Genomic DNA, 50,499 nt, shown 5'->3' with positions numbered 1-50,499 from the left:
ACTTCCACAAGGAAGCTCCTTATTTTAATGAGGAGAGGATGTCATGCGGCACTTAATGAGATAAGTTCATTAATACGTATTATATATGTTTTCACATTCTTTCGCCGTTGGTTCATAAAAACAGTGCTTCTTCCATCGTCCTGCGAGCGGCTGATCATACCAGGTTGGCGGACATGGTCCGGGATTGTCGAACGAACCTGGACGGAAATACCATAGGGAGAATTTGGCTGGCCAATTTCGCTCCCCGTTCACAGACCGTTGCGCCAGACGGCGCTCCCTCTCTCTTGCACTTTGATAGTACAAACTATGTTGCAACGCTTCGAACGCATGCGGTTGGTTGATCATTTGAGGAATTGTCCGGATATCTTTGAAATCTGAGCAATTCCCTCTTATTCGGTTAATGCCAACATTGCCAACAAGGAGCATGCCCATTTCGCCTTCTGTCTCAGCTTCAGCCCGGAGCAACCTTGCCAACATATCAATATCCTGTTTCCTGGCTTTCACGACTGCCATTGGCTCACCTCTTTAGATTTCTAGACTTATCATATTGCAGGTGAAGCGAATGTGTTACTCTGGCAAAAGAGAGAGGTGATGAAATCGCCGTTCCACCACACTTTTCTGTCAATTAGCTTCAAGCATAAAAAAGGGGGCTTCCAGTTAAGGCAGCAAAGGGGATAGTTCAATATCCATTTTATCAGCGATAAGAGTATAAAACTCTGGAAACCGCGGATCTGTGGAGCATGGTATTTCTTCGAATGTTCGTATAAATAACCCTGCTGTCCCAATGGCAGTTACAATGTCACCGACTGTCCAACTTCGTACTAGCACTTTCCCCAATTCAGAGCGTTCTTCTTCGGGAAGCAATTTAGCAAAAGCCACTTCTCCTTTCCTAACATTACCATCAAAGTAATTCCCAGTTGGTTGTTTTAAGTTATTTGTGTTCATCCATGACCGTGCGAAAGGATGAAAGTCAGTCAAGATAAGCCGGCCATTTTTCTCTAATCTGCGACGAACTAAAGAAAAAATAGAGTTAAGATCTGTAAAATAATGTAAAATACCAAATTCCATCAATACGATGTCATATTCGCCTAATGTCTCTTCGTTCGGGATATTCAAGACGTCAGAGCAGATATAGTTGAGTTCAACACCAACGGCAGCGGCAGTTTGAATTGCGTACATCCGATTCTCTTCAGATATGTCCACTACGGTAACATCAGCTCCAAGCAATGCTAAGGAAATTGCCTTTCGACCGTGCGAGCCAAGGAGGTTAATAACTCTCTTGCCTGTCGGATCACCAATATACTTTAACCAATACCGAAGATGATGCTTGTGTTCCAGCCTCAGCTTGCTCGCAAGTTCATCAGGTGTTCCATACGTTTGAACCCAAGCCTGATACGCTTTCGTTTCCCACGCGACCTTGTTCGCAATTGCCAGTTTTTCTTGCATCCACATACCTCCCGGATTATTTTTGTCGTACGTAGAAGGTATATATTACTATTTCTGATTGAATTGTCAACTTCTTTCTGACTCTATTTTCCCCTCAACAAAAAAAGAACGCTCCCATGTCTGTATGCTATCGCTCATTATGCTCACATAGGCACCGGATTGAGCTTGAAAAGTCTCGCTATCGCTCAAAATAGTCACATAGCCCCGCCAAGCGTGCCTCGTCCGTCTGTAAGTCGCTTTCTATCGCTCATTATGCTCACATAGCTATCTCATTGAGCTTGAAAAGTACATGTTATCGCTCAAAATGATCACATAGCACCACCGAGCGTAGCCCACCCACGCCCCAAGTAGCCTCTTATCTCTCAAAAATAATCATATAGCCGCCGAACGGTTCTGATGGGATACGCATTCTCTATTCCTTCAGCCTCTCTCCTGATGAGACGAAGCTGTTGCTCATGAAATTCGGGGAGGAAGAAGAAGGCGACACGGTGCTGCTTACCCTACTGGCTGGTGACAGCCTGGAAAATAGCCATACGCTGCTGCGCAATGCATCGCTTTATGCCATCATCCTGCTGTTGCCCCACTGGAATGGCGACTCCCGCTCGCTTTACTTGAAGCTGCCCCCAGGGGAGGGGGACGGAGAATTAGATCGCATCGTGAAGTACGAATAGGTGAGTGCGGTCGGCAGCCGGCAGTCGGGATCAGAAATGGTAGCGGATAAAATGTGTTGACACAAAAGTAGTTAGGTGCCATACTATGTATATGACAAACGATAAAAACGTAATGACGGATAGTCATAGTCTTGCTGTCCCGTCACTTGTCCAAACGAAGCGCCAGATTGAACGCTACGGCCTGGACGTCGATGCGCAAGCCGTACTCGTCGCATCGAGGCTGATGGCGGCTGGAGCCAAGCTTGAACATGCCGCGGAGGTTCACTTCTCCAGATTCGGTTTGTCGACGGGCCGGTATCGCTTATTGGCGGATCTTGAAGATCATCAAGGCGAATTGTTGCCTTCGCAATTGGCGGAGCATCTCGGCGTAACGCGTGCTACCGTAACGGGGCTTATCGACAATCTCGAGAGGGGCGGATTCGTATCGCGCCGAACCAGTTCGAAGGACGGCCGCCAGAGATCGGTCATCTTGACAGAGCTGGGAGCGAATAAGCTTCGCGACATGGCATCGGAGCACTTCGATAGACTGGAAGCGATGGTGGGCTTGCTTACGGTCGAGGAGCGCAGCGTGTTTCTCGATCTGTTAGGCCGGGTGACGCAAGGCATGTCGGCATTGACCGAAGAACCGGGCGCATCTAAGAGAAAGGGAAGCATACAGAAAGGGTGAAATGGGCTAGTTATGCTAGCCCTCATTTACCGCCATATAGTTAGTCACCTAATTATATGGCGATATAAACAGTTGCAGCACATTATTGAAGAAAGGGGTGACAATATGAGCAATGTGGAGCATTCACACAAATCGGATACTGCTTATACTCTTGTATCGACTGGCTCCAAAGAGAAAGGTTTTGTACTTTGGCGCGAAGTGCTGATGGCCTATGTCTCGCCCGCTGTCATGGCAGGCATCGGGGGATTGATCACGGGCGATAGGAGCCTTCAGTTCGCGGCATTGACCACAATCGGAGGAACGTCCGCACTTATCGCATGGTTGTTGGGACTTTGGCTGCGCAAGCGTGGCAGGAGCAAACGATGGGTTGTCAGGCCGCCTCGTTTGTTGGTCGTTGTTATGTTCGTGATCATTTGCGCTTCGCTAGGCTTTTATGCCGCATGGGTGACGAACAATGTGCTGGATATGATTGGTTTTAGCGACTATTCGCTATGGTTCGATCGCGTCTGGATCGAATTTCCGTTATCCGCCACGATTGCAAGCATGAGCACCACATGGCGTTGGCGCAAGGCGTTCGAGAAAAACAACAAATTAATCGGAGGAGATAGATGATGATAGCAATTATTGGAGCAACAGGTACGATAGGGAGCGAACTATTAAAACGATTGAGCGATCTTAGGGTACCCGCTCTAGCGTTAAGCAGGGAACCGGAGAAGCTGCGCGCCCAACTTGGAGGTGCAGGCAAGCCCACGATCGAGGTCAAAGCGGCCGATGCCAGCGATCCCGAATCGCTGCGCCGTGCGTTCGTCGGTGCGAAGCAACTCTTTCTGGCCATGTCCAACAGCCCGAGACAGATCGAATACGAAGTGTCGATCATTCGCCTCGCAGCCGAAGCCGGCATCGAGCATATCGTCAAAATATCCAGTCCCGCCTACGAGGAACGTTCACCCGTGGCAGTCGCCGGCTGGCATCGCGATATCGAATCGGTCTTGAACGAGTCCGGTGTGACTCGCACCGTATTGCGTCCTTATGCGTTCATGCAAAACTTGCTGCGTCATGTATCGACGATTAAGGCTCAAGATGCTTTCTTCGGCGTCATGGGTGATGCGCTTTGCAACTTCATCGATTGTCGGGATATCGCGGACGTTGCTGCAGAGGTTCTGACCAACCGGGAGGCGGCGGGACGTATTTATACACTTACAGGAACGGAGATCTATAGCTATCCGCAGATCGCGGATAAGCTATCCGATTTGCTAGGCAAGACGATTCGCTATATAAACATGGAGCCTCGAACGATGCTTCGTAATCTGATCGAGCAAGTGAAAATGCCCCCGTGGCTCGCAAACCACGTTGTGGAAATTCAGACGATGTCTACGCTGGTGCCGGAAAGGCCGACGGACGACGTCAAGCGTTTGCTCGGCAGAGAGCCGCGAACGCTTGACGGATTTCTGCAAGAGAATGCGGAAATATTTCGGTAGGCATCTATAAAAAGCTCGTTAATCGGATCGTGAAGTATAAGTAGAGACATGACGATAAAAACAGCCCGTTCCGCGGAGTTGCGGAACGGGCTGTTCATAATGTTCGCCGATCGTCAGCCTGCGAGCTGAACACGGTAAAGGGGGCGGAGCGGTTCTGCTCCAGGTCCCGCTTCGGCAATGCTCCAGCCGACAGAGAGCACCTCGGCCAGCCGGGTATACTCTTCGGCAGTCAGGGCGGCGGTGACGGACTCCTTGCCGGGGTCCAACGTCAGCTCGGCCTCTTGCTTCAACGCAACCTCGATCCAGCTGGAAATACCGCGGATCGTGTTGTACTTGATCCGGTAGCCGTCCAGTGCAGCGGCGAGGAACAGCTCAGGCTGTTCCTTCGCCAGCTCCGTCAAGCTGCTGTAATCGAACTTGAACTTGGAATCGTCTGCAGGAAGGTCGCCCTCCTGCACGCGCCGGATCAGCTCGTCGCCGCTCCAGCCGTGCGCCTTCAGCGATTCCAGCATTAAGGCCTCCCATTGGGACAGCTTGGTCAATGCAACGTTATGATCGGTCATAGGGCTATCCCTCCAGCTCGGTTATTATTTGCTTGCTTTGTAGGCGTTCAGATGCTCTTTCGCCTTGGCGGCGTCTGCCTTCACTTCCAGCCCTGTGTCGACAAGCGGGCTGACCGTGGATACGGCTTTCAGCTTATTGTTGTTGTAGAAGGCCAGGAACTCGTCCTGATTGATGGAGTACAGCACCGCTTTCCTCAGATCTACGCTTTCCGCGACATCGCGGCCCTTCGTATTGAAGATCAGGTACCATACGGCATTGTATGGCTCTGATTGCAGCTCCAGCTTGCTGTCGCTCTTCACGATGTCCAACTTGTTCTCCGGCACGCCATAGAACACATGGATTTCTCCGCTGCGGAGTGCGGACAGCGTACTGTCATAATCCTTGATGAAGCGCACTTTCACGTTTTTGATATGACCGGCGTCCTCTGTGCCCGGAGCGAAGCCAGGATTGCGGTAGAAGATCGCTTCATAGTCGTTTTTGTACGACAGGATGTACGGGCCGCTGGCATACAGCTGGTTATTGTAGCTGTTGCCTTCCGTTACCGTATTCTGGTCGCCGTAAGGAATGTCCTTATTCACGTCGAACTTGTCCACTTCGTACGTATTGATGCTCTCCACTTGCTTCTTGGACACGATGCCTGCAGATTGGTGAGCCAGATAGTTCAGCACTTGCGGGAACGGCTTTGTTGTCGTTACTTTCACGACCTGGTATTTGCCTGCTGCGTTATCGACAGCCGTCTTGTCCGCGACCAGCTCGGAGATGCCGGACTTCAATCCTTTCTCCAGCACCGTCTTGACGTTCTCGCTTGAGCCGGATACGTTCAGTCCTTCCAGAGCGGCGATATCCGTTACGATCTCTGCATTCGCGATATGCTCGTGCAGCGTGTATGTGCGGTGATCCGGTACAGAGTTCTTATCCTTCGCACGGTTCAGGGAGAAGACGACGTCCTCGGCGCCTACACGCTCGCCAGTGTCCACCGCGCCCTTGTCCTTAATAGCAGCGAAGTTAATATCATCGCGCAGAATAAAGTAATACTCGGAATTGCCTTCGGCAATGGCGTAGTTACGGGACAGGGACGCATCCGTTGTCAGCTTGTCGTCGTCCGTCAGATTGAGCAGACGAACATACATGTTCGTATTAATCATGTTGATGGAGCCGTCGTTGCCCTTGATCGGGTCCAGCGATGTCAGCGTGGACGCAGTCTGTTGAAGGATGAGAGTCTCAGTGTCACGCTTCGATTCGTCCTGGAAATCCATGTCGTCCCAAGCCATGGAGCGGGATTTCGACAGGCGGACGGATTCCGGCTTCATGACTTCCTTGTTCAAGCCTTGCGACTTGAAGGAGATGAACAATGGCGCAATGTAAGCTTTGTCCAGCACGAGCTTCTGCTCGAATTCTCTGTACGTATCGACATATTTGTCAGGTGTCTCGGTGGATGCCTTGTTGACCAGCTCGTCGATCTCGGGATCGGACATGATGCTGTAGTCGCCGCCTGTTGTGAACAGGGAGCGTACCGCATAGTCCGGGTTGCCCGTTACCGTCGTCCAGCCGGTAAGCGCGATATCATAGTTGCCCGCATCCTGCTGGGCTTTGAATGTACCGTAGTCCGGCTGCAGATTCAGCTTCACGTTGAAGCCGTTCTTGGACAGTTGGTCGCGCACGATATTGATGTCCGCTTCGTTGCTCTGCATGCCAAGCAGCTCAATATCTACCTTGCTGTTGTCGGTTACTTCTTCTTTCTTGTCTCCGTCGGTATTGTCCGATACGTCTTTCTTCGTTGTCACTTCGCAAGCGCTGAGCATCAGCGCCAGGATAAGCAGCAATGGGATGAGCAGCTTTCTTGTTGTCATGTTGACCCCTCCTAAATGTAATCATGCATTATATCTATGAACAACATGCGCATCGTTCCGGTACTATAGCAGCGGAGCGAATCGCATGCGGTTGCCAAAGGTGGCGGTTGCCCTCTCGTTAGTCCAGCTTCGGATCAAGCGCGTCCCGCAAGCCGTCGCCCAGGAAGTTGAAGGACAATACGAGCGCGATGATGGCGAGGCCGGGATAGATGGCCGTATAGGAATGCGTCTCCAAATACGCGCTTCCCAGCTTCAGAATATTGCCCCATTCCGGAATATGCGGCTCTACGCCAAGACCCAGGTAGCTCAAGCTGCTGGTCGCGATGACGGCTCCGCCGATTGTAAGCGTCGACTTGACGATCATTGGCGCGATGGAGTTCGGCACGATATGCTTGAACAGAATGGTGAAGTCGCTGGAGCCGAACGCTCTGGCCGCCTGCACATATTCCAGCGTGGTTACAAGCATGACGTTCGCTCTCATCGTACGGGCGTAGGTCGGTATAGCGGCTACGCTGAGGGCAAGAATGAGATTGACCGTGCTTGCGCCGAAGGCGGCAATGATGGCGATCGCAAGCAGCATGGCCGGAATGGCGTAAAGAATATCCAGCGCCCGCATAATCAGGTTGTCCGTTCTTCTTCCGTAATAACCGGAGATCGCGCCAAGCGTTCCGCCGACGATAACAGGCAGCAAGGTGGACAGGAAGCCGACCACGAGCGAGATTCGCGCCCCGAATACGATGCGGGAGAACAGGCATCTGCCGTAGTTGTCCGTGCCAAGCGGATAGGTCAGGCTGGGCGGCTGCAGAATCGCGCTGTAATTGTTGTCGATCGCCAGACTGTAATCGAACGTCATATAGCTGTTGACGGAGATCGAGAACAGGAAAACGATAAAGAACAGTCCCAGCATGGATGTGGAGCTTCTGGACAGCCGGTCAATGACATCATTCATCTTGGAGCCGGAAGTGTGTCCCTTGTCGCGCAGCTTCGCCAGAAGAAGAGCGCCCAGGAACAGCGCGAACAGATTGCCCAGCAGCGCGGTTGCGATAAGGGCGACCGCTACGATCGCCATCCAGCCCGGAAGCTGGTCCCTGTCGCCGTACCTCGCGATAAGCAGCAGCGAGATCAGCTGAATGCCCGCCGCGACGAGCAGCAGCAGCATACCCAGCAGGAAGTTGTCAGCTACGTACGGCTTGAATAGGTTAAGCGCGGACAAGCCGAATACCAGCAATGTTGTAATAACGGTATAACCGGCCAGGACATAAAGGGCATTAGGCCTGCGCTTGATGAGCTGGAAGGCCGCCATCCCTGCGAACAGGTTGACGGTCAGCAGACTGGGCAATAACACATAGCCCAACCCTCTGGTCGACTTGCGTATTTCACCGTAATGGAGAAGATCCCTTCGGATAAGCAGGAAGGCGATGCCCTGCAGCAATGTGAAGAACAAGTAGGCGGCTGCCACTGTAAGCATAACAGGCTTGACGCTGCCGTCCTCCCAGCGGAAGCTGTTAATTAGCAGCACAAGCGTCAACGCGAGCGAGAGGACGCCGGCGAATCCGGCCTGCCCATACTCCTGGCTCGATTTCAGGCGGAAGCTTGCCTCCTGCTTGGATCGTGTGAATGTCGTTGTCGTCACGGGCATGCACCCCCTTTACTGTTGTTTCATGCTTGAGCGTATTCTAGGATCAAGGAAGGCGTACAGCATATCCACCAGCACGTTGATAATGGAAATTGCGATGGCGATATAGATGACACCGCCCATAATGGCGGGGATGTCGGGAATGAACTGCTTATCGACGATATAGCTGCCGATGCCGCTAATGTTGAATACCTTCTCCGTTACCGTAGCGCCGCCCAGCATGCCGCCGAACTGAAGACCGATGACGGTTACGATAGGGATCAGCGCATTGGTAACGGCATGTTTCCACAGCACGTGGCTGCGGGACAGTCCCTTCGCCTTGGCTGTTGTGATATAATCCTCGTGAATAACCTCAAGCGTAGACGATCTGGTCATCCGCGCCACAGCGGCCGTCAATGCCGTGCCCAGCACGACGACGGGCATGATCATGGACATCCAGTCGTTCGGATTATAAGTTGCGGGAAGCCAATCCAGCTTGATCGAGAAGTTCAGGATGAAGATCAGACCTTGCCAGAAGTTCGGAATCGACAGTCCGATCAGCGCGATGAACATGAACGAGTAGTCCATGAAGGAATTCGGCTTCGTCGCGGACAGGATACCGATTGGCAATGCAATGATGACGGCGACGATTGTCGCAATTATGGTCAGCGTGAGCGTGACCGGAATTTTGTTCGCGATGGCAGCCGTAACGTTCTCGTTGCCGGCGAAGGATCTGCCCAGATCGAATGTCAGAATGCCCTTTATCGTATTCCACAGCTGCACGAGATAAGGCTGGTCAAGTCCGTAGATGGCATTGAAGTTGGCAATCTGTTCCTCTGTCGCCGTATTGCCAAGAATATTGGCGGCAGGGTCCATTGGCGATATGTACAGGATGGTGAACACCATAATCGTCACGCCAAAAATAACAAATATCGTCATGAACAGCCGTTCCATGATATATTTCAAGTATGGGTTGCTGTATAGCGCCATCAGTGCGTACATGAACAAGCCGGGAAGCAAGGTTAAGATGAGGAATAACGGCTGTTCCAGCAGCGACTGCATCGTAGACGAAAAAGTCACAGGGCTGATGCCGGACAGACGGGTTTGCTTCTCGACCTCTTGCTCGGTATGACGATTGAAATTCTGCTGAGCAAGTCGCTGCGCTTCCTTCTTAAGCCGGGCTTCATCAATTGTTTCAGCGAAGAACGTCGCTTTGCGGCGCAGTTGCTCCTCCAGTTCCGCTGCCAGCTTCTCCATGTAGCCGGAGGCGGCCAGAGCGGCTTCCGTCTCCTCGCGAAGCTTCGCGTAGCCGCTTGGCTGCGTTCGGCGGTACAGATAGATGAAGCAAGCGGCGATGTGTACAATTGCTCCCAATATATATAGAAGAAAACGGTATGCCGGATGCGGCAGCATGGAGCGATAAGTATTGCTCAATCTATTGGTGAAGCGGGAAAAAGTGCTCTGTGTACGTTCTGTTGTTGCCGTCAACTTTCTCGCCTCCTGTTTGACCATTAATTTCCACTATTTTCGGAATCAATTGCATTATTCCGATCAATATAGTAGATTTTATTTTAGGGTTAAAGGATTGTCAATACGCGATTAGTATATGTAAAATGTCGGAAACCGATCAATGTCAGGCATTGTCGTGTATATTGGCTCAATTATATAGTAATTATTGGATACTAACAACAACAATTGTAGGTGAACATATGGCTAATCTGTTGCAAGTGAGACAGCTATCGGTATCGTTCTTCGCCCACGATACGGAAGTGGAAGCGGTAAAGGATATCAGCTTCGAGTTGAGGAAAGGGGAGACGCTTGGCATCGTCGGCGAATCCGGCAGCGGCAAGAGTGTGACAGCCCGTACCATTATGCGGTTGCTTCCCTCTCCTCCGGCAATGGTAAAGGGCGGAGAAGTGCTGTTCCAAGGCGAGAATCTAGCAGAGAAGTCGGACAGGGAGATGGAAGCGATCAGGGGCAAGGATATCGGCATGATCTTCCAAGACCCTATGTCCTCTCTGAATCCGACGATGCGCATCGGAAAGCAGATTGCCGAAAGCTTGATCAAGCACCGGGGATTGCGTCAAGGCGAGGCGAAGCGGGAGGCGCTGGAACTGCTGAGAATGGTCGGGATTACGAATGTGGAGACGCGTTATGAGCAGTATCCGCATGAGTTCTCCGGTGGCATGCGCCAGCGCGTGATGATTGCCATCGCGATGGCGTGCCGTCCTTCCTTGCTCATCGCGGACGAGCCGACGACGTCGCTGGATGTGACGATTCAGGCCCAGATATTGAAGCAGATGAAGCAGCTGCAGCAGGAGATGGGCACATCCATCATTCTGATTACGCATGATCTGGGTGTCGTGGCCGGCATGTGCGATCGCGTCGTCGTAATGAAGGAAGGACAGATTGTGGAGACGGGCACGACGGAGGAGATATTCTATGCGCCGAAGCATGAGTATACGAAGCGGCTGCTGGCGGCTCTGCCGAGATTGGACGAGAAGAAGAAACCGAAGGCCGCGCCTGTGCGTTCCGATGACCAGGATGCCGACAATATGCCTCTTATTCAGGTGCGTTCGCTGAAGCAGTACTTCGATCTGGGCAGAGGGCAGAGGTTAAAGGCTGTGGACAATATTAACTTCGATATTCGAAAAGGGGAAACGCTGGGCCTTGTCGGGGAATCCGGCAGCGGCAAATCGACGACGGGCCGCACCATTCTCCGCTTGCACGAGGCGACGGATGGCGAAGTGCTGTTCAAGGGCATTCCTCTCCATCTGCTGAACCGTTCGGAGATGAAGCGGATGAGACGTCATATGGGGATCATCTTCCAGGACCCGTACGCTTCCTTGAATCCGCGCTTGCGTATTGTGGACATTATCGGCGAAGCGTTGGATGTGCACGGCATGGCAACAGGCAGGCAATCCCGGCTGAAGCGAGTCGAAGAGCTGCTGGATATGGTTGGCTTAAGCCCGATGCACGCATTGCGTTATCCGCATGAATTTTCCGGCGGGCAGCGGCAGCGGATCGGTATCGCCCGAACGCTGGCTGTGGAGCCGGAATTCATTGTCTGCGACGAGCCGCTGTCCGCCTTGGACGTCTCCATCGGGGCGCAGGTGGTGGAGTTGATGGAGGAGCTGCAGCGGAGATTGGGCTTGACGTACTTGTTCATAGCGCATGACCTGTCGATGGTGAAGCATATTAGCGACCGGGTAGCGGTCATGTATAAGGGCAGGCTGGTGGAACTGGCGGAGAGCGAGGAGCTGTATGCCAATCCGATGCATCCTTATACGCAATCGCTGCTGGCTGCTGTGCCGGTGCCGGACCCTCGTGTGGAAGCGAACAAGTACGCGGCCGCATCGTCTGCGGCTGGTCTTGGCCATAGAGTGGGCGACCGCGCCGGGATTATGGACGAAGACTTGTACGGCCTTCGTGATTCCGTATTTACAGAAGTGAAACCTGGTCATTGGGTGGCAGTGAGGACATAGTTTTTTGTCATCAGCATTCTATTCTCTTGAGCTGTGTTGGTTGAGCTTATGTATATTCTAAAGTGGGGCCGGACAGCTATTGTAACTAGGGATAGCGCGCATAAGTAGGGATCGGATCGACGTTCCGTAATCGCACCAAGAGAAGCTATTCGTTAGCTGAATTGGGTTGGCGCAATTGCGGAATGCCGATCCTTTTTGTTGTCGGACAGTGCTCCTTTTCAAGAAGCCTCGCTCTCCCATCAGTTCAGGAAGGATCGGGCAAGCAGCATGTGGTTTCTGAGTGAAGGGGTTAGATAGTGAAGAGGTCGGAAGAACTTGGTGAAATATTCCTGAGAGAGGCAAGTGGGTTGTATGAAATATCGTACAAAAGTGTAGGGTCGAGCGTCTGGAGCGAGTAGTTTGTGTGAAAAATCGTATAAAAGTGTAGGATCGAGCGTCAGGAGCGAGTGGATTGTATGAAAAATCGTACAAAAGTGTAGGGTCGAGCGTCTGGAGCGAGTAGTTTGTGTGAAAAATCGTACAAAAGTGTAGGGTCGAGCGTCTGGAGCGAGTAGTTTGTGTGAAAAATCGTACAAAAGTGTAGGGTCGAGCGTCTGGAGCAAGTAGTTTGTGTGAAAAATCGTACAAAAGTGTAGGGTCGAGCCTCTGGAGCGAGTGGATTGTATGAAAAATCGTACAAAAGTGTAGAGTCGAGCGTCTGGAGCGAGTAGTTTGTGTGAAAAATCGTACAAAAGTGTAGGGTCGAGCGTCTGGAGCGAGTAGTTTGTGTGAAAAATCGTACAAAAGTGTAGAGTCGAGCGTCTGGAGCGAGTAGTTTGTGTGAAAAATCGTACAAAAGTGTAGGGTCGAGCGTCTGGAGGGAGTGGTTTGTGTGAAAAATCGTACAAAAGTGTAGAGTCGAGCCTCTGGAGAGAGTAGTTTGTGTGAAAAATCGTACAAATTCAGAATTAAGTGGAAGTAGTTAGCCGTAAAAAATATACATAAATAACATGAAAAAATAGAAACGCACTATTAAAATACATGAAAATTCGTAGTTTAATAATCAAATCAATACACAATACACCAATCTAATACGGGCCCTCCAAGCGGCCTATTGTGGAACAGGAGATTTGGAGATGAAGAAATACTTTGTAATAGAAAATATATACGTAGTGGCAGCTGGCTGCATAGCCGTATGGCTTCTGTTCCTGGGTCCGTTCATTGGCGTTGCGGACAACGGCGATTTTCTTCGTATTATGGGAACGGCTGGCTTGAACTATTATGACGCTATGGAGTCCTATGGCGACCGTTTCTTTAGCTACGCGCATGCATTGTTTGCCTATGATGATTTTTTTCGCGGATTCTATCCTTCAACACAAATTTTACTGGTGACGATTGCGAGGTTCGCAGGGCAACTGCTGAACAGCTCCGCCTTCGACATTCGTATTTTGGGATTCATCTATGTGGTTCTGCTGCTGGCAGCCGGTTATATCATTATGAAATACAACAAGACTCGATGCGGAATAACAGCCGTGACGCTTGCCGCATTGATGGTATTCCTGTTTACGGACATTGGGTATTTGGCTTATTTCAATTCCTTGTTCGGGGAGCCGGTATCGTTCGTATTTCTGCTGCTTACGATCGGAACGGGATTGATGCTGACCCATCTGCAATCTCCTTCCAGGAAGCTTCTTGTCTTATTTTTTGTCTGCGTGCTGTTTCTCGTCTGTTCCAAAACGCAAAATGCTCCGCTTGGCATCGGCTTTGCCCTGATCGGACTTCGTTATGCATGGATGAAGGAGGAGAGAAAGTGGCGCAAGCTTGCGCTGTTCTTGTCCGGCGCAATGGTGCTGGCTTCGGTCGTCATGTATGTGGGGGCGCCTAAAGATTTTAAGCATATCAATATGTATCAGACTATATTTTTCGGCATCTTGTACGATTCTCCGGATGTGGAAGGGGATTTGGAGCAGCTTGGTCTGCCGTCGCATCTGTCCGTGCTGGCCGACACGAACTATTTCCAGAGCGGCACGGCTATTCCGCAGAACGATCCGTCTTTGAAAGCTGACTTCTACGACCGAATATCCCATGTCGACGTCGTGCTGTTCTATATGAACAATCCGGGCCGATTAATAGGATTGCTGGAATACGCGGCGGAACACAGCATGAACATCAGACCGTATTATCTGGGGAACTATTTGAAATCGGAGGGAGAGCCGCCGGGAGCGCTATCTTACTTCTTTAGCGGATGGAGCGAATTTAAAAGATACGATATGCCCAATCAGCTTTGGTTTATTGCCGTATTTTTCGGGCTGTACTTTGCGGTTGCCATAACGGAATGGCTCCGCAGCAGAGAGACTCGCGTCCGGGTTCGGATTGAACTGTTGGTGCTGCTGGGCTTGACGGGCATATTCAGCTTCATGATTCCCGTGCTCGGCGACGGGCGGGCCGATCTTAGCAAGCATCTGTTCCTGTTCAATGTTGCATTCGATATGATGATTGTCGCCAGTATCGTCTGGCTGGTGCATCGGATGGCAAGCGGGCTGCGGAACGCACGGGAGGCGTCGCGGCAAGTGCGATAGCAGCGAGACAATGAGACAGCGAGACGGCTAGTTCGTTGCGATTGATCACTTATGCGGCAGAAGTGTTTATATGCGGCTTATGCATGTCTGCATGCGAGTCACAATGCAACAGCAAGTCACAATGCGAGTCACAATGCAACAGCAAGTCACAATGCAACGGCAAGTCACAATGCATCAGCGAGTCACAATGCAATTTGACAGGAGTTATATCATCAGCAATATTGCAGCGTCAGAAATGTTTTCCGCCGGCGGCCAACCCTCATCGGGTTTGGCTGCTTTGCTGTGCCGCAGGTACAACGCTCATAACGCAATTGCTATTGATCTAGTCATAAACTAGCCCTTGAATTCATCCTTTTTTTGGACTATACTTCTGTAGTGGTGATATTGATAATTATTATCAAAATACATAGGAGGCATTATGACTGCTAATCAATCTACAGACATACAGGGTGAGTCAAAGATAGCTCCCATCAGAAGCCGTCCCTGGATGGCGACCTTCATCTTAACCGGCGGGCTCGCAATCGTTGCTGCGGTATTGGTTGCTGCGATCTCCTTCGGAGCTGCGAATATCGACTTTCCGGTCGTATGGGAAGCCGTCTTCCGCTTCAATCCCGATCTGACCAATCATCAAATTATACAGGAACTGCGCTTGCCAAGAGTGCTCGGAGCCGCGATGGTAGGGGCCGCATTCGCCGTATCCGGAGCGATCATGCAAGGGATGACGCGCAATCCGCTCGCTGATACGGGGTTGCTCGGCATCAATGCAGGCGCCGGTTTCGCCCTGACGATATGCTTCGCTTTCTTCCCGGGGCTGCCGTTCATGCATCTCATTATGTATTCCTTCATAGGAGCCGGAGCGGCTGCCGGAATTGTATACGGAATCGGCTCGCTTGCGAAAGGGGGGCTTACGCCGGTACGGCTTGTGCTTGCCGGAGCGGCGTTAAGCGCACTGCTCGTCGCATTGAGCGAGGGGTTGCAGTTGTACTTCCGTATCGGACAGGACATTGCCTTCTGGTATGCGGGCGGACTGGCCGGCACGACTTGGGGACAGCTGAAGGTGATGGCTCCTTGGGTGGGAATGGCCCTTATACTGGCGATGACGCTTTCCCGATCGGTCACGATGCTTAGTCTGGGCGATGATGTGGCGCGCGGATTGGGACAGCGCACGGCGCTGGTCAAGCTGCTGTGTTCCGTAGTCGTATTGATTCTGGCGGGCTCGGCTGTCTCTATCGTCGGTGCCGTCGGCTTCGTCGGGCTGATCGTGCCCCATCTGACCCGGAAGCTTGTCGGGGTGGATTACCGCTGGATTATTCCTTGCTCAGCCGTCATAGGCGCGCTTCTGGTCGTACTCGCCGATCTGGGGTCCAGAATGGTTAATCCTCCGGAGGAATCGCCGATCGGCGCCGTTATTGCCTTGATCGGGGTGCCGTTCTTCCTCTATCTTGCCCGTCAAGAAAGGAGGGAGCTGTAATGCATCCCATCTCTGCTGAAAGCATGGAAGCCAGAAGACTGCGCAGGGGCATGATGGTGATGAGCATCATGAGCGCGCTCATTATCATTGTATTCATCATAAGCATGAATACGGGACATATTCGCCTGACGCCTCTTGAAGTGCTGAAGACACTGTTCGGCTTCGGAACGGATAAGCAAGTCTTGATCCTATGGCAATTCCGTCTGCCGCGAATCGTCATCTCAGTCCTGATCGGTGCGGGGCTGGCTGTATCCGGCTGCATTATGCAGGGCATATCCCGCAATGCGCTTGCCGATCCCGGCATATTGGGCATTAACGCGGGCGCGGGACTCATGCTTATGCTGTTCATCTCCTTCTACCCGACGACAGCGGCTGCTCCCGTCTTTCTTATGCCTGTGCTTGCGTTCATAGGAGCAGGGCTTACGGCAGTGCTCATCTATGCGCTGGCCTACAAGCGTCATCAAGGGTTGTCGCCCAACCGTCTGTTGCTGACGGGCATCGCCGTTGCGGCCGGCATTAGCGCCGCCATGATTGTCATGACGCTCCGTCTTGACCCCGACAAGTATCAGTTCGTGGCAACCTGGCTGGCAGGCAGCATCTGGGGGACGAATTGGGAGTTTGTCTTTTCGCTGCTGCCCTGGATATGCGTGCTGCTGCCGTACGTGATGCTCAAGGCGCAAACAATGAATGTGCTGAATCTCGGGGAGAGTACGGCTACCGGTCTCGGAGCCAATGTATCCCACGAACAGGTGAAGCTGCTAGGGGCAGGTGTTGCGCTTGCCGCTTCATGCGTCGCAGTTAGCGGGGGCATCGGCTTCGTCGGACTGATCGGACCGCATCTGGCTCGGCGCTTGGTCGGACCGAAGCATCAGCTGCTGCTTCCGGCGTCGGCGTTGACGGGAGCGCTGCTCGTGCTGACAGCAGACACAATCGGCAGATCGGTCATTCAGCCGAGCGAGATACCTACAGGCGTCGTTACTGCGGTCATTGGGGCGCCGTACTTCCTGTACTTGCTGGCTCGTTCGCGATCGTAGACCACTATTTTTCGAAATATAAATACCAAGCAAGCATCCGCTTCCAGAAATCTGGTGGCGGATGTTTTTTTGTTTTGTAAATATATGCGGTCAGTTTTATGGGTTTTCGTGTTTTTGCTATAAAATAATTCTTTTTGCTGTTTAATTGTTAAGATAATGCAAAAATGCTTATTTATATTGCCTGAAAATGCTTTTTTTCTATATACTTTGAGGAGGTCATTCATATTCGCTATGTGACTGATCAGACCGGATGGTGACCGCCATATCTGTCCATTGGAAAGGGTGAGCGATATAAGGCGATACGGAGTGAATAAGGATGAGACGAATCCGATAGAGAGAAATCCGTAATTAATGAGAGGAGAAAGGATATGAAAACGGTAAAAACGACGCTGGCAATGGTTTTAGCAGTCATCTTATTTATGCAAGGATTTTTAATCACTTCTGTACAAGCAGAAAATGCGGCTCCCGAACAAGAGGCGGAGACTCTTGAGTGGGAAGGGGTGTTTTTTGACCCAGCTAGGAAAAACGCTGTGGAGCTAAAGTCATTGCTGAGCAATGTGCCTTCCACCTTCGAGATTCGTGCGAAATTCGCAGAGAATCCGGGTCAGCGTCAAATCTTGTTCGGCAATTACCGTTCAGGCGCGCAATCCAACTTTAATATCGAGATTAAGGCCGACAATCAATTCCGATATTATGAATTGTCGAACGGCAAGTTGATTGATCGATCCACTACCGGTCTTGCAATTACGACGGGCGAGTGGACACATCTGGCCGTGACAAGAGATGTGGCGAACAAGAAAGTTTCGCTCATTCAAGACGGAGTCGTGGTCGCGACATTCGACAATTTGGAGTTGCCCGAGCAGGTTGCACTGGAAAGCCTGCACAGCATCGGGAAAGACACGCGTGATCAAATGCATATGAGAGCGGAAGTAGCGGAGGTTCGATTGTGGAGCGACATTCGTACGCTGGATGAGCTCAAAACAAATGTCGATGCGGACATGCAAGGTGACGAAGAAGGACTGATGCACGCCTGGATACTGGACAGTTCTCTGCAGGAACCGACGGTGGATACAGTGTATGATAAAGCGGGCAACATCGACGGTACACCTTACGGCTTCGAAAAGTCTTTTGAAATTGAAATGCCTTATGAAAGTCAATTCAAAGGGACGGGAACTGATTTCTCGAACGGTCAATTAGAAATAGCGGTACAGGAGCGATTGGCGGCTTCGCCTCGAACGGTAGAGGCATGGGTGAATGTGCCGGCCGACACGTCAAGCGGCTTGCCGGTTGGAACCATATTCGGCAACAATGAGAGCTTCTATTATAACGACGTCTCACGCTTGAGCTTCGAAATCGGAAGTAACGGCAATCCAAGACTGTTCTGGAGAGCTCACAAAAACTATGAGATCAATTATATTGCGAATGTAAATGTAAATGTCGGCGATTGGGTTCATGTAGCGATGGTATTGGACGATGAGAAGAATACGGTCTCCGCTTATATTAACGGAGAGAAGATGGATGAAGAGGTATTGACGGCACCAATTCCGACAGATAATCTCGCTCGCGAGCCTAAGATCGGCTCGGATTATAGCGGATATGAATCGGACGGCACGCCTAAGATGAATTTCAAGGGACAGATTGCGGATGTGCGCGTATGGTCGACAGCCAGAACGGAGGAAGAAATCAAATCCCATCACAACGTTGCTCTGCAAGGCAATGAAGCGGGACTGATTGGGAACTGGAGGCTGGAAACAGATGTTGACGGTCTCTATCCGGATTCCTCTGTGAACTCGAATGACGGATATATATATGATGATGAAGCGTACAACTGGCTGGACCCTAATTTCGCGGAAGGGGATTATACGATCGCGGTCGTTCCGGATACGCAGTATCTGGCAAGACTGTTTCCAGATGCGCTGAAAGGGTATACGACGTGGCTGAAGGATCATGCCGACGAGATGAACATTAAGCTTGCAATCGGCGTAGGCGATATTGTGGATACGCCGAACAGCACGGCGGAATGGGCAGTGGCGTCTGAAGCCTACTCGTATCTGGATGGCGTTGTCCCCTATGTACTGCCTCCGGGCAATCATGATGTCATATTGAACAAATCGACGCTTACACGGGATTATACCAATTACAACAAGTACTTCCCATATAGCAAATACTCGCAATTGCCTACCTTCGGCGGCGCATATGTCGAGGGCAATATGGAGAATGCGTATCATTATTTTAATATCGGCGATGTGGAGTACATGGTCGTCTCCCTGGGCTTCGGACCGAATGACGAAGTATTGGACTGGGCGAATGAAATGGTGGCGGCCAATCCGGATAAACGCGTGATCATGACGACGCATGCCTACATGTATCACAATGGGGAGCATATCAGCCATGATCATATTGATCACCCCAATGCCTATATCAGCGACGCGAACAACGGCGACGATATGTTCAATGAATTCATCAGCAGGCATGACAATGTCATCATGGTGTTGTCGGGGCATATCGGATATCCGGATATCGTACTCCGGGAAGACAGCAATAAATATGGCAGCGCCGTTAATCAATTGCTGGCGGACGGACAGTTCATGCAGCCCAGAGATCTTGGCATGCTCATGCTGCTGACATTTAAAGAAGGCAGCAACAACGTGGACGTGAACTGGTATTCGGTTAAAAACGACCAACTGTATCGTGAGAAAAATCAATTCTCCATGGAGCTTAATCTGTATCCGGAGGCGCATACCTATGAGCAGTTATCCGAGAAGCTGGTAGAAGCGGAACAATTCGTCTCGTACATCGAAGGTACAGATGGATTGTCCGTTCCGAACATGGATGAGCTGCAAGAATTGGTTAAAGCTGCCAAAGCATTGACCGAAGAGGATGAAGCAGCACGCATCGACGAAGTCTATATTGATTTGACATGGGCGTTGCTTCAAGCTCAGGATTCGATACAGTATTCGTTTATTCCGAAGGATGCCTTTACGATTGACTCTTACAGCTCATATGACGACTATGAGGACAACTTGCCTCATTACATTTTGGATGGAGATTACTCCACCTTGTGGCATACCCGCTGGCAGGAGCCCGCTTCCGACTTCCCGCATTGGATTATCATTGATATGAAGGAGTCCTTCAAGCTGAGCGGTATCCAGCGGACTAGCCGACCGAGATTGACGGCTATGGAGTTCCCTCGGGAATTCGAATTATACGCCTCGGACGAGCTGTCTGACTTGAGCGATCCGGACTACCTTGCCGATGAGGCCAATCGGGCGAGCGGCACATTTGGCAAGACAGCGGAAGGGAATGTGTATCAGGATTTCACCCTTCTGGATAAGGAGCTTCAAGGACGTTATGTGAAATTGGTAATTAACAGCACGTACGGCACCGGCACTTTTACCAGCATGAGCGAAATCGATTTTACCGGTGTGTCGGCCGAGAACCCTCCGGCAGAACCTGTACAGCTATACGCTGAGGATTTAACGGTACACAGCGGCGACATATTCACGCTGCCGGTCAAGGTTGAACGTGCCTCGCAGTTAGCGGGTATCGAAGGCGCAATGTTGTACGATGATGAGCTTCTGACACTGGAATCCTTTGAGCTTGCGGGCTTCGGGGAGACGGGTGCGGTAAGTACATCCGTGAATGGCAGGATAGGATTCGCGGCTGTGTCCGAATCCGCATTGGGCACAGATGAAGAGGTGATCATCGGCAATGCAGTGTTCCGTGCGAAAGCTGATCTGACCTCCGGAGCGCAAGCCGCAATTTCCTTCGAGAATGTACATGTGCTCATCGTGAATGCGCCTGGGGAATATACTTACGAGCCTGCGGTGACGGCGGATGCGACTGTAACGATCGTAAGCGGATTGATCGGGGATATGGATGGCAATAACCGGATTGATATTATGGACGCTTCACTTATTCTGAAGCTGATTGTCGGAGCGTTAGAATCCGATGATGAGTCGATGACCGACATCGCGGACGTCAATGGCGACCAGACGGTCGATACGCTGGATGTGCTTGTATTGCTTAAAATGATTGCAGACGATCTCGCTAACGTAACTGCACGCTAATCAGTTATTGTATGGAGAAGGTGCACGCTGATCAATCTACACCCGCATAGACGGGATGGGAAGGTTATCGTCCCTCATAATAAAGCGGAAAGGCGGCTCGGGATGAACATCCTGCGCCGCCTTTTTAGGTTGAATAAATTAAATATATAGTGACTTGTATATACCTCAAGGGGTCAGGCTCTTGACGATAAAGTCCAGATGAGCTTCCAGAGAGACCGGATCGCTATAATTGGAGTACTTGGAGTCCAGGTTATAGACTTTGCCGTTTTTTACGGCCGGCAGCGACTTCCACAGCGTGCTTTCATAGACATAATCGGGATTCGCTTCATCCCCCGTCCAAGGACTTGTGAAGATGATGTCGCCTGCGAATTCCGGCAGCTTCTCCAGCGAGATGTTGGCATAGCCGGCTCCGCTGTCGATCGCTTCCTGTTGAATGACCTCGGGAGCCTTCAGCTTGAACTCACCGTACAGAATTTCCCCGCCGCGGCCATAATTGTGGCCGAATGCGTAGATGCCCTTTGCGTGAGGCTGAAGAATCGATACGGTTCCGTCTCCGACGGCTTCCTCGATCATGGGCTTGTGCTCGGCGATTTTGGCGTCCCAGCTATCGATCCAGGCTTGCGCTTCAGCTTCTTTGCCGGTAATTTTACCGAAGTCCAACAGCTGCTCGCGGTAATCCTTAGTACCGTATTCTATGGCGATAGTAGGTGCGATTTTTTCGAAGTTTTCAATGTTTTTGGAGCGTGTAATCGTAATGATGAGATCGGGATCGAGCGCTGTTATTTGTTCCAGCGAAGAGTCCATGTCGCCGATGCTCTCGACGCCGTCCAGCTGGCCTTCGAAGTAAGGCACATGCAGAGCTTCTTCGGGAACGCCGGCTGGCTTGATACCCAGTGCCAGGAAATAGCCGACGTATACTTTGGAGTCGACAACGATGCGTTGCGGGTTTTTCGGTACGACTACTTCTCCGTTGGCGGCTGTGTAGGTTATTGTATCTTCTTCCGTTGCTTCAGCCGGCTCGTTAGATGCCTTGCCGGAATCGGCAGCATGGGTAGGCGCAGGGGGCGGATCAGGAGCCGTAGAGTTAGCATTGTTGCCGCATGCCGCAAGTAGAACGAATACGGCCAGCAGCAGGCATCCAATGAAATATTTCTTGAGGCGGTAACGTGACACAGTGAATCTCTCCTTGTTGAGCAATTTGTGAAAATGATAATTAGTATCATATCAAAGCCGTCCAGTAATTTCAAAGGGAAAATTTTGAACGCGATGCGAGTAAGATATTGTATTGCAGCCGACAGTTGCGTATAATAATGATAATCAGTTTCAATTAAGTGGAACAGCTTACCATACCAACTAGTTAAGGAGTCGGGAGAATGAGCAATCAAGTATACGATATTACGATAATTGGCGGTGGTCCGGCGGGATTGTTCGGAGCATTCTACAGCGGACTGCGCGGCTTGAAGACAAAAATTATTGAATTCCAGTCATTCCTTGGCGGCAAGGTGCATGTCTATCCGGAGAAAATGATCTGGGATGTCGGCGGATTGACGCCGGTGTCCGGCGAGCAGTTGATCAAGCAACTGATCCAGCAGGGACTCACATTCGATCCTACTGTCGTACTCGGTCAGAAGGTGATTGCGATCGAGAAGGGCGAGGATGGTGTGTTCAAGCTTAAGACGCATGCGGGCGAAGAGCATTACTCCAAAACCGTTCTTCTGGCGGTAGGCGGAGGCATTCTGAAGCCGATGAAGCTGAACATAGAAGGCGCCGAGCGGTTCGAGGTAAGCAATCTGCACTATACGGTGAAGTCACTGGCCAGATTCCGGGGCAAGCGAGTGCTCATCTCCGGCGGCGGCAATGCCGCCATCGACTGGGCGAGCGAGCTGGAGCCGATTGCCGACAAGGTATACCTGACATACCGCAACGATATGCTGAAGGGGCATGAGGCTGTCATCGACCGCCTCCAGAAGAGCACGGCAGAGCTGCTGCTGAACACAACAATCGAGAAGCTGGTTGCATCGCCGGAGCAGGACCGGATTGCGAAGGTCGTCTTGAAGCATACGGATGAAGAGGCAGAGACGGAGCTGGCAATCGACGAGGTCATCATCAACCATGGTTACGAGCGCGATAAGGAGCTGCTGGAGAACAGCCGGCTGAACATTGATCAGCGCGACGGCTACTGGATTGTGGGCAAAGCCAACAGCGAGACGACGGTGGAAGGACTGTATGCCGCAGGCGATATATTGACTCATGAAGGCAAGCTGCACTTGATTGCCGGAGCATTCCAGGACGCGGCGAATGCGGTGAACAGGGCGAAGACGTATATTGAGCCCGAAGCGCGTCCGAACGGGATGGTGTCCTCGCACAATGAAGTGTTCGAGCAGCGGAACCGCGAGCTGGTGAAGCATCTCTATAAGAGCTAGCTCCCATATGCGCCAAGTTGCGCCTACAGAAACGATCTCCCGGGAGATCGTTTTTTTGTAGACGATTTTATCCCTGATCGTGGAAATATCGACCTATTCCTTCCAAGTAAGCGCTTCTATAATGAAGAAGCAAGCTAAATTAACGAGTCAATTGGAGGGTCTTGAGAATGAAAAAAGGTCTGCTCGTCATGTTGATTCTAATGTTAAGCGCATCCATGGTGCTGGCCGGCTGCAGCGGCAACGGCGGCAAGAAGGAAGATGAGACGAACAAGGGCTCCGAGGCGACGGATAAGCCGGCAGAGACGAAGAAGCCCGATCCGACGAAGGAGCCGGACAAGGTGGAGCCGTTCACAATTACGCTTCGTCATATCCAGATCGGCGACGCTCAGAAAAACCGCAAGGCGATTCTGGACGATGTCGTGAAGAAGACGGAAGAGGAAGTAGCGGGCTTGAAAATCGAGCTGGATGGCGTAGAGGATCAAGTGAACCGCTATACGAAGCTGCCTGCTGAGATGACGACCGGCAACCCGCCGCAAATCTTCGATCTGTTCGGCGGCAAGGGCGATGCACAGAAGTATGCGGAGGCCGGGCGGCTGCTTGAGCTGACGCCGATTCTGGAGGAGCTGGGCCTTGGCGACAAGTTCCACAATCTGGAGCAATTCATGATCGGCGACAAAATCTACGGCTTGCCGATCGGAGGCAGCACGGAAGGCATCTACTACAACAAGAAGTTGTTCGCCGATCTGGGCATCGCGGAGCCGAAGACGCTGGAGGAGTTGGAAGCGGCTTCGGATAAGCTGAAGGAGAACGGCATTACGCCATTCGCCATGGGATCGAAGGCGGCTTGGGTGCCGAACATGCTGATCAATACGCTGATCGGACGTTATGCGGGACCGGACATGGTGGGACGCTTCAATAGCGGCGACCTGAAATTCAATGATCCGACCGTAGTGGCGGCGTACGACAAGTATGCGGACTGGGTGAAGCGGGGCTACTTCACGAAAGGCGACATCGGTCTCAGCTATGACCAGATGCTGAACGAATTCCTGAACAGCAAAGCCGGCATGATGTTCGACGGCAGCTGGAGATCGTCCGCATTCGAGAACGAGGATCTGACGAAAAATATTACTTCCGCCGATGTAGGCTATATTAACTTCCCATCCGTACCGAACGGCGTCGGCGATCAGACCTTCATTAACGGCAACTACTCCAACGGCTACGGCTTCTCGGCCGATCTGGACGAGAACGAGCTGAAGGCGGTCAAAGCCTTTATCAAAAATCTGTACAACGAAGAAATGCAAGTGCGCGGCTTGCATGAGGACGGCGTATTGCCATCGATGAAGGTTCCGGCCAGCGCTTCCGACGGGGTGACCAATCCGGTCACAAAGCAAGTAGTTGATCTGAATAACAACGTAGGCGGCCAGTTCTCCCACTTCGAGATCGTCATTACCGGTCCTGTCTATGCGGAGACGGAAGTTCAGCTGCAAGCGATCATCGCGGGAATTGCGGACGGCAAGAAAGCGACTGACAGCGTACAGACGGTATTGGAGAAAGAGCAATAATACGAAAGATGCGATAAGAAGACGCTTCCCGCCCTGGTGTGGGCAGCGTCTTCCGCTTGTAACGGGGCAAGAGGATGCAGCACTACCTGCAACAGGAAGGAGAGAGCCCGGCGATGAAGAGCTCCGCGAAGAAGAGAACTGTGCTTACGAATCCGTATGCGTATGCGATATTTATTTTGCCTACGCTCGGTCTCTATTTTTTGTTTACGATTTATCCCATGTTTTCATCCGCTTTTTACGGCTTTACCGATTGGAACGGATTGAACGACCCGAAGTTTATCGGTTTTGACAATTTTATTAAAGCGATTCAGGATGCCTACTTTCGAAATGCCGTCGTCAATAACATGTATTTCATTCTATTCTCCGTATTTGTCCAGGTGCCGTTCATTGTCTTCTTCGCCATTCTGATCGGTTCCGTGAAGAAGTTCCAACGGTTCTACAAGACGACAGTGTTCATCCCCTCAATTCTGTCTACGGCAGTCATTGGCATCCTGTGGCAGTTCATGTACGATCCGAGCGTCGGTATCGTCAACAAGTTCCTGGGCTTGTTCGGCGTCGAGCCGATCATGTGGCTGGGAGACATGAAGTGGGCGCTGCTCGCGATCCTCATTACGAATGCCTGGCAGTGGATGGGCTTCTATATCGTCCTTGTGCTGGCCGCTATATTGGCCATACCGAAGGAATTGAACGAGGCGGCGGAGATAGACGGCGCGAACGGCTTCCAGAGGGCTATGAACATTACGGTTCCCTTGATCAAGCCGATTATCTCCGTTATCGTCATGCTTTCCATCGCGGGTGCGATGAGAGTCGTCGACGTCGTGCTCGTCATGACGAACGGCGGTCCCGTCGGCTCAACCGAAGTGATGGCCTCCTATATGGTCAACCGGGCCATCCGATTTAGCGAATACGGCTATGGAACGGCACTGTCGATTATGATCTTCATCGTAGCAATCGTCCTGACGACGCTCTATCAACTTACGTTCGGCAGACAGAAGGATGAGGTGACCTACTAATGAACATGGCTATTGTGAAGCGGGCGATGCCTCATGCCGTGCTTATGGTTTACGTATGCATTATCCTCATTCCGTTTGTTTTTATTGTGTTCTCGTCGCTGAAGGATAATAATATTGATATAGCGGAGCAACCTTTCGGCATTCCATGGGATATGGCCTTCCATAACTACGCCGATGCCTGGAAGAAGGGGAACATTAGCAAATATTTTCTGAATAGCGTGTATCTGTCCTTCACATCCTCGGGAGTAAGCGTATTTCTGGCGGCCGCCACCGCTTTTGCGATTGCCAGAATGAAGTTTGTCCGCTCCAGCAAGTGGATCTATCAGCTCGTGCTGATCGGCATGCTTATTCCCGGCAACGTGCTATTCATCGCGCAGTATATACTGGTCAGCGATCTTGGCATGCTCAATACGCATTGGTCGCTGTTCTTCCCCTATACGGCGGGAGGCTTGCCCATCAGCGTATTGCTTATCGCGGCATTCATGCGAGCGATTCCGAAGGAGCTGGAAGAGGCGGCTATTGTGGACGGACTTGGCGCGTTCCGCCTGTTCACGCTTATCATATTGCCGATTACGCTACCTGCGCTCGTGACCGTATTCATCGTCAATTTCCTTGGCGTATGGAATGAATACTTGCTGGCGAACTTCTTCATTAGCAAAGACCATCTGCGTACGCTGCCAACCGGCATGGTCGGCTTCCGCGACGCCTATTTCACCAACTATTCTCTGATCTGCACAGGCATCGTCTACAGCGTATTGCCCGTGCTGGTGCTATACGGATTCCTGCAGGAGAAGATTATTGAAGGTATATCGGCCGGCGCCGTGAAAGGATAGCCGGCTATCGATGAAGGGGGGGCGGTTCTTCATATGACACTTCGCGGGAAGCTGTTCGCCGCCTTTCTTCTCTTGGTCATTGTGCCGATCTGCCTGATCGGCATCGCCGCCTATACGTTCATATCGGATACGGTGATGAAGAAGTATTCCCAGCAAGCGGAGCTAACTCTGCGGGCCCTTCGGCAAAACGTGGAGTTCGTCTTCGATGAAATGACGAAGGTAACCGACAGCACCATTGCCAGCGTGGCGCTGCAGGAGCTGCTGGAGCATCAAGGCTACCGCTCCGATCTGGAGCAGCTGTCCAGCATCGATATGCTGGAGCTGAATGCGATTCAGAAAAATTTTCGAGAGCTGTTGATCAGCCATCCCTCCGTCAGCTATGCGCTGATGTACACGCTGGACTCCGAGAAGGTTATCCCCATCTATGTGAAAAGCGACTTTCAAATTCTGCCCTTCGAGCAATTGGAGCAGCACCCGTTATACAAGAGCGTGAGAGAACGCAATGCGCGTCCCGTATGGATCGGGCCCTACGAATATCCGGAGCTGACAGGCGAGAAGCCGGTCTACACTCAGATGCGAGTGGTGAAGGATATCGGCACGCTGAGGGACAAGGGTATTCTGCTCGTCCAGATCAGAAATTCGGGATTGGAGAACGTATTCCGCTACTTCCGGTTCAATCAGGAACGATACGATACCCGCTTTTTTATCGTCAATAAAGAAGGGCTTATTCTGTTCGACAGCTCCGACGAAATAGACGGTCAAGCGGTACAATCCTTCCTGGAGAAGGAGTATGAGCAAGAACCTCTGTTCAGGAGCGTCAGACAGCGCTTCGGCGATACGGAAAGCATTGTGTCGAGCGTCGGGCTGAGCATTGAGAACTGGCAGCTTGTGTCCGTCACGTCCTGGGACTTCGTATCGGGAGAGATCTATCAGTATGCGCGATGGGCAGCAGCCGTGCTTACCTTGACTCTGTTGTCGGCTCTGGCATTCCTGCTCTTGTCGCTCAATCGGATCGCGAAGAAAATTATCCGCATCGTGCGGTTCATGCGGCGCATCGAAGACGGCGATCTCGGCATGCGCGTGGAGGAGAAAGGAAGCGATGAGCTGTATATGCTGGCCCGCGGCTTGAACAGCATGATCAGACGCATCCAGCATTTGCTTGAACGGGTGAAGGAAGAACAGAAGCAGAAGATGAATGCGGAGATGCGCGTACTGCAGACGCAGATTAAGCCCCACTTCATATTCAATACGCTGGAATCCATCAATGTGCTTGCCGTACAGAATGAGGGCAGGAAGGTGAGCGCCATGGTGCTTCGCCTCGCGAATATACTGCGAATCAGCTTCCAGGGACGGGAGGAAATCTCGCTGCAGCAGGAAGTTGAGCATGTGAAGAGCTACCTGGAAATCCAGCGCTTCCGCTTCACGGAAAGCTTCGCCTATAGCGTAGATATTCCCGATGAACTGCTGACGTGCAAGGTGCAGAAGCTGACGCTGCAGCCGCTTGTGGAGAATTGTATTCAGCATGCGTTCGACGGGCTGGATCGCACAGGGCACATCGCCATTACTGCCCGTTCGGCGGACGGCAGGCTGATCCTATCGGTGAAGGACAACGGTGTGGGCATACCGGATGCGGTGCTGGCCAAATTCCGCTATATGGCCTCTGACGAGGAGAGCGTCATTGGCGACGAGACGCAAGGCGAGCACAATCCCGAGCGGCGCGGCCTTGGCATCCGCAGCGTGGCGGACCGAATACGCATTCAATACGGGGGCGGTTACGGCCTGATGATATGTTCGTCGAGAGATGAAGGCACGACGATTCAATGCATCTTACCTTTACAGGGATGGAGGGATGGAAGTGAAGCTGAAGGCTATGCTGGTTGACGACGAGCTACCGATTCTGAATAACTTGACGGTTGTGTTGCCCTGGGAGGAGCTGGGCTTCCAGCTTGTGGCGCTGGCTCGCAACGGTCAGGAGGCGATGGAGCGCTACCGCGAGAGTGAGCCGGATCTCATCCTGTGCGATATTCGGATGCCGGTTATGGATGGCATGAAGGTGCTGTCCGAGGTGCGCAAGCTGGGCAAGCCTTGCGAGATCGTGATGCTGACCGGTTATCAGGATTTCGAATATACGCGGACGGCTATTCAGCACGGGGTGCGGGATTATATCCTCAAGCCGATTGATTACGAGCATCTGGAGAGAACCGTGAGGAAGCTGGGCGAGGAGATCAGATACCGCAAGCAGGAGGCGCAGCTGGCAGAAGAGCGGTGGCGTCAATTGACCCGAATCGCGTATGAGAAAATGCTGTACGATACGCTGCTAGGCATATCTTCTCAATCAGCATCCTATATGCCGGGAGACGAGCAGGCGTTATCGGAGGGTGGACGATACAGTATGCTTCTCGTCGACATTGACCATTACGCTCAGCTGTCGATGAGCTGGAATCATGCCGACCGCAAGCAGTGGAACTGCGATATCCGGAAGGTGCTGGAGAAGGCGTTGCGCAAGAAGGCGTTGGGCGACGGCGTCATCGCGGTTGACGGAGACAATCAGCTTCGGCATTGGAGCGGCCATCATGCGGGGACGGCAGATAGCGTGGATCACCATTACACTGTTCTGCAGCTGCGGGAAGGGGAATGGTGCATCCTGATCGGGCATGCCGACGGCGAACGGTGGACGAATGGGGAAGCGGAGCAGTGGAAGAGCTGCATTCAAGAGGCAGTGGGAGGGAACAATGGCTTGTCTGTAAGCGTTGTCTTCCATCGGCAAGCGATGCCGCTCTCGGAGCTGGCTTCGACTTACAAGCATCTGCAGCTGCTCGTTCTGCAACAAGGGAGCGACGCCTTGACAGAGCTTCAAGCAGACCGGACAGACGGCGATGCGGCGGACAGGGATGGTGTGAAGGGGCTATGGCATGCGCTGGATGCCGTTCTGTCGGCGCTTCGCCAGCTGGATCAGCCCGGCATGAAGCGGGCGCTTCAGCAGTTGCAGAGCCGTTATCTGTCCGGCCCGGAAGCGGGCTTCGATCGCGGCGAGAAGCTGGTGCATTACATGCTGATTCATCTGCTGCGCGAGATGCGGGAGATGGATATTCTGGCGGCGGAGGAAGAGGAGGATGTGTGGCAGAGGCTGCAGCATAGCGTCGGCGTCAACGATGTGATGGAAGTGATCCTGCAGTTGGTGGACGGCGCCATGGAGAAGGCTTTCAGCAAGCGGAGCAGTGAGCTGCTCATGCTGTCGGCGAAGGAATACATTCATAGCCGCTTGTCCAGTGATTTGGGCGTGGACGAGTTGGCGGGGCATCTGGGCATTAGCGGCAGCTACTTCAGCATGCTGTTCAAATCGCACTTCGGTGAGACGTTCGTAGAATATGTGACCCGACAGCGGATGGAGCTGGCGCAGCGGATGCTGCTGACGACCGACAAGACGGTGACCGAGATCGGGACGCAGGCAGGCTACTCCGAACGCCGTTACTTCACGAAGGTATTCCATAAGCATACGCGGATGACGCCCTCGGAATACCGGGAGCACCATGTGTCCAATAAGACGAAGGTGTGAAGCAGCATAGCCGCCCCACCGCATCATTTCTGCGCTCCAGTGTATGTGGCATGCACAAAAGTAGCTCCACCGCATCATTTCGGAGCTCGAGTGTATGTGGCATGCACTAGAGTAGCTCAACCGCATCATTTCGGAGCTCCAGTGTATGTGCCATGCACAAAAGCTGCTCAACCGCATCATTTCGGAGCTCGAGTGTATGTGGCATGCACTAGAGTAGCTCGACCGCATCATTTCGGAGCTCGAGTGTATGTGGCATGCACTAGAGTAGCTCAACCGCATGATTTCGGAGCTCCAGTGTATGTGGCATTCACTAGAGTAGCTCAACCGCATGATTTCGGAGCTCCAGTGTATGTGGCATGCACTAGAGTAGCTCAACCGCATGATTTCGGCGCTCCAGTGTATGTGGCATGCACAAAAGCTGCTCAACCGCGTCATTTCGGAGCTCCAGTGTATGTGGCATGCACAATAGTAGCTCAACCGCATTATTTCGGCGCTCCAGTGTATGTGGCATGCACTAGAGTAGCTCAACCGCATGATTTCGGAGCTCCAGTGTATGTGGCATGCACTAGAGTAGCTCAACCGCGTCATTTCGGAGCTCCAGTGTATGTGGCATGCACAAAAGCTGCTCAACCGCGTCATTTCGGCGCTCCAGTGTATGTGCCATGCACAAAAGCTGCTCAACCGCGTCATTTCGGAGCTCCAGTGTATGTGGCATGCACTAGAGTAGCTCAACCGCATGATTTCGGCGCTCCAGTGTATGTGGCATTCACTAGAGTAGCTCAACCGCATGATTTCGGCGCTCCATTGTATGTGGCATGCACAAAAGTAGCTCAACCGCATCATTTCGGAGCTCCAGTGTATGTGGCATTCACTAGAGTAGCTCAACCGCATCATTTCTGCGCTCCAGTGTATGTGGCATGCACTAGAGTAGCTCAACCGCATCATTTCGGAGCTCCAGTGTATGTGGCATGCACTAGAGTAGCTCAACCGCATGATTTCGGCGCTCCAGTGTATGTGGCATGCACTAGAGTAGCTCAACCGCGTCATTTCGGAGCTCTAGCCTATGAATACTCGTCTGAATCCCCGCATTTAGCTACTTTTCAGCCTTCAATATGACATACTAGTCGCCTTATTTCTCTTGACCCTCACGCAACGCGACCATCTATACTCCTGTTCAGGCGGAAATGCGAAAAGTGAAGGGTGGGGAGATCATGGTGAAGGAAGCGGTAAGAAAAGTGAGGCTCGAGCTTGAGGAGGGGGAAAGCGAATTCGGCTAGAGTAGGTAAAGATCTGGCGCCAACAGGGATCAACCTGATGCTATTTTGCAACCAGTACAATGAAATGACGAAGGGGCAGTCCGGGCTAGTCGTACCCGTAGATATTACAGTGTTCGAGGATCGCACCTTTCAGGTGACGCTCAGAACCCCTCCGGTTGCCTTCCTGTTGAAGAAGTACGCAGGGATAGGCAAGGGGGCGGCGAGACCGGGCCATGAGACGGCGGGTACGATTACAAGGGAACAGCTTCGGACAATAGCCGAGGTGAAGCTGCCGGACATGAATACCTCGAATGTGGAAGTGCGATGAAGATGATTGCAGGCACAGCCAAAAACATGGGAATCCGCATTGTTCATGACGGAAGGGAATAATGGCGGCAGAAATTGGAGCATTCAAGAAATAGTCGATATGACGCACATGCCTACTAGCACATTGAGCTGGTATGTCAGGACTAATCTGCTGCAAGCCGAACCGTATGGGCATGCAGGGCGCCGCTGGTGTAATGATCAGGACTCTTATCATTGCTGCGCAGAAGAGGCTTGGCTATACCTTCCGGGAGACGAGAGCTGCATTGAACAATATTGGAATGGGAAGAGGGGAAGTTCCTTTTTTGTAGAATATAATTATTTTACGGAAAAGGGAGGCTGCTCAGACATGGCAATGGTGAAAGTGCTGAATGAAGGATATGTGCGACTGGTTGATCATATGGGCTCTGACTTGACGGTAGTGAATGCGGCGAGAGTATCGTATGCCAAGCAATCTCTGGAGTTAGACGATCGGGATATCCGATTGATCAAGTTCCTGGCGCGTGAAGGCCATACGTCTCCATTCCGCCACGCTATGCTGCAATTCGAAGTATATGCGCCGTTGATGGTCGCCAGACAGTGGTGGAAGTATGTGGTCGGCTCCGCGCATTACGAAGGGACGGGGGACAGTCTGGACGCATGGAATGAATCCAGCCGCCGCTATATTACAGAAGAGCCTGTATTCTATTGTCCGGAAGCGGGCGAGTGGCGTTCGCAGCCGGAGAATTCCAAGCAAGGCAGCGGCGACAGCATCCAATGGGAGCTGGGGGAGAAGTATAGCCGTGAGCTTATGGCGTATACGGAAGCGGGCATAGCCAAGTACGAGGCAGCACTCGCCGATGGCATCTGCGCCGAGCAAGCGCGCTTATTCTTGCCGGCGTATGGCATGTATGTGCGCTGGTATTGGACGGCATCTGTCCAATCGGTCGCCCACTTCCTGAATCAGCGGCTTGAGCATGATGCGCAGCGCGAGATTCAGGATTACGCGAAAGCGATATTGACGCTGATGAAGCCGCTGTTCCCCGTATCGCTGGAGCAGTTGATGCACGATCGCACAAGTGAATGACAGCTGCCGGGCCTTATGCGGAAACCCTCTCTCCGGAGAGGTTTTTTGCATTTGGGGGATGCACGGATGCGCACGGCTGAATTGTGTAAGTGCGAATAGGGGGGGGGTCATCCTTTCTGTACAAGTTGCGCGAGAGGGCGAATGGTTGTGTCATCCGTTCCGTACAAGTTGCGCGAGAGGGAGAATGATTGTGTCATCACACTGTTGAGATTAATACATATTTTCCATGCCCATGTCACAAAACGTTCTTTCGGTTGTTATATAGACATGATTGATGAAAGGAGGGGGAACTGTTGGTGGATGAGCAGCTTGAGCTCGAGGAGTGGGTAAGTGCCGTGCGGAAGGGGGACAAAGAGCCGTACGGCTGCATCGTCCGCAAATATCAGCAGGCGCTGTACGTATATTGTTTCCATCTGTTGCTGCAAAGGGAAGAAGCGGAGGACGCCGTGCAGGATGTGTTCGTGAAAGCTTACGAGAAGCTGCATCTGTATGTCGAAGGCAAGTCATTCTCCGCGTGGTTGTACAAGATCGCCCACCATCATTGTATCAATCTGCTCAAGAAGCGGCAGCGAATGAGGCTGCTTGGCTGGTGGATGCGTGTGAATGAGTCAGGGCATAGCGGCGATGAAGGCTCAGAGCGGCTGGAGAGGCAGGAGCTGACATTGGCCGCATGGCGGACGCTGCAGCATCTCAACCATACCGAACGAGCGCTTGTCACGCTTCGCGTTGTGCAGGGAAAAAGCTATGAGGAGATCGCTGATGTATTTCCTCTACGTCCTGAGGCCCTGCGCAAAAAAAGTAGAGAGAGCCAAGACAAAGCTGAAAAAAATATGGATGGAAATGGAGGAGAGAGCGAATGCGGATGGAGAGCGGGTGGGAGCGGCGTCTGAAACATTGGTTATCAAGTGAAGCGCATCCTAATATTGATGTGGCGGATAAGGTGATGGCGGCAATAAGCAGTAAGAACATAAGCCGGGGGCGTCCTTCGCTATGGTCCAGAAGAAGCATGATGCTGGCGGCAGCGGCAGCAGTGGTGCTGATCGTATCCGGGTTCAGCTATGCAGCAGCAACCTGGCAACTGAATCGCTCCGACGGAACCGTCAGCATGGAGTATCGTGCCTTCGAAGCGGGTGAGGAACCGATTCTGGACGAGAGGGAATCCAGCGAGCTGCAACAGCTTCTTCCCGCAGGCAGCATGGCGCTGTTCTACTTGACGGACAGGAATCGATTTGTAACGTTGGAGAATCCAGTCGCTTACACATCTTATGAGGAATGGCGGAGCCAGTCCGGCTATCTGCTTCCCGCTCATGCCGCGAAGTTGACAGCGGACTATCACTTCCTGGATGGCATGGTGCATGCGGAGCCTGTCGAGGCACAGCTTGTCGGTCTGATGAAGCAATTGATGCAGGACGCCGAGGAAAGCGGCGAGTCTATCGTCTATCGGGAGGTGGAGCGGAGCCGCCCGCATAGCGCGAGCGCATCATTCCAGGCGAATGATGGCGGCGTCATTGCGCTCTATGCATCGGAAGGGCAGAATTGGCGGACGGTTCATACGGATATGGCAGGCAAGGAGATGAAGAAGGTGGCATTGGGAGAACAGGAGGTTTTACTAATCGGAAATGCGGAAGAGGCGCGTTATGAGCTGGCATGGATGGACGAAAGCGCAAGCGAGCCTATCTATTACAGGGTATATACGGAGACGCCTGAGCTTGTCACGGAAGATGAGCTGTTCTTATTCGCAGCTGTGCTTAGCTATTAGCAGGAATAGAGACCGCATCGTCGTCGCGATGGGGTCTCTTCCTGTTTTTTTTCGTGCTACGGCAACTGTCGGAGAAATTGCTCAATGCGGTCCATATAAGCCGGAACTGTAATCTGTCTTGGGGCCAGCACGCTGATCCATAACGCACGAAGCTCGGAATTAGCCGTTTTGACACTGAGCATGGAATGCTCGGTATTCTGGAAGACGGTGACGTCAAGCAGCTGCGGATCGATCTTCTCACGATAGACCTGCTCGGTATCCTTGATGTCGACATGAATGTCCTTCTCGCCCAGCAGCAGGAGCACCGGAGACTTGAAGTGGCTGAGCTCTTCGGTGGAATCTGCCATGTAGTTCTTGCCGGCGAATAGCCAGCGGTCCTTCGACATCGCTCTCTGCTCGTCCGCGATCTTCAGGTAATCTTCATAGGAACTCTGCCGCTCCAGCAGCTCCAGCACTTGCTTGTCGTAAGCGAGCGCCTTGTCGATCTCTTCGTCGCTCAAGCCCGCTTTCTTCCTGTGTGCGCGAGTGTGATATCGTCCTTGCTCTACCCAATTGACAGCCGGCGATACGAGAATGCTGAATGTCAGCTGCTCTTCTCCGGCAAGCTTGGGAATGACCCATCCCGCCTGGCTTGCTCCCCAAGCGCCTATGCGATGGCCGTCGATCATCGGCTGCTTCTTCGCCCATGCCATGGCGCGGCGCGCTTCCGTCATCCGATCTTCCATGCTCTGATGCTCCCAATTGCCCTCCGAGCCGTTAATGCCGCGCTTGTCGATGGATAAGGATGCGTATCCGAGAGATGCGAGACGCTCCCATAACGGCCTGTAGCCGCCACTGTGCGTAGCATCGATGGGGCCGTCGCCATGGATGAACAAGACGAGGCCAAGCTTGCCGTCGTACGATTTTGGCAGGACGAATGTGCCTGTCAGCTTGCCCTCCGGAGTGTCTATTTCAATGACTTGTTCCTTCATATCGTAGTCATGCTGGATGGCGATATAGATGCCGGCTGCCGCCAGCAGAAGGATGATTGCTCCTAATGCTATTCCTATTCTCTTCTTCGTCATGTCGCTCTCTCCTTCACTTTAGTGTCCTGCTTCGGTATCCTGACGGATGAGCGCTTGTAATTCGTACACCAATTCATTCTTGTGGAACATGGACAGGTAAGACCGCTCGATAAGCACTAACGGACCGCTTAACGACAAGCTGTGCTGGGTGGCATAGGTATAAAAGCGCGCAATAATCGCGTCCAGCTCATCCTCGGCTTGCACTGGCTTCTGAATGGTCAGATACTTGCCGCTGGGGAGGGTCATGGCGTCCGGCTCCGCCGATTCCACACAGAGAGTAAGAACGTTCGATTCGTCGAACAAATAATGGATGTCCTGCTCGAACAGATTGCCTACTTCCTGGCCTCGTTCGGCCAGCCGCTTGGCCGAGATTCCTTCCGCGTATTCATGTACTTCGAAGCGCAGCCACTCCATGAGCGTTACGGCTTGCTTCTGTTTCACGGAGAATCGGTCCATCTGCTGGCGGGAACTGTTGTGCTCGGAGATCACTTTGGCAATGAATCGCTTCGTCTCCTCCAGCCGCCGCATCTCCGCATCAATGTTGTCGACTGCCCTCTCCAGCAGCCGTTCATATTGCTCCGCCTTATAGTTGTCCATGCAGTTTTTAATAGATGGAACAGGCTCTCCCAGCTTTCTGAGCAACAGAATGTGGGATAATCGATACACTTGCTCCATGCCGTACATCCGGTAGCCGTTATTGTCGATGTAAGCGGGCGGGAGTATTCCTTTCTCCTCAAAATAGCGGATTTGATGGTGCGATACGTTCATCAGTCTGGCCAGCTCGCTAATCGTAATATGGTCCTTCATGCAGCCGTCTCCTTTCCGGTTCAAGTCGTATAGTGAAATTGTGCCATGACAAGGCATGCCGGTCCAGGTGCAGTTCAAGCAGAAGGCTGCACAAATGCAACTCAGTCGGCTGTTCAGTGAGAATAGGGCACACAAGCTGCATGCTCGGCGTTATTGCGAACGATAGGGCTTAAACGTCATAAAGTGCCATTGCCGTTCGTGGAATAGCAAGTAGCGGATGAGGCTGCTTTCTTTTCGGACGGTTTGGAAGGAAAGCAGCTCGTATAGCATCCGTGCACGCTCGTTTTTGTGAGAGACGTGCAAGCTGAGGGTGTCAAAGCGCTCGTCGGCGCATGCGTAGTTCATGGCCCATCGCAGCAGCAGCTTGCCAATGCCCTTGCCCTGATGATTGGGATGGACCGCAACCTCGGATATATAGCATTCTCCGACACGCGGCTCATGGTTCAGAAATTGCAAACCGAACAACAGCTTGATTATTGTCCAGGTGCCGAACTCGCGAAAGGCGCTCCAGGACGGAAACGGTTCTTCTTTTGCCCGGGGGATGTACCACTTCAGCTCCAGCGTGCCCACAACTTCGTCTTCTTGGATGGCGACTATTCTGCAGGATGCGTCTTCAGATGGATAATAGTGGAACAGCTTGTTGAAAAAGCTCGCGAGAACGTCGTCGGACAGCTTGGTCAAAGCCTGAAACTTTCCCCTGAATGAATGGACAAGCAAGCGGCTGACTTCGGGAAAGTGCTCCGGTTGAAACGGCTGGATGCGTATGGGCTCGGTAATGGAAGACATGTTAGACACAAGCAACTCCCCAATCCATGAGATAGGCTTATACAGGAACTATCATTACGATACACCTTAGGTCTGACCTAAGGTCAAGCGTTATAGGAACAATAGGCGCAAATGCGGGGATTCCATTCTGTTCAATCGGGAGAGTGTGTTATACTGGAAACACTATGACTATCGAAATGAATCCAATAACGATACAACAGCATACGGAGAGCAAACGATGCGCAACATGCGGCGCGATGAAGCCGCTTGGGGATTTCCTGCGGAGAACGGGCAGGAGATCCGGCCGATACGGGCGGCGGGGCACGTGTCGCTCGTGCAGGCGACTGGAGCGGCACGTGCCGGAGCGGAGCTTGAGTGCGCGCAGCGGCACTCGTGCAAGCGCAAGAGCGGGTGCGGAGCGAGCGCAGCAGGCTGCGGCCGGAGGCGGCGCGGTAGCGGGTGCGGAGCGAGCGCAGCAGGCTGCGGCCGGAGGCGGCGCGGTAGCGGGTGCGGAGCGAGCGCAGCAGGCTGCGGCCGGAGGCGGCGCGGCAGCGGGTGCGGAGCGAGCGCAGCAGTCGGCGGCCGGAGGCGGCGCGGTAGCGGGTGCGGAGCGAGCGCAGCAGGCTGCGGCCGGAGGCGGCGCGGCAGCGGGTGCGGAGCGAGCGCAGCGTGCGGCGGTGGAAAGCGGCGCGGTAGCGGTTGCGGAGCGAGCGCAGCGTGCGGCGGTGGAAAGCGGCGCAAAGCTGCGCAGCAAGCCACGCCGCAAGCGTCGCAGAGGCGGTGCCAAGCTGAATCGGCAGGAAGCCGCCGCAGCACCGGCAGCGCCCATGCGTCCTCATATGGGCGATCCACGGGATGAATCGCTGTTGCGCCCGACGCATAAGGGATTTATTCGCATGCGCGGCAAGACGGACAAGGGGCGGCGCTGGTATCAGGAGATTGAGCCGGAGTTGGCTCGCGTCCTGGTGCGGGAAGGCGCCGCGGTCATTGTCAATCCGCGAACGATTAGGAGGCTATACAGCAACAAGGAGTTCCGCCACCTTATTCTGACGCGCGACAATTATACCTGCCGCTTCTGCGGCGAATACGGCGATACGATCGATCATGTGCTTCCACGCGCTAAGGGTGGACATACGACGCCGATGAACTGCGTATGCGCCTGCAATGAATGTAATCAGATGAAAGCAAGTAAGGACATGGACGAATTTCTGAATATGCTTCCCTCCAAGTAGAGTGGCTCTAGAGTAATTCCGTATGATCCTTATCCCAGTAGCCCACAGACAGCTCCCACTAGCATTCTAATGGATGCAGGGGAGCTTTTTCAGTTTCTCGCCATCACATTTACTCAGGTCTGGGTACTGTGAGCTTCTGGAAGTATGCATAGAAACAATGTTCTTATGATCAATACGCAGCAGCATGGGAAAGTTGTAAGAAAAATCGTTACTACTTAGGTCCAGTCGGCACAAGGTACACTTGGCGGGGCTATGTGAGCAAAATGAGCGATAGCGCACAATTCCCGCTTCTTTTCCGATTCTATGTGACCATATTGAGCGATAGCTCCTACTTTTCGGCGGTACGAGGCACGCTTGGCGGGGCTATGTGAGCAAAATGAGCGATAGCGCACAATTCCCGCTTCTTTTCCGATTCTATGTGACCATATTGAGCGATAGCTCCTACTTTTCGGCGGTACGAGGCACACTTGGCGGGGCTATGTGAGCAAAATGAGCGATAGCGCACAATTCCCGCTTCTTTTCCGATTCTATGTGACCATATTGAGCGATAGCTCCTACTTTTCGGCGGTACGAGGCACGTTTGGCGGGGCTATGTGAGCAAAATGAGCGATAGCTCACAATTCCCGCTTCTTTTCCGATTCTATGTGACCATATTGAGCGATAGCTCCTACTTTTCGGCGGTACGAGGCACGTTTGGCGGGGCTATGTGAGCAAAATGAGCGATAGCGCACAATTCCCGCTTCTTTTCCGATTCTATGTGACCATATTGAGCGATAAGCCCCTACTTGCTTTAGTATCTAAGTAGTAACGAAAAATCGTACAATTTGCTGGGTTAGCGGAGTAAATGGGCGGGGTTTGGATGGAATATCATACAAACGAGACGCAGAAGCAAGAACCCCCTGGCGTTTGTACGACAAATCGCACAAACGCCAGAATGAGCAAATGTTGAACAGATGGTCACGATGGAGAAGGAGGTTGCGACAACGCCCCGAATTGAACTATCCGTCCTGCAGTAGCGTCACCGTCAGTGCGGGGTGAGCATCCGAGATGGCAGCGACGACAGCGGACAGCGCTTCGAGATCAATACCTCCCAGGAAAATGTCAGGGTCCGGCTGAAACGTCAGGCTGGTACCCCTCTCTTCCGTAAGCCCGACCGTAAGCAGGCCCGTCTGAGGGATACCGTGCCCGTAAGTCTGGCGGACTACTTTGCCTTCTCGCCGTACCTCTACCGTTAGCTGTCGGGACAAGGCGTTGACGACTGGGAGCGTAATCCCCTTCACGCTGCCGGGAGCATGGACGGATGCACTGGCGTTGCGGCTAAGCTCGGTCAGAATGGCCTGAACGCGAGGCTTCTCCGAATCCGCGAACGCTTGCAGCGTAATCCCCCGCCCGTTATCGGCTATGGTCACATGTCCATCGCTATGCAGAATAATGGCGACTTGCGTACAGAAGCCAGCCTCATGCTCCTGTATGACATTTTCCAATATGGAACGGACCATATGAACAGCGCTATATCCATCCCCCGGCTCGCCAAGATAATCCGCATGTCGATCTCTCGCCTCAGCCAGCTCTATATAATCGCTTGCATCCAGCAGCTCGGATACTGCAGCCAGCAGCAGCAGGACGGGAAGGGTCCGCTTGCCTGGCAGCATATATTGTCCTCCGCGTTCTTCCTGTACGAGCAATCCAGCTCCAAGCAACGCTTTCGTATGATGGTAGAGCTGACCGGTCGTCCCCATGTTCAGACGCTCGACAAGCTCTGCTCCCGTTAACGGCTCCCCCATAAGCGCACGCAATATGTCAAGCCGCTGCTTGTGTGCAATTGCACCCAGCACTCTGGAAGTCTTATCCCCATCGACCCCTAGCAGCATGGCGACATTTCTTCTTTGCGGCTCCCACTTGTAACGAAATTGTTCATGAGCCCCCGTATACCATCCGGAGTAATGGATCGTACCATCCTCAGCCGCTTCATTCGCATAATTTGCATTATCCCCCGCCGTCTCCAATTCGGTTGCAGGCACACTGTACAGTGATGCTATGCTGTCGGACGTTTGTGCCGCTTTGCCGCTGCGCAATCCTGATAAGACAATCTCTCTTAGCTCAGCCAATTGCGCTTCCATTTCATCCAGCTCTTGTCCGTAATTCCGAGTCATACCTTGTTTTCCTCCTCTTCAGTAAGTTTGTTATTACGTAATTACGTAAATTCATAATAATCTCAACTTTTAAAATTGTCAATAGCTTCCTCATGGAACTGTGGTATGGTAAAGGAAGGAAATGGATTGGCGAAAAGAGGAGGGGAGACATTGATTTTAATGCGGGAGCGGGTGCATCGGGGAGCGGCTTTTCTGGAATGGCTGATCCTCTTTGGCCTGGTATCATTTTTTCTGCTGCAAGTGCTGTCTCCGTTCATTGGAAGCTCCAGTTCCAAGAGCCATCTTCGGGAAGCGAAGAAGGAAGGCAGCTATTATGCGGCAGATGCGGCATACCAGTCTTATTTCAATATGTCGATTCGGGTCGATGGCATCATATATGATGACGAGGATTGGATGTCGGTGTATACGACAGGCAAGCAATTCGGGCCATACAGCAAGCTGCCGCAAAGGATAATCATAACGACCGACGATGGCGGGGCATATAATTCCACCAGCAGCTTTACGAAAATGGGCTTATTCTCAGCAAAAGCCACTTACACCTTTCAAGAGCTGCCGCAGGATGTAAAGAGCGTCACCGTCCACCATGAAGCTTATGGAGAGTCCTTCAGCTTTCAGGTACCGTTCGAGAAGGAGGGGGCGTCATGATTACGTCACAGCGTAGAAAAAGCAAGATGTCAGGCCATGTAGCGCGATGGATCGTCATAGTCCTCCTTTCTTGCGTATTGATTTGGAGCTATTATGGGAACAATGCTTGGAGTTTGGAGAAGGTCGTCAGTCAGACGCTGGCAGCTGCGGAGCAGCCGGATGTGCGGCTGGAAGAGCGAATCAGCTCCGGTCACGGCGTTTCTTTTGTATGGCTTGTGGATCGTGAGCATGCATTGATGCATCATTTTTTCGTGTCTCGTCCGTTTGGCGTGCTATGGGAGAATAGGAGCGGCGTGTTCGGGGAGTCATTGGATAATGCTACATTGTTCAATTTCAAGTGGCACAGGACAATAATTGGCAAGTACATGCATCATGCTTACATCGGGCAAGCGAACGATCCATCCATCTCATCGGTTCAGTTGACATGGCAAGATGGACGTGAAGAGAAGACTGTGCTGAAGGATGGCGTATTCGTGGCTGTGCGTGCATTCCATAAGGATATAGAAGAGCCCTCCCGACATGTGAATGTGCAGATCAAAGCCTATGATGATCAAGGAGGCTTGCTCTACGAGCTGAATGACGACAAGCGAGTGGTTCGGCAAGTAGAGCCAACTTCATGAAGCTGCTCATGTGATGTGCAATGCGGCAAGAGCGAGCGAGAAATTCCTGAATGCAAAAGGAAACGAGATACGTGAGGCCTTCCTGATAAGAGGGGATAGTGAGGCCTTAAGAAAAAGTTAGAGATACAATTCAAACAGCACTCCCCAATTGCGGAAAGGTATCCTATTTTTTAAACGTGGATGACTAGCAAAATAAGGACGTGAGAATGGGAATGAAAGTTTGGTTGTTATGTTGTGAAGAAAGCAGTATGGTTATTGAATCTATCAGCAATAGTAGTTTCCATTTAGATGAATTTAAGGGGGAATTAATACATGATTGGAGCCTCCCTTCCTTCAAGGTTTTAAAAAAGGGTAGATCAAAAGATTTTGCATATTTATCCGGTGGGATTCCTATTTTTAGTGAAAGAAGCCTGGAAGTGCTGTATGAATTAATCAATGACCATGTCCAATTAGTAGATCTAGATATAGTTAATTATGATACTAATCTTACACTAGTTAATGTGATTAACTTAATTAATGCTGTGGATTACTCCCGTTCTATTCCTGAACTGTCTCCTTGGGGGAAACTGCGTGGATTTCATAAGTATTGCTTATTGGAGAAGGAGGTAACAGGACAACACATATTTAAAACCCCTGAGTTTCCAACTGTTGAGGTATTTGTTTCGGATCAATTTAGAGAGACTGTATTAAATTCAAAATTAAAAGGATTCCAATTCATAGAAGTATGGGATTCTGAACGAACTGATGAGTTGGAACGAGAAGAGCTGAAGCGTTATGAAGCTTACGTGAACAATCTGGAACAAAATAAAGGACCGGAATTCGGTTGGTCTGAGGCGATAGAGAAGGTAGAGCAAGGAAAAGCGGTAGCAAGCAAAGCTTGGAGAATGCAGAAGGACGAGAATGGGACACTGCAAATTGCCCGATTAGAATTGAATTGCCAATACAGCTGGCTAAAGTCGGAAGTTATCCCGCCAATCCTTCTTGGACTGGCATGGCACGAAGTCGAGAAATTGCATACCTAGCAACAATGGGAAGCAATGTTCACGAATACGCCAGCGTGCCTTAAATGGAAAGCAATGTTCACACATACGCCAGCGTTCATTAAATGGGAGCAATGTTCAGACATAGCCTAGCGTTCTGTCAAAGGGTATTCATAGTTCACCTATTCCCAGCGCGTCTCATTAGCCAGCACCACTCACACATACCCCAGCGTACTGTCCCGGTACGCTCCCGGGGATTGGCCGGTCGACTTGCGGAAGACGCGGATGAAGTAGTTGTAGTCGTCATACCCGACGTCGGCCGCAATCTCATGCAGCGTTAATGGGCTATGGCTCAACAGCTGCTTGGCTCTCTCCACCCTGATCCAATGCAAATATTGCAGCGGACTCAATCCCGTATGCCTGCGAAGGCAGCGCGCTGCGTAATCTTCATGAAAGTGAAGCTCGCGGCGCATGTCCTCTGCATGATAAGGGTGCGTCAGCCGCCCCTCCAAATAACGCATGACTATCTCCGCCACCTTGTATGAACGCCGATCTTGCCCTCTCCGCTGCATGGATGCCTGCAGTTGCGACAGCAGCTGGCCCAGCAGTACCTGCAAATCCATCGCTCGGTTCATCGTCAGCGACTTGCGCAGCTTCAGCATCCGATCCAATAAGGGACGAGTGACGTTCACGTCGAAGGAGCCATGCTTCGGCAAGTACAAGTATTGCTCGCGCGGCTGCAAGTCGAAATCCGTGCCTTCCATGACGCGGTGCGTCCAGTCGATCTTGTCTGCGGCAAGGCTGATTGCGGGAGGCTCGTGCTTGAAGTGAATCCAATACACTTCGGTCGGTTCTGTACAAGGCCTATGTCCCACATGCATCATGTCCCTCTCCAGAATAAGCATCTGGCCGGCACCGATCTCATAGGGCTGTCCTTCCTCCGTCATATACAGCGTCCCGGAGCACACGAGCAGCAGGTCGTATACGCTGAAGGTGCGTTCGAAGTGCTGCGTACCTGGCGTCCACATGGCATATCCGCCTGTAATGAATTGCGGCAGCGGCGGTATGCGTAGCTGCAGGATGTTCATGATTTGCCCTCCCCTTGTACCGTCTCACTAGCTCCATCATATCATTGCGGAAGTGGAGGGCAAAGGGGGTTGATGGAAGCTGTGACAAAAAATACGCCCGCAAGTCCGTAAATGCCGGGGGGTCATGTCCTAAGGAGAAGTGGTCGGAATCGTGCTATAGTTAGTCGGTTCTGTAACTGTCGAAGGCTATGCCGATTCCTATACACTGGGGGCAATACACCAGTTAAAGGAGTCGGTTCAATATGCGGTTCAGACAGATTCATCTGGATTTCCATACTTCCGAAGCGATAGAGGGGATTGGCAAGGATTTCTCCAAGACGCAATTTCAAGACATGCTGAAGCGGGGGCATGTAGATTCCATCACCGTATTCTCCAAATGTCATCACGGATGGGCTTATCATCCTTCCGAAGCGAATGAGATGCACCCCCATCTTGACTTCGATCTGCTGGGAGCGATGATTGAAGCGGCGCACGAGATTGATGTGAAGACGCCGGTCTACCTGTCGGCGGGACTGGACGAGAAGCTGGCCAGAAGGCATCCTGAGTGGCTCATCCGCGACGAGCAGGATCGGACCAACTGGGTAAGCAGCTTTCTGAAGCCGGGCTACCATCAGTTCTGCATGAACACGCCTTATCTGGATATTCTGCTGAGCCAGATCGAAGAGGTCGTGCAGCGCTACGATGCGGACGGCATCTTCCTCGATATCGTAGGCGTCAGACGCTGCTTCTGCCACAGCTGTCTGGAGACGATCCGTTCCGCGGGCGACGATCCGTTGGACCCGGACATCCAACTGAAGCACGGGGAGCGGGTGTACGCGAATTATACGCGCCGCGTCCGAGAGACGATCGACGCTGTCAAGCCGGGACTGCCGGTATTCCATAACGGCGGCCACATCCGCCGCGGCCGCCGCGACCTCGCCGAGATGAACTCCCATCTGGAGCTGGAGTCGCTGCCGACTGGCGGCTGGGGTTACGACCACTTCCCGCTATCTGCGCGTTATGCACAAGGGCTTGGCATGGATTTCCTGGGGATGACGGGCAAATTCCATACGACGTGGGGAGAGTTCGGAGGATATAAGCATCCTGCCGCATTAAGGTACGAGACGGCACTCAGCATCGCCAACGGCGCGCGCTGCTCGATCGGTGACCAGCTTCATCCGGAAGGGCTCATGGACCCCGCCACGTATGCCATTATCGGAGAAGCCTACGCCGAAGTGGAGATGAAGGAAGCGTGGTGCAGAGCTGCCCGCAACGTGGCCGACATTGCCCTGCTGTCTGTGGAATCGATCGTCTCCCAGGGAGCGGAATCGCAAGGAGACCGTGCCGGCGCATCGGATACGGGGGCAATCAGGATGCTGCTGGAAGGGCATTATTTGTTCGATGTGGTGGATACGGACAGCGACTTCGGTGCCTATAAAGTACTCATCTTGCCAGATCGGATTACGGTATCGGACGCATTGGCGGACAAGCTGAACAGCTTCATGGCGGGCGGGGGCAAGATTCTCGCTACAGGCTCGTCGGGCCTGAATGAGGAGGGGATGGCCTTCGCTATCGACCTCGGGGTTCGCTATGCAGGGCCAAGCGCCTATAAGCCGGAATATTTCTGCCCTTCATTCCCGCTGAAGAGCTTGCCGGCGGCTTCGTTCGTCTTCTACTCCGAGGGGCATATCGTAGAGCCTGCTGCCGGAAGCAACGTGCTTGGATACCGGGAATTTCCGTATTTCAACAGGGAGGGCATCACCTTCTGCTCCCACCAGCATACGCCAAGCGCGAAGCGGAACGACGGAGCGGGCATGGTGGAGAGTGCGAGCGGCATCTATATCGCATGGAGCGTGTTCGAAGATTACGCGACGAAGGGAAGTCTGGCGTTGAAGGAAGTCGTTGCGCATGCGCTGGACCTGCTGCTTGGCGCAGGGAAGAGCCTTCGCGCCACGCTGCCGGCGCAAGGCATTGCGACCTTGATGGAGCAGCCGGAGGAGCGGCGCTATGTGAACCACTTGCTCTATGCCGTTCCCGTCAAGCGCGGCGATGGCGTCGAGGTGATCGAAGATATCGTGCCGCTCTGCAACATTGAGGTGGAGGTCAAGCTTCCTGCGGAGACGAAGCGCATCTACTTGGCGCCGGAGATGACGGAGCTGCCCTATGTGCAGCATGCGGAAGGGCGTGTCAGCTACACGCTGCCGAAGCTGGAATGCCATCAGATGATCGTGCTGGAGACGTAGAGGCAGGAGGGAAAGCTGGCTGGATGAAACGGCCCTTATTTGCTATCATAGTGGGAAATGAAGCGGATAGGGGAGTGTGCGGCGGAGAATGAGTAAAGTGCTCATCGTGGAGGATGACTATTCATTGGAGCTGGGACTGAGGCTGCTGTTCCGGAAGGAAGGCTACGAGGCTGTCTTTGCAGATACGCTGAAGAGCGCGGCAGAGACGCTTCGCGGCGGCAGCTTCGACGCGGTTGTGCTGGATGTGCAGCTGCCGGACGGGGAAGGGTATCAGCTTATGGAGATGATGAAGAGGAGTCAGCCTGGCATTCCCGTCATATTTCTCACCGCTAGAGACGACGATCTGGATCTGATCAAGGGCTTCGAGCTGGGAGCCGCCGACTACATCACGAAGCCGTTCAAGCCATTCGAATTGCTGCTGCGCGTGAAGGCTGCGCTGCGGCTGTCGGGACAGCCGTCCAGACCGCAATTGCTGGTAGCGGAGCCCTTCACGCTCGATCTTGAGACCTATAAGCTGTCCAGGGAGGGGAAGGATATCGCGCTTACCCGGACGGAGTTCAAGCTGCTGAAGAAGCTGATGGCGAACAAGAACAGAGTCGTCACAAGGGAGGCGTTGCTGGAGAGCATCTGGGATGCGGATGGCAACTTCGTGGACGAGAGCGCGCTGACCGTCAATATCAACCGCCTTCGGAACAAGGTGGAAGCAGGCGGCGATCCCCGCTACTTGAAAACCGTGCGCGGCATCGGCTACATATGGGAAGGCAAGTAGATGTGGCGGGATAAGCGCGTTAGAGAAATGCTGCTCGTCATCGGAGCTGCGATGCTGCTGGCAGCGGTCGCCTTGTTCCTATACTCGGAGCATGTGCTGAGCCGCCTTCTGTACGAGCCGTTCCGCCCGGAGGCGTTAGTCAGCTTCCGCACAGCCGTATTGCTCGTCATCGGCTTTATTATACTGCTGGCGGCAGGAGCGGTATGGTTCGTCATTCGGCAGCACAACGAAGCCGTGAAGCGGAATCTGGCCATTATCAAGCGCGGCTGGAAGGGCGGGGAGTCTGTACAAGCGATCAGCGTAATGCAAGAGGGGCATCTTCATCAACTTCAGATCGAGCTCATCGGGCTGATTAACGGCCATCAGAGGCTGTACGATTCGCTGCATGAGGAGAAGGAGAAGCTGAATGCGCTCGTATCGGACATCTCGCATCAGCTCGCCACGCCTATTACATCCATCAAGCTATTCGCGGAGCAGCTGGATGGCGGCGACGAGGAGATCCGGATGGTGAAGGCGCTCATTGAAGGCGAGACAGAGCGTCTGGAATGGCTCGCGTCGGGTCTGAAGAATATCTCGCAGCTGGAGACGGGGCTGATTCGGATTGCCAAGGATCGACTTCCGATGGATGAGACGATCATGGATGCGATCAATGCGGTATACTTGCCGGCACAGGAGCGGGGCATGGAGATCGTCTCGGGCGGCATCGTGAAGTCTGCCGTGGAGCATGACCGCAAGTGGACGAAGGAAGCCGTCGTCAATATTCTCGACAACGCCATGAAGTACGGGGACAAGGCAAGCGGCATCGTCATCTGGACAGAGCAGTCTCCCATCAGCTACACGATCTATATTCGGGATGAGGGCGCAGGCATCCCCAAGGAAGAGCTGCCCCGCGTCATCAAGCGATTTTACCGCAGTCCTTCTGTTCGTCATGTGCAGGGCGCCGGACTTGGCCTCTACTTGTCCTATGAAATTATGGAGAAGCAGGGAGGCACGATGGACATCATCTCCGAGCCGGGCAAGGGAACGACGGTCAAGCTTATCTTTTTTCATTAACCTAACGGTTTCGATAGGAAACTGTTAGGTTTTTGTTATGTTGGGATGCTACACTGTCGTCAACAAGGGTGAAGGGGAGCGGTCGTTATGGCGATAGTGGAGACGAAGGACTTGCATAAAATGTACTTGTCCGGGGACGGGAATGAAGTGAGGGCGGTGGACGGCATCAACTTGCGGGTTGAGGAAGGAGAGTTCATCGCGATGGTAGGGGAGTCGGGCTGCGGCAAGAGCACCTTGCTTCATCTGCTGGGAGGGCTGGATGATCCCACCTTCGGCGACGTCTGTATCCAGGGCGAGGCGATCAACAGATTGAAGAAGGAGAAGCTGGCTATCTTCCGCAGAAGGCATATCGGCTTCGTCTTCCAGGAATTCAATCTCATCCCTGTGCTGAATGTATACGAGAATATCGTCTATCCGCTGCTTATCGATCACCGGAAGATAGACGATGCGCATGTGCAGGAGCTGCTGACGGAGCTGAAGATCGGGGATCGCCAGCATCATATGCCGGCTGCCCTGTCCGGGGGGCAGCGGCAGCGTGTGGCGCTTGCGCGAGCGCTGGCGACCCGCCCTTCGATCGTGCTGGCGGATGAGCCGACGGGCAATCTGGACTCCAAGACGAGCAGCCAGGTGTTCCATCTGCTCCGACAGACCGCGAAGAAATATAATCAGACCGTGCTGATGGTCACGCATAGCGAGAGTCTTGCGCAGAAGGCGGACCGGATCATCAAGCTTGCGGACGGCAAGGTGGAGGGGGAGTAGCATGCTGAGGCGATTGAGCTACCGTTACGTCTTGGCCCACCGATCCCGCAGCCGCTTCACGATTGCGACTATCATGCTGTCAGCCATTCTGATGATCATCGTGTATACGTTGTATGCTTCCGTCACGAAGACGCATCGCGAGGCGATTGTTATGGCGGATGGGCGCTATGATCTTTCGATTGCGGGGCTTCGCGACGATGAACTGGCGAAGCTGGAGCGGCTGCCATTCATTACTGGCACCGTGACCAGGACGAAGCTTGGCGAAGTATTCATGGAATCGGAGCATATGCCGAACGGATTAAAGCAAGAGGCGGAGCCGTCCGTAATCCGGAGGACCATTCCGCTGATCAGTGTAGAAGGCGACTACAAGTCGTTCGCATCCGTCTCCAGGCTGGAGGGAGAGCTGCCCCGGCGCCATGGCGAGATTGCGCTGTCGGCTTACGCGCTGGAGCAATTGGGAGCGGCGGCTGCCATCGGCGACACAATACGATTGCGTTATGATGACGGAAGCACGGACTCTGTACGCGAAGCTTCCTTCACCTTAAGCGGCATTCTCCACTTCCGCACGCTGCAAGAGCAGGACAAGAGGCTCGAAGCGATTGTGAAGTCCCCGCAGACCGATGGGCAAGCAGCCTCGTACCTGCAGGAGCATCGTACGGTATATATGAATCTGTATCGCAAGCATGATCTCCAGGCGGCGGCGAATAGTCTGGCGGCCAGCTTGTCGATTCCGTCTGAGCGGATTGAATACTCCGCTGCGGCCATTACCCGTTCCAATGTAGACGACTTCCTGCCCTATGCCGTTGTTTTCCTCGTCATCGTCGTCTTCAGCATGAGCATAATTATAGGCATCTTCACGCTGTCGCTGAAGGACAGGGTTCGGGATCTCGGCCTGCTGCAGGCGATCGGCACGACGAAGAGACAATTGAGAAGGATGCTGCTTCATGAAGCGATCTATTACTTGTTATGGGGACTTCCGGCAGGTGTGATTATCGGTCTTGCCGGAGGCTATCTCATCATCCGCAACATTACGCTAAGCGGCGAATTGCTGTTCGCCGTGTCTCCGCAAGCGCTGCTTATCATCTCTGCGCTCGTGAGCGGAAGCGTTCTTGTCTCGATATACCTGGCTTATTTCTCCATTAGAGGGGTTAGCGTGGTGGAGGCTCTGAAGTCGAATCAGGGACAAGGCAAGATACGGAAGCAAGCGAGAAGGCGATTGAAGAAGTCCCCGCTTTACTTGTATCTGGCGGCGGATATAAGCAGCAACCGGATCAGATTCCTCTTTCAAACGTTGGTATTGGCGCTCGCATGCACGATCTTCGTGTTCCTTGTCCTGTTCTTCAATTCGCTGAATCATGAGAAGCTGGTAGAGCAGATGATGCCCAGCGACATGACGTTGTCATACAATTACAAGAACAACCCGGAGACGGCAGGGGTGGTTATCATTCGCGACGAGGATCGGGACAACGGGCAGATTAACGGCATGCCGGCCGATGTCGTAGCAGCGCTGAAGGCGTCCCCGGAGCTGGAGGTTACAGCGTTCAAGTTCGCGCCTTATGCACACCTCTACTTGAAGGACCAATACAAGACCAATCTGCATGCCTACGGCTACGATGAGGAAGCGGCGGAAGAAGTGCGCGG

40 protein-coding genes (1 of these 40 running past the window's edge) are annotated in these 50,499 nt (G+C 52.7%); 28 read left to right on the top strand and 12 right to left on the bottom strand.

Features of this window, described 5'->3' with window-relative positions; all coding sequences use genetic code 11:
- Positions 1-69: 69 nt before the first annotated feature.
- Together M6D81_RS04245 and M6D81_RS04240 are read right to left on the bottom strand one after the other, a co-directional pair.
- Positions 70-513, bottom strand: a complete 444-nt coding sequence (locus M6D81_RS04245) for a cell wall hydrolase (protein WP_262675568.1) — start codon at positions 511-513, stop codon at positions 70-72.
- Positions 514-657: 144 nt separating this feature from the next.
- Positions 658-1,446, bottom strand: a complete 789-nt coding sequence (locus M6D81_RS04240) for a class I SAM-dependent methyltransferase (protein WP_262675567.1) — start codon at positions 1,444-1,446, stop codon at positions 658-660.
- Between the two features lie 455 nt (positions 1,447-1,901).
- Between M6D81_RS04240 and M6D81_RS04235 the strand changes: the two genes are divergently transcribed.
- The 4 genes from M6D81_RS04235 to M6D81_RS04220 all read left to right on the top strand — a co-directional run bounded on the left by M6D81_RS04235 (position 1,902) and on the right by M6D81_RS04220 (position 4,262).
- A complete protein-coding gene (locus M6D81_RS04235; RefSeq protein WP_262675566.1) occupies positions 1,902-2,117 on the top strand; it encodes a hypothetical protein in 216 nt (71 codons plus the stop codon).
- 91 nt (positions 2,118-2,208) lie between these two features.
- Positions 2,209-2,784, top strand: coding sequence for a MarR family winged helix-turn-helix transcriptional regulator (locus M6D81_RS04230; RefSeq protein ID WP_262675565.1), 576 nt, complete (start codon positions 2,209-2,211; stop codon positions 2,782-2,784).
- Positions 2,785-2,889: 105 nt separating this feature from the next.
- Entirely contained in the window at positions 2,890-3,396 is a 507-nt protein-coding gene (locus tag M6D81_RS04225; protein ID WP_262675564.1) for a hypothetical protein, read from the top strand.
- Entirely contained in the window at positions 3,396-4,262 is an 867-nt protein-coding gene (locus M6D81_RS04220) for an SDR family oxidoreductase (protein WP_262675581.1), read from the top strand. The genes M6D81_RS04225 and M6D81_RS04220 overlap by 1 nt, the downstream gene beginning before the upstream one ends.
- Before the next feature lie 113 nt (positions 4,263-4,375).
- Here M6D81_RS04220 and M6D81_RS04215 read toward each other — a convergent pair whose 3' ends face one another.
- The 4 genes from M6D81_RS04215 to M6D81_RS04200 form a co-directional block, all read right to left on the bottom strand.
- The gene (locus M6D81_RS04215) at positions 4,376-4,825 is read right to left on the bottom strand and encodes a hypothetical protein (RefSeq protein ID WP_262675563.1); all 450 of its coding nucleotides are present in this window, start codon (positions 4,823-4,825) and stop codon (positions 4,376-4,378) included.
- A gap of 24 nt (positions 4,826-4,849) precedes the next feature.
- Positions 4,850-6,676, bottom strand: coding sequence for an ABC transporter substrate-binding protein (locus tag M6D81_RS04210; RefSeq protein ID WP_262675562.1), 1,827 nt, complete (start codon positions 6,674-6,676; stop codon positions 4,850-4,852).
- A 118-nt stretch (positions 6,677-6,794) separates the two neighbouring features.
- Complete coding sequence (locus M6D81_RS04205; protein WP_262675561.1) at positions 6,795-8,309, bottom strand: ABC transporter permease; 1,515 nt, start codon at positions 8,307-8,309, stop codon at positions 6,795-6,797.
- Between the two features lie 15 nt (positions 8,310-8,324).
- Positions 8,325-9,779, bottom strand: a complete 1,455-nt coding sequence (locus M6D81_RS04200; RefSeq protein WP_410795686.1) for an ABC transporter permease subunit — start codon at positions 9,777-9,779, stop codon at positions 8,325-8,327.
- Positions 9,780-10,000: 221 nt separating this feature from the next.
- Here M6D81_RS04200 and M6D81_RS04195 point away from each other — a divergent pair, with 221 nt between their 5' ends.
- The 5 genes from M6D81_RS04195 (at position 10,001) to M6D81_RS04175 (ending at position 20,909) form a co-directional block, all read left to right on the top strand.
- The gene (locus M6D81_RS04195; RefSeq protein ID WP_262675560.1) at positions 10,001-11,776 is read left to right on the top strand and encodes an ABC transporter ATP-binding protein; all 1,776 of its coding nucleotides are present in this window, start codon (positions 10,001-10,003) and stop codon (positions 11,774-11,776) included.
- 1,115 nt (positions 11,777-12,891) lie between these two features.
- The gene (gene wsfD, locus M6D81_RS04190; protein ID WP_262675559.1) at positions 12,892-14,334 is read left to right on the top strand and encodes a glycan biosynthesis hexose transferase WsfD; all 1,443 of its coding nucleotides are present in this window, start codon (positions 12,892-12,894) and stop codon (positions 14,332-14,334) included.
- Between the two features lie 418 nt (positions 14,335-14,752).
- The gene (locus M6D81_RS04185; RefSeq protein ID WP_262675558.1) at positions 14,753-15,805 is read left to right on the top strand and encodes a FecCD family ABC transporter permease; all 1,053 of its coding nucleotides are present in this window, start codon (positions 14,753-14,755) and stop codon (positions 15,803-15,805) included.
- A 23-nt stretch (positions 15,806-15,828) separates the two neighbouring features.
- Positions 15,829-16,839, top strand: a complete 1,011-nt coding sequence (locus M6D81_RS04180) for a FecCD family ABC transporter permease (RefSeq protein WP_410795687.1) — start codon at positions 15,829-15,831, stop codon at positions 16,837-16,839.
- 368 nt (positions 16,840-17,207) lie between these two features.
- On the top strand, positions 17,208-20,909 hold the full coding sequence (locus tag M6D81_RS04175; RefSeq protein ID WP_262675556.1) for a LamG-like jellyroll fold domain-containing protein: 3,702 nt from the start codon (positions 17,208-17,210) through the stop codon (positions 20,907-20,909).
- A gap of 165 nt (positions 20,910-21,074) precedes the next feature.
- Here M6D81_RS04175 and M6D81_RS04170 read toward each other — a convergent pair whose 3' ends face one another.
- Positions 21,075-22,082, bottom strand: coding sequence for an ABC transporter substrate-binding protein (locus M6D81_RS04170; protein WP_262675555.1), 1,008 nt, complete (start codon positions 22,080-22,082; stop codon positions 21,075-21,077).
- A gap of 200 nt (positions 22,083-22,282) precedes the next feature.
- Between M6D81_RS04170 and M6D81_RS04165 the strand changes: the two genes are divergently transcribed.
- The 10 genes from M6D81_RS04165 to M6D81_RS04120 all read left to right on the top strand — a co-directional run bounded on the left by M6D81_RS04165 (position 22,283) and on the right by M6D81_RS04120 (position 34,701).
- Complete coding sequence (locus tag M6D81_RS04165) at positions 22,283-23,332, top strand: NAD(P)/FAD-dependent oxidoreductase (RefSeq protein WP_262675554.1); 1,050 nt, start codon at positions 22,283-22,285, stop codon at positions 23,330-23,332.
- Between the two features lie 167 nt (positions 23,333-23,499).
- A complete protein-coding gene (locus M6D81_RS04160) occupies positions 23,500-24,894 on the top strand; it encodes an ABC transporter substrate-binding protein (protein WP_262675553.1) in 1,395 nt (464 codons plus the stop codon).
- Positions 24,895-25,007: 113 nt separating this feature from the next.
- The gene (locus M6D81_RS04155) at positions 25,008-25,907 is read left to right on the top strand and encodes a carbohydrate ABC transporter permease (RefSeq protein WP_262675552.1); all 900 of its coding nucleotides are present in this window, start codon (positions 25,008-25,010) and stop codon (positions 25,905-25,907) included.
- A gap of 5 nt (positions 25,908-25,912) precedes the next feature.
- Complete coding sequence (locus tag M6D81_RS04150) at positions 25,913-26,740, top strand: carbohydrate ABC transporter permease (protein ID WP_262675579.1); 828 nt, start codon at positions 25,913-25,915, stop codon at positions 26,738-26,740.
- A 33-nt stretch (positions 26,741-26,773) separates the two neighbouring features.
- Positions 26,774-28,621: a cache domain-containing sensor histidine kinase gene (locus M6D81_RS04145; RefSeq protein WP_262675551.1), complete on the top strand. Its 1,848-nt coding sequence runs from the start codon at positions 26,774-26,776 to the stop codon at positions 28,619-28,621.
- Positions 28,596-30,296 (top strand): response regulator, encoded by a 1,701-nt coding sequence (locus M6D81_RS04140; protein ID WP_262675550.1) that lies wholly within the window; start codon positions 28,596-28,598, stop codon positions 30,294-30,296. The genes M6D81_RS04145 and M6D81_RS04140 overlap by 26 nt, the downstream gene beginning before the upstream one ends.
- A 1,248-nt stretch (positions 30,297-31,544) precedes the next feature.
- Positions 31,545-31,880, top strand: a complete 336-nt coding sequence (locus tag M6D81_RS04135; RefSeq protein WP_262675549.1) for an uL11 family ribosomal protein — start codon at positions 31,545-31,547, stop codon at positions 31,878-31,880.
- Between the two features lie 345 nt (positions 31,881-32,225).
- Entirely contained in the window at positions 32,226-32,942 is a 717-nt protein-coding gene (gene thyX, locus M6D81_RS04130; RefSeq protein WP_262675548.1) for an FAD-dependent thymidylate synthase, read from the top strand.
- Between the two features lie 296 nt (positions 32,943-33,238).
- The gene (locus M6D81_RS04125; RefSeq protein WP_262675547.1) at positions 33,239-33,832 is read left to right on the top strand and encodes an RNA polymerase sigma factor; all 594 of its coding nucleotides are present in this window, start codon (positions 33,239-33,241) and stop codon (positions 33,830-33,832) included.
- Complete coding sequence (locus tag M6D81_RS04120) at positions 33,799-34,701, top strand: hypothetical protein (protein ID WP_262675546.1); 903 nt, start codon at positions 33,799-33,801, stop codon at positions 34,699-34,701. The genes M6D81_RS04125 and M6D81_RS04120 overlap by 34 nt, the downstream gene beginning before the upstream one ends.
- Before the next feature lie 56 nt (positions 34,702-34,757).
- Here M6D81_RS04120 and M6D81_RS04115 read toward each other — a convergent pair whose 3' ends face one another.
- The 3 genes from M6D81_RS04115 to M6D81_RS04105 form a co-directional block, all read right to left on the bottom strand.
- Positions 34,758-35,765: an alpha/beta hydrolase family protein gene (locus tag M6D81_RS04115; protein ID WP_262675545.1), complete on the bottom strand. Its 1,008-nt coding sequence runs from the start codon at positions 35,763-35,765 to the stop codon at positions 34,758-34,760.
- A gap of 18 nt (positions 35,766-35,783) precedes the next feature.
- Complete coding sequence (locus tag M6D81_RS04110) at positions 35,784-36,572, bottom strand: MerR family transcriptional regulator (RefSeq protein ID WP_262675544.1); 789 nt, start codon at positions 36,570-36,572, stop codon at positions 35,784-35,786.
- A 150-nt stretch (positions 36,573-36,722) separates the two neighbouring features.
- Positions 36,723-37,358 carry a GNAT family N-acetyltransferase gene (locus M6D81_RS04105; protein WP_262675578.1) on the bottom strand — a complete coding sequence of 212 codons (636 nt, stop codon included), beginning with the start codon at positions 37,356-37,358 and terminating at the stop codon, positions 36,723-36,725.
- Positions 37,359-37,522: 164 nt separating this feature from the next.
- Here M6D81_RS04105 and M6D81_RS04100 point away from each other — a divergent pair, with 164 nt between their 5' ends.
- Positions 37,523-38,569, top strand: a complete 1,047-nt coding sequence (locus M6D81_RS04100) for an HNH endonuclease (RefSeq protein ID WP_262675543.1) — start codon at positions 37,523-37,525, stop codon at positions 38,567-38,569.
- A gap of 998 nt (positions 38,570-39,567) precedes the next feature.
- Here the strand turns inward: M6D81_RS04100 and M6D81_RS04095 are convergent.
- Positions 39,568-40,722, bottom strand: coding sequence for an ATP-binding protein (locus M6D81_RS04095; RefSeq protein ID WP_262675542.1), 1,155 nt, complete (start codon positions 40,720-40,722; stop codon positions 39,568-39,570).
- A 150-nt stretch (positions 40,723-40,872) separates the two neighbouring features.
- Between M6D81_RS04095 and M6D81_RS04090 the strand changes: the two genes are divergently transcribed.
- The 3 genes from M6D81_RS04090 to M6D81_RS04080 all read left to right on the top strand — a co-directional run bounded on the left by M6D81_RS04090 (position 40,873) and on the right by M6D81_RS04080 (position 43,009).
- Positions 40,873-41,367 carry a hypothetical protein gene (locus M6D81_RS04090; protein WP_262675541.1) on the top strand — a complete coding sequence of 165 codons (495 nt, stop codon included), beginning with the start codon at positions 40,873-40,875 and terminating at the stop codon, positions 41,365-41,367.
- Positions 41,364-41,987, top strand: a complete 624-nt coding sequence (locus M6D81_RS04085) for a hypothetical protein (protein ID WP_262675540.1) — start codon at positions 41,364-41,366, stop codon at positions 41,985-41,987. The genes M6D81_RS04090 and M6D81_RS04085 overlap by 4 nt, the downstream gene beginning before the upstream one ends.
- Before the next feature lie 212 nt (positions 41,988-42,199).
- The gene (locus M6D81_RS04080; protein ID WP_262675539.1) at positions 42,200-43,009 is read left to right on the top strand and encodes an imm11 family protein; all 810 of its coding nucleotides are present in this window, start codon (positions 42,200-42,202) and stop codon (positions 43,007-43,009) included.
- A gap of 173 nt (positions 43,010-43,182) precedes the next feature.
- Here M6D81_RS04080 and M6D81_RS04075 read toward each other — a convergent pair whose 3' ends face one another.
- Positions 43,183-44,055 (bottom strand): AraC family transcriptional regulator, encoded by an 873-nt coding sequence (locus M6D81_RS04075; RefSeq protein WP_262675538.1) that lies wholly within the window; start codon positions 44,053-44,055, stop codon positions 43,183-43,185.
- Between the two features lie 242 nt (positions 44,056-44,297).
- Between M6D81_RS04075 and M6D81_RS04070 the strand changes: the two genes are divergently transcribed.
- From M6D81_RS04070 to M6D81_RS04050, 5 genes are all read left to right on the top strand, one after another.
- Complete coding sequence (locus M6D81_RS04070) at positions 44,298-46,277, top strand: alpha-amylase family protein (RefSeq protein ID WP_262675537.1); 1,980 nt, start codon at positions 44,298-44,300, stop codon at positions 46,275-46,277.
- Between the two features lie 88 nt (positions 46,278-46,365).
- Positions 46,366-47,046: a response regulator transcription factor gene (locus tag M6D81_RS04065; protein ID WP_262675536.1), complete on the top strand. Its 681-nt coding sequence runs from the start codon at positions 46,366-46,368 to the stop codon at positions 47,044-47,046.
- Complete coding sequence (locus M6D81_RS04060; RefSeq protein ID WP_262675535.1) at positions 47,047-48,099, top strand: sensor histidine kinase; 1,053 nt, start codon at positions 47,047-47,049, stop codon at positions 48,097-48,099. It abuts the gene before it with no gap.
- Between the two features lie 87 nt (positions 48,100-48,186).
- Positions 48,187-48,858 carry an ABC transporter ATP-binding protein gene (locus M6D81_RS04055; RefSeq protein WP_262675534.1) on the top strand — a complete coding sequence of 224 codons (672 nt, stop codon included), beginning with the start codon at positions 48,187-48,189 and terminating at the stop codon, positions 48,856-48,858.
- Position 48,859: 1 nt separating this feature from the next.
- A protein-coding gene (locus M6D81_RS04050; RefSeq protein WP_262675532.1) for an ABC transporter permease crosses the window boundary here: on the top strand, positions 48,860-50,499 show its 5' portion. 814 nt of this gene lie beyond the right edge of the window; the window shows 1,640 of its 2,454 coding nt (coding positions 1-1,640); its start codon is at positions 48,860-48,862; its stop codon lies off the right edge, out of view.

Origin of the sequence: Paenibacillus sp. J5C2022 (assembly GCF_025567625.1) — a bacterium.
Taxonomy (GTDB): domain Bacteria; phylum Bacillota; class Bacilli; order Paenibacillales; family Paenibacillaceae; genus Pristimantibacillus.
This window is presented reverse-complemented; position numbering and strand designations above follow the sequence as displayed.

What these genes read in the sequence shown, in the direction of transcription:
- thyX (WP_262675548.1), top strand. Translation starts at nt 32,226, where the DNA reads ATGGCAATGGTGAAAGTGCTGAATGAAGGATATGTGCGACTGGTTGAT.
- M6D81_RS04240 (WP_262675567.1), bottom strand. Translation starts at nt 1,446, where the DNA reads ATGCAAGAAAAACTGGCAATTGCGAACAAGGTCGCGTGGGAAACGAAA.
- M6D81_RS04155 (WP_262675552.1), top strand. Translation starts at nt 25,008, where the DNA reads ATGAAGAGCTCCGCGAAGAAGAGAACTGTGCTTACGAATCCGTATGCG.
- M6D81_RS04215 (WP_262675563.1), bottom strand. Translation starts at nt 4,825, where the DNA reads ATGACCGATCATAACGTTGCATTGACCAAGCTGTCCCAATGGGAGGCC.
- M6D81_RS04060 (WP_262675535.1), top strand. Translation starts at nt 47,047, where the DNA reads ATGTGGCGGGATAAGCGCGTTAGAGAAATGCTGCTCGTCATCGGAGCT.
- M6D81_RS04085 (WP_262675540.1), top strand. Translation starts at nt 41,364, where the DNA reads ATGATTACGTCACAGCGTAGAAAAAGCAAGATGTCAGGCCATGTAGCG.
- M6D81_RS04160 (WP_262675553.1), top strand. Translation starts at nt 23,500, where the DNA reads ATGAAAAAAGGTCTGCTCGTCATGTTGATTCTAATGTTAAGCGCATCC.
- M6D81_RS04175 (WP_262675556.1), top strand. Translation starts at nt 17,208, where the DNA reads ATGAAAACGGTAAAAACGACGCTGGCAATGGTTTTAGCAGTCATCTTA.
- M6D81_RS04195 (WP_262675560.1), top strand. Translation starts at nt 10,001, where the DNA reads ATGGCTAATCTGTTGCAAGTGAGACAGCTATCGGTATCGTTCTTCGCC.
- M6D81_RS04225 (WP_262675564.1), top strand. Translation starts at nt 2,890, where the DNA reads ATGAGCAATGTGGAGCATTCACACAAATCGGATACTGCTTATACTCTT.
- M6D81_RS04115 (WP_262675545.1), bottom strand. Translation starts at nt 35,765, where the DNA reads ATGACGAAGAAGAGAATAGGAATAGCATTAGGAGCAATCATCCTTCTG.
- M6D81_RS04120 (WP_262675546.1), top strand. Translation starts at nt 33,799, where the DNA reads ATGCGGATGGAGAGCGGGTGGGAGCGGCGTCTGAAACATTGGTTATCA.
- M6D81_RS04210 (WP_262675562.1), bottom strand. Translation starts at nt 6,676, where the DNA reads ATGACAACAAGAAAGCTGCTCATCCCATTGCTGCTTATCCTGGCGCTG.
- M6D81_RS04230 (WP_262675565.1), top strand. Translation starts at nt 2,209, where the DNA reads ATGACAAACGATAAAAACGTAATGACGGATAGTCATAGTCTTGCTGTC.
- M6D81_RS04180 (WP_410795687.1), top strand. Translation starts at nt 15,829, where the DNA reads ATGGAAGCCAGAAGACTGCGCAGGGGCATGATGGTGATGAGCATCATG.
- M6D81_RS04095 (WP_262675542.1), bottom strand. Translation starts at nt 40,722, where the DNA reads ATGACTCGGAATTACGGACAAGAGCTGGATGAAATGGAAGCGCAATTG.
- M6D81_RS04185 (WP_262675558.1), top strand. Translation starts at nt 14,753, where the DNA reads ATGACTGCTAATCAATCTACAGACATACAGGGTGAGTCAAAGATAGCT.
- M6D81_RS04080 (WP_262675539.1), top strand. Translation starts at nt 42,200, where the DNA reads ATGAAAGTTTGGTTGTTATGTTGTGAAGAAAGCAGTATGGTTATTGAA.
- M6D81_RS04245 (WP_262675568.1), bottom strand. Translation starts at nt 513, where the DNA reads ATGGCAGTCGTGAAAGCCAGGAAACAGGATATTGATATGTTGGCAAGG.
- M6D81_RS04235 (WP_262675566.1), top strand. Translation starts at nt 1,902, where the DNA reads ATGAAATTCGGGGAGGAAGAAGAAGGCGACACGGTGCTGCTTACCCTA.
- M6D81_RS04145 (WP_262675551.1), top strand. Translation starts at nt 26,774, where the DNA reads ATGACACTTCGCGGGAAGCTGTTCGCCGCCTTTCTTCTCTTGGTCATT.
- M6D81_RS04165 (WP_262675554.1), top strand. Translation starts at nt 22,283, where the DNA reads ATGAGCAATCAAGTATACGATATTACGATAATTGGCGGTGGTCCGGCG.
- M6D81_RS04055 (WP_262675534.1), top strand. Translation starts at nt 48,187, where the DNA reads ATGGCGATAGTGGAGACGAAGGACTTGCATAAAATGTACTTGTCCGGG.
- M6D81_RS04075 (WP_262675538.1), bottom strand. Translation starts at nt 44,055, where the DNA reads ATGAACATCCTGCAGCTACGCATACCGCCGCTGCCGCAATTCATTACA.
- M6D81_RS04110 (WP_262675544.1), bottom strand. Translation starts at nt 36,572, where the DNA reads ATGAAGGACCATATTACGATTAGCGAGCTGGCCAGACTGATGAACGTA.
- M6D81_RS04105 (WP_262675578.1), bottom strand. Translation starts at nt 37,358, where the DNA reads ATGTCTTCCATTACCGAGCCCATACGCATCCAGCCGTTTCAACCGGAG.
- M6D81_RS04220 (WP_262675581.1), top strand. Translation starts at nt 3,396, where the DNA reads ATGATAGCAATTATTGGAGCAACAGGTACGATAGGGAGCGAACTATTA.
- M6D81_RS04065 (WP_262675536.1), top strand. Translation starts at nt 46,366, where the DNA reads ATGAGTAAAGTGCTCATCGTGGAGGATGACTATTCATTGGAGCTGGGA.
- wsfD (WP_262675559.1), top strand. Translation starts at nt 12,892, where the DNA reads ATGAAGAAATACTTTGTAATAGAAAATATATACGTAGTGGCAGCTGGC.
- M6D81_RS04070 (WP_262675537.1), top strand. Translation starts at nt 44,298, where the DNA reads ATGCGGTTCAGACAGATTCATCTGGATTTCCATACTTCCGAAGCGATA.
- M6D81_RS04150 (WP_262675579.1), top strand. Translation starts at nt 25,913, where the DNA reads ATGGCTATTGTGAAGCGGGCGATGCCTCATGCCGTGCTTATGGTTTAC.
- M6D81_RS04100 (WP_262675543.1), top strand. Translation starts at nt 37,523, where the DNA reads ATGACTATCGAAATGAATCCAATAACGATACAACAGCATACGGAGAGC.